Origin of the sequence: Haematobacter missouriensis, from assembly GCF_000740775.1 — a bacterium.
In the GTDB taxonomy this organism is placed as follows: Bacteria; Pseudomonadota; Alphaproteobacteria; order Rhodobacterales; family Rhodobacteraceae; genus Haematobacter; species Haematobacter missouriensis.
Genome location: NZ_JFGS01000006.1, coordinates 55003 through 111038, shown reverse-complemented (window position 1 = coordinate 111038; position 56036 = coordinate 55003). Strand labels below are relative to the sequence as shown.

Genomic DNA, 56036 nt, shown 5'->3' with positions numbered 1-56036 from the left:
CGTGATCGGCCCGAACGGCTCGGGCAAGTCCACGCTGCTCAAGGCGCTGCTCGGCGCGATCCCCTCTACTGGGCGGGTCATCCGAGCGCCTGACCTTGCTATCGGCTATGTGCCGCAGAAGCTGCATGTCGATACCGGCATGCCCATGACGGTGCGGCGGTTTCTGTCGCTTCCCCGCCCCGTCACCGATACCGAGGCTGCAGCGATGCTGGAGCGGGTGGGCGTGCCCGGCCTTGGTGATCGGCAGCTTTCCGGTCTCTCGGGAGGGCAGTTTCAGCGGGTGCTGCTGGCCCGCGCCCTGCTGTCACGCCCGAACCTGCTGATGCTCGACGAGCCGACACAGGGGCTGGACCAACCGGGAACGGGCGCCTTCTACCGGCTGATCGAAACGGTCCGGCAGGAAACCGGCGCGGCGGTGCTGATGGTCAGCCACGACCTGCACGTCGTCATGGCGGCCTCCGACCGGGTGATCTGCCTGAACGGGCATGTCTGCTGCGAGGGGGCGCCCCGACACGTCTCCACCGCGCCGGAGTACCGGGCGCTGTTCGGAGATGGCACGGGCGGCACCATGGCGCTTTATCGTCACCATCACGACCACGACCATGACCACGGCGGCGATGATGGCCAAGGTCACGGTCACCCGCATGACCATGGCCATCATGACGGCGAGAGGAAACATGCTTGACCCCTTCCTGATCCGCGCGGCCCTTGCGGGGCTGGGCGTCGCGGCGGCGGCGGGGCCGCTCGGCTGCTTCGTCGTCTGGCGGCGGATGGCCTATTTTGGCGACGCGACTTCCCATGCCGCGATCCTCGGCGTGGCGCTGTCTCTGGCGTTGATGCTGCCCGTGCAGGCGGGGATCCTTTTGGTGGCGCTGCTCGCCGCGCTCGTCGTCTCCACACTGGCGGCGCGGGGCTGGGCGCTGGACACGACGCTTGGCGTCATCGCGCATTCGGCTCTGGCCTTCGGGCTGGTCGCGGTGTCGTTCCTGCCGGTGCGCGTCAGTCTCGACGCCTATCTGTTCGGCGATATCCTCGCCGTAAGCTGGGGTGATGTGGCGACGATCTGGATCGGCGCGGCGTTGACACTGGCTCTGATCGGTCTGCGCTGGAACGCGCTGGTGCTGACCACGCTGTCCGGCGATCTCGCAGTGGCTTCCGGGATCCGCCCGGACAGGGAGCGGCTGGTGCTGACCGTCGCACTTGCCGTGGTGGTGGCGCTGGCGATCAAGGTGGTGGGCGCCCTGCTGATCGCGGCGATGCTGCTCATCCCCGCCGCGACTGCCCGCGGAATTGCGCGGACGCCGGAGTCTGCGGCACTGACCGCCGTCACGGCAGGTGCCGTGGCGACGCTTGCGGGGCTTTGGGCCTCCTTCCGGCTGGACACGCCCGCCGGACCCTCCATCGTGACCGCCGCGACGCTGATCTTCGCCGCAACGGCCCTGATCCGCCGGAAAGCCTAGCAGGCTGCCCGCGAAACACGTTCGCGGCCAGCCCAGATCCAGGAAATCAGAGCTGGCAAGTCCGGGGATCAGGTGGCAAGTCGGAGAGCTGCGGTGGAACAGGCGCCCTGTCAGGGGCACCCTCCACCGCCAAGCTGCCGAACGCCCTCAACAGGGCGCTTGAAAATTATTCCGAGGTTGCTCCGGGGCGGAAATCTCTGCCTACATGGCTGAGGAACTCTCCGGAAACCGCAGGTCTTGTCTCCTGACCGGCCGAACACCTGGGTTTCAATGCAAGGCCGGATAGAACCACGACTTTTTCAGCGGCCTGTTAATGCCGACCGTCAGGCCACCTGACCGAGCAGGATATCTCCATAAAGCTCCCGAAGCTTCGCCTTCACCACCTTGCCCGTCGCGCCGAGCGGCAGGCTTTCGACGAAGATCACCCGGTCCGGCACCTGCCATTTCGCCACTTTGCCTTCGTAGAAGGCCAGCAGCTCTGCCTCCGTCAACTCGACGGCGGGCCGCTTCTGCACGATCAGCACCGGCCGTTCGTCCCATTTCTCATGACGTGCCGCGATGGCTGCGGCATTGGCCACGAGCGGATGGGCGATGGCGATGTTCTCCAGCTCCACGGTGGAGATCCACTCTCCCCCCGACTTGATGATGTCCTTCGCCCGGTCCCGGATGATCATGTAGCCATCCGCGTCCAGCGTGGCGATATCGCCAGTATCGAACCAGCCGTCGAAGGTCAGCGCGGATTTCTCCTGCCCGAAGTAGTTCTGGATGATCCAGTGACCGCGGATCTGAAGCTGGCCCTGCTCCTCCCCGTCGTTTGGGAGAATATGCCCCTCCGCATCCACGACGCGCAGATCCACGCCGAAGGGCGGACGACCCTGCCCCTGCCGGATCGCCTCCTTCTCTGCGTCGCTCAGATGCTGGTGCTTCTGCTTCAACTGGTTGAGCGAGCCGATCGGACTCGTCTCCGTCATTCCCCACGCGTGGATCAGTTCCACCCCGTAGCGGTCGCGGAATATCTTTATCATGGAGGGCGGCAGGGCCGATCCCCCGACGATGGTGCGTTGCAGGCTGAGAGAGGTCTCGCCCGCCTTTTCCAGAGCGCCGAGCAGCCCCATCCAGATCGTCGGCACACCGAGCGCGACGGTCACCTCCTCCGCATTGATGAGCCTGACGAGGCTCTCGCCATCCAGCCCCGGCCCCGGCAGCGCCATCTTGCAGCCCATCGCCGCCGCGACATAGGGCACGCCCCAGGCGTTGACATGGAACATCGGCACCACCGGCATCACCGTGTCGGACCCCTTGAGTGCCAGCCCGTCCGGCTGGTTCGCGCCATAGGAATGCAGCACCGTGGAGCGATGGGTATAGAGCACGCCCTTCGGATTGCCCGTGGTGCCGGACGTGTAGCAAAGGGAGGAGGGGCTGAGTTCATCGAACTCCGGCCATGTGTAATCGTCGTCCCCTTCCGCCACCAGATCGTCATGGAAAAGCAGCCCGTCGATCATCGCGGCCGCTTCTTCCTCCCGTGGCCCCATCAGGACGACACCCCGAAGTGTCTGAAGCTCCGGCAGCACCTTGGCGATCAGCGGAAGGAAGGTCCGGTCCACGAAGATCAGCCGGTCGCTGGCGTGGTTCATGATATAGATGAGCTGATCGGGCGGCAGGCGCGGGTTCAGCGTGTGGCAGACCATCCCCGCGCCCGCGATGCCGTAGTAAAGCTCCAGATGCCGGCGGTTATTCCAGGCGAGCGTGGCGATCCGGTCGCCGCGCTCGAATCCCCGCGCCTCCAGCGCCGAGGCGAGCCGCCGCGCATTGGCCTCGACCGTTGCCCAGTCGGAACGGTCGATCCCCCCCGTCGTCTCCACCGAGACGATCTCCGTATCACCGTGCCAGCGCGCCGCATGTTCGATCAGGCTGCTGATCAAGAGCGGCTTGTACATCATTCCGCCGAGCATCCAGTAATCCTCCCCCTTGGACCGGATGCGCCCTTTCGGACGCCTCATTCCCCATTTTGTGGCACGAATGCCCGCAAAACCACCAGAACTTCATCGTCGCAGGGCGGGGGGTTCGGTGTATTCCGTTGGGTCACGCAGCGCAGGTTCAGTCGTGCTTCGCCGCCTCGAAGGCGGCCTGCTGCGCGGCACCGGCCTCCTGCTGATGCTGCAGCTTCCAGTCTTCGTAAGGCATCCCGTAGAAAGCTGTGCGCGCCTGCTCCTTGTCCATCGGGATGCCGCGCGCTTCCGCCGCTTCCTGATACCAGCGCGACAGGCAGTTGCGGCAGAACCCCGCAAGAGTCATCAGATCGATGTTCTGCACTTCGGGATGCGCCGCAAGATGGTCGCGAAGCGCGCGAAAGGCCGCAGCCTCCAGTTCGATACGGGTCCGGTCGTCCACGTTCATCCTCCAGCTGATTTTATCGGCTGCCTTCAGATCGGCAGCCCATGTCGGGGCTCCGCTCGCATCGTCCTCTCAGACAGCGGAGTCGGCAAGTGCGTCGGTGAGCAGCGGCGCCAGCCGCTCCGCCCAGCCGCGTTGCCCCTCGGCCTCGCGGACAAGATCGTTGCGGACTTCGATCAACGTATTGGCTCGCCCCTGTGCAAGCGCATGGCGGTCGATCGAATCCCCCGGCAGATGCCCCGCATAGGGTTCATTATCGCCGATGCAGAGATCGTTTTCCCGCCGAAGCCGGGCCAGCACCGCCCGCGAAAACGCATCCTCTCCGGCATGGAGCACCCCCAGATGCCACGGCCGCGGCTCACGCCCCTGAAGCCTGGGAGTGAAGCTGTGAATGGCAAGGATCACGATATCCTCCCGCCGCGCCGCCAGTTCCTCCAGTGCCGCGTGATAGGGCCGGTGATAGGCGGTGAGCCGACGCTCCACCTCAGCCGCGTCGGCATGGCGGTTCGCGGGAATGATCGTGCCGTCGTAGAGCTTCATCAGCAGGGTGGGATCATCCTCCCCCCGGTTCGGGTCGATGACGAGGCGGGAAAAGTTCGACAGGATCACCGGCGCGTCCAGAAGCTCTCCCAGCCGCGCACCCACGCCCGCAGCCCCTACATCGTAGGCAATGTGGCGCTGCATATCGGCGGCAGCGATGCCCAGATCACCGCCGTTGACCGCGTCTGGCACAGTGTTGGCCGCGTGATCCACCGTTACAAGCCATCGGGACGGGCGATCCGCGCCAAGAATGTGATAGGGCTGGTATGTCATTCGGGCCTCCGCGAGCGGACCATAGATCCGCTTCCGACAAACGACCAGTTGCCGCAACGCCGCAATGGGGCAATAGTGCGCCCGAACAAGCCCGTTAGCGCGAACGAGGACAGATGAGACGCCAACGCAACGTTAAAATCGTGGCCACGCTTGGCCCTTCCTCCAGCGATTACGAGACGATCCGCGCGCTTTTCGAGGCGGGTGCGGACGTCTTCCGCCTGAACATGAGCCATGGCAGTCAGGCAGAACAGGCCGCGCGCCACGCCATCATCCGGCAGGTGGAAACGGATATCGGCCGCCCGATCGGCATTCTCGCCGACCTTCAGGGTCCCAAACTCCGCTGCGGGGTATTTGCGAACGGCTCAGAAGTGCTTGAGGAGGGCGCGGCATTCCGCTTCGACCTCGATCCAGCCCCGGGGAACCAGCAGCGGGTGTGCCTTCCTCACCCCGAGATTTTTGCAGCGCTGGAACCCGGCGCGACACTGCTGGTCAATGACGGAAAGATACGGCTCTCCGTCACCGCCTGTGGCGTGGATTACGCCGATTGCACGGTGATCGCGGGGGGCACCATCTCCAACCGCAAGGGCGTGAACGTGCCGGATGTGGTACTCCCGCTCGCCGCCCTGTCCGAGAAGGACCGGGCCGATCTGGAATTCGCCTGCGGGCTTGGCGTGGACTGGCTTGCGCTCTCCTTCGTGCAGCGGGCTGCCGACGTGACGGAGGCGCGGGAGCTGGCGAGAGGCCGGGCGCTGATTCTGTCCAAGATCGAAAAGCCCGCTGCCGTGAAGGCGCTGAACGAGATCCTGGAGGTATCGGACGGGATCATGGTCGCCCGCGGCGATCTGGGGGTGGAACTGCCCGTCCAGAACGTACCGCCGATCCAGAAGCGTATCGGGCGGAAGTGCCGGGCTGCGGCCAAGCCGGTCATCATCGCGACCCAGATGCTCGAGAGCATGATCGAATCGCCCATGCCGACGCGAGCGGAGGTGTCCGACGTCGCGGCCGCGATCTATGAGGGTGCGGATGCCGTCATGCTCTCCGCCGAAAGCGCTGCCGGAAAATACCCGGTCGAGGCGGTCCGCACGATGAACGCCGTGGCGGAGGAGGTGGAAACCGATCCGACCTATCGCGAGATCATCGAAAGCTCCCGGAAGGTGCCGCATCCAGGCCGTGCGGAAAGCATCGTCGCCGCCGCGCGCCAGGTGGCGGAATCCACCGAGCTTCAGGCGATCTGCTGCTTCACCCAGACGGGGCGGTCGGCGCGGCTGGTGGCGCGCGAACGCTCGCGTATACCGCAGATCGCCATGACCATGACGCCGGAGGTCGCGCGGCAGCTTTGCCTCACCTGGGGCACCTACTGCGTGATGACGGGGGAGCTTGACCGGTTCCGCACGGCGGTGCTGAACGGGGTGCGCGCAGCTATCAACCACGGTTTCGCCAGCCCTCAGGACAACATCATCGTCATCGCGGGCGTGCCCTTCAACACGCAAGGCACGACCAACATCCTGCGTATCGCGCCCTGCGAGGTGCGCCAGATCATGAAGGTGGAGGAGGACGCCGAATAGGGCGCGCCCTTTCCGCCCGGTTGAACCCGGAGCCGAGGCGGCTTTGCTTCCGTCGCGCCCTCTCCCGAAGGAATGAATTCCCGCACGGGAATCCTGAACGCGGGGCGCGACGTGTTCCCGGCAGGCTGCCGAAAGAGCATTCTGGGCTTTACACTGGGGCGGAGATCTTTCCCCACATCGTTGAAGAGCGCCACGAGAGCCGCAAGTTTTGGCTCGGAAGCGGACCAGCTCCTGGCTTTCAATGGAACCCCGGACAGCTGCCGACTTTTCAGCAGCCTGTTACGGCACCAGCACCGCAAGGCGCGACGGATTTCGGGAAAATGCCGCATCACCCTTGTCTCTCCCGCCGGTCCCGTGTATGCGGCGCCTTCCGAAATCGTGCGGCCGGCCGGTGTGGCATGCCGAGTCGCGCGGAAGACCACTCGAAAGAGGAGATGGAAATGCCCAAGATGAAGACCAAGTCTGCCGCCAAGAAGCGGTTCTCGATGACCGCGACGGGCAAAGTGAAAGCCGGTCCCGCCGGGAAACGCCACGGCATGATCAAACGCTCGACGAAATTCATCCGCGAAGTGACCGGGACGATGATCCTGTCCGACTCGGACGCGAAGATCGTCAAGAAATACATGCCGTACGATCGCTGAGGGAGGCTGACAGATGGCACGCGTCAAATCCGGCAAGGTCACCCACGCCGCTCACAAGAAAATCCTGAAGGCCGCGAAGGGCTACTACTCCGCCCGTTCGCGCAACTTCCGCACCGCCACGCAGGCGGTGGACAAGGCGAACCAGTACGCGACGCGCGACCGGAAGGTCCGCAAGCGGAACTTCCGCGCGCTGTGGATCCAGCGCATCAACGCCGCCGTGCGGCTGGCCGATGCCGATATGACCTACTCGGTCTTCATCAACGGCCTTGCCAAATCGGGGATCGAGGTGGACCGCAAGGTGCTCGCCGATCTCGCCGTGCATGAGCCGGAAGCCTTCGGTGCGATCGTGGAAAAGGCCAAGGCCGCTCTGGCCGCCTGATCCCACCCGCACGTTCGGACAGTCATGAAAACCCCGGAGCCCCGCTCCGGGGTTTTTTCTCGTCTTTCTGCACGCATTCTCCGCAACGCATTCTCCCCAACGCATTCCTTGACAGCCCAAAACGTTTTGGGAGAGACTTCGCCTCGGAGGAGACATGACAAACCTGCGCGAACTTGCCGAATCCCTCAACCTGTCGATCACCACGGTGTCACGGGCGCTGGACGGCTATTCCGACGTGGCAGAGGCGACCCGGAACCGCGTGCGGCAGGCGGCGGATGCGGCGGGCTACCGCCCCAACGCCTCCGCCCGGCGGCTGCGTCGTCAGCGGGCGGAACTCGTGGCCGTTCCACTTCCCATCGCTGCGGGCCGGATCGGGACGCCGCACCTGCTGGACCTGCTGTCCGGCTGCGCGGAGCGGCTGGCGCAGGAACGGCTCAACCTCATGATCGCGCCGGTCCCGAAAGGGGAAAGCGAGATCGACATCTGCCGCCGCTTCGTGGACGGGCGGCGGGTGGATGCGATCCTGCTGGTCCGCACCCGCAGGCAGGATGAGCGTGTGACCTTCCTGCAATCCCGCGGCGTACCCTTCGTGACGGACGGACGGACGGAGAATGCCCAGCCGCACCCATGGCTCGACGGTGATGGCGAAGATGGCTTTCGCCGCGCGACGGAGCGGTTCATCGCGGACGGGCATCGCAGGATCGGTCATGTCGCCGGCAATCAGGATTTCTTCTTTGCCCATGCCCGCGCGACGGGCTGGCGGGGCGCGATGGCGGCGGCGGGTCTTCCCGCCGATCTGCTGGCGTTGGGCGAGCTGTCCGAACAGGGCGGTTTCGACGCGACGCAGGCGCTGCTCGCCACACAGGATCCGCCGACGGCGCTTCTCTGCACGACGGATGAAATGGCCATTGGCGCGCTTGGCGCATTGCGCGCCGCGGGACGTTCCGCGGCGGTGGTGGGGCATGACAACCTGCCCCTCGGCGCCTTCAGCCATCCGTCGCTCTCCACCATGCGCATGCAGGGCGAGGCGCTCGGGCACCGGGTGGCAGAGCTCATTATCGGCGCCATGGCCGGACGCCCCGCTGCGGAACTTCAGGATCTGCGCCCCGTCAGTTTCGTGGACCGGGAAAGCCATCTTTGGCCGAGCAAGGCCAATCAAGGGAGGGAGACATCATGACAACTGCAACCTGCAAGGGGCTGGCGCTTGCCATCCTCGCCGCGACGACGGCAAGCACCGCTTGGGCGGAAACGATATTCCTGTCCACCCAGCTCCGCCCGATCGAGGAAGCGACGGCCGTCCGGCAGGAGTTGTTGAAGGGCCTGGACGGTGTGGACTACGTGGTGGAGGAGCCGCCGCAATTCGCCGTCCGCATGGCTGCGGAGGCGGAAGCCGGAAAACACACCATCAGCCTCGTCGGCGCAACGCATGGCGAGCTTGCCCCGTTGGCGGACCGGAACATGCTCAGCCCGCTCGACGACATCGCCGCGTCGCTGAAGGACAGGGGTATCACCCCCGCGCTGATGGATCTGGGCAAGCTAGGACATGACCACCAGCAGTATATTCCGTGGATGCAGGCGACCTATGTCATGGTCGCGAAACAGGAGGCGCTGGAATTCCTCCCCGAAGGCGCGGATCTGAATGCGCTGACCTATGAGCAGCTCATCGCCTGGGGCAAGGCCATGCAGGAGGCGACGGGGCAGGCGCGGATCGGCTTCCCTGCCGGGCCGAAGGGTCTCTTCTCCCGCTTCTTCCAGGGCTATCTCTACCCCTCCTACACCGGTGGCGTGGTGCGGACCTTCAAGTCGCCGGAGGCCGTGAAGGGCTGGGAGATGATGAAGGCGCTCTGGGCCGTGACCAATCCCTCCTCCACCAATTACGGGTTCATGCAGGAGCCGCTTCTCGCCGACGAGGTATGGGTGGCATGGGATCACGTCGCGCGACTGAAGGAGGCCGTCGTCTCCATGCCCGATCAGGTGAAGGTCTTCCCAGCACCCGCGGGCCCGAAGGGCCGGGGTTACATGCCGGTCGTCGCGGGGCTGGCCATCCCGCAGGGCTCGCCCGATGTGGCCGGCGCGGAGAAGGTCATCGCGCATCTCGTCACGCCCGAGGTGCAGCTCATGACGGCGGAGAAGGTCGGCTTCTTCCCCACCCTTTCCGTACCGCTGCCCGAAGGCGGCGATCCCGGCATCGCGGCGATGGCCGCAGCCGTCACCGCCACACAGACGGCAAGCGACGGGATGATCTCTCTCCTTCCGGTCGGGCTGGGCGACAAGGGGGGTGAGTTCAACAAGATCTACACCGACACGTTCCAGCGCATCGTCCTGAACGGAGAGGATATCCAGACCGTGCTGGACGCGGAGGCCAAGGTGCTGAGCGGCCTCATGGAGTCGACAAAGGCACCCTGCTGGGCACCAGACGCGAAAAGCGACGGCCCCTGCCCCGTGGAATGAGGGATGAAGGAGCGCCCACTGACATGACGGCACCGGCGGATCGCGCCGCCCTCCCCGGCGCACCGCTGTCCCGGCGGATCATCCCTCCCCCCTGATCCGTCAGAGACGGACGGCGGGCGGTTCGCCGCCCGCCGGACCCGGCCTTCATGCCAGGCCATATCGGCCCCCATAACCGGCTTCCCTCGGCAACCCGAAGACCCTGAGACCCGGTGACCCGCAAAACCCTTCCCGGAAACCTGCCGGTCGAGGCCCACCGCTTCTCTGGCCGGTATCCACCACCGCCACCATCGCAGTCCCCGGGGCGCCATTTCTGATCTGGAAACGTCGCCCCGGAAGCCCCAGTCACGCAGGATACCATGCCCGAAAGACGCTGGACGCCCTATCTGCTCATCCTGCCCGCCAGCGTGTTTCTGGTGGTGCTGTTCCTCATCCCGCTGGTGCAGACGGTCTGGCTGGCCTTCTCCGACGGCGGGCAGCCGACGCTCGACCATGTCCGGCGGATGGCGGGAGATCTGAATTTCGCCCCGGCGCTTCGCAATATGCTGCTGCTGACGGCGATCGTCGTTCCCGTGCAGGTGGCGTTGTCGCTGCTCATGGGGACGATGGTGGCCAAGATCGGGCGGGGGCGGGAGACGATCCTGTGGATCTGGACGATCCCGCTTGCGATATCCGATCTGGCGGCAGGGCTGGTCTGGCTCTCCATCCTGCAGAACTCGGGTTATCTCAACAGCCTGCTCTACATGCTGGGCGTGATCCCCCGGCAGACGGCCTGGCTCACCTACCAGACGCCGGTCGCGCTGTTCTTCGGCGTGGTCGCGGCGGAGATCTGGCGTTCCACCGCCATCGTGCTCATCGTGATCGTCGCGGGGCTGAATCAGGTGCCGAAGGATTTCGGCGAGGCGGCAGCGGTCTTCGGCGCGTCGCGCTGGACACGGTTCACCAAGATCACCCTGCCCCTCATCCGCCCGGCGCTGCAATCCGCCCTCATCCTGCGCACCGTTCTGGCGTTCGAGGTGTTTGCGGTCGTCTATGCGCTCGGCGGACGGAACTTCCCGGTGCTGATGGGCGAAACCTACGTCTGGCAGCATGACAACCAGAACTATGCGGTGGCAGGGGCCTATGCCGTGCTGATCATGGTGATCTCGCTCGCCGCGACATTCGTTTACCTGAAAGCCATCAAGGTCGATCCGGAGCGGCTGCCATGAGCGATACACCCGTGACCGCCGCCCCTCCCAGCGTGCCCGCCGCGCGCCGCCTGCTGTTCTGGGCCGGGATCGCCGTGCTCTGCGCCTGGGTTCTGGTGCCGATCTATCTGCTTGCGCTTGGCGCCTTCGGGGGCAGGCAGGGAGTTTACCAATGGCCCAAGACCATTCTGCCCACCAATGTCTCGCTCGATGCGTTCATGGTCTTTCTCCAGACGGAGGGGCTGATCACGGCCCTGCTGAACTCGCTCTGGGCGGCGGGGATCACGGTGCTGCTGTCGCTGCTGCTGGGCGCGCCCGCCGGCTATGCGCTCGCCCGGTACGACTTTCGCGGCAAGAACCTGTTCCGGGTCATGGTGCTTCTGACCCGCGCCTTCCCGCTGGCGGTTCTGGCCCTGCCGCTCACGGTGTCCTACATCCGGCTCGGTCTTTATGACACGGTGCTGGGCGTCGGGCTGATCCACACCATCCTCGCGCTGCCCTTTGCGGCGCTGGTGACGCAGGGCATCTTCATGGGCGTCCCGCGGGAGCTGGAGGAGGCCGCATGGGTCTTCGGCTGCTCGCGGCTGAAGGCGTTCTTCCGCATCGTCGTGCCGCTGGCGCTGCCCGGATTCGCGGCGACGGCGGTGTTCGCCTTCGTCATCTCGTGGAACGAGGTGTTCGCGGCCTCCGTCCTGACCGTCCGCAACCGGACGCTCACCGCCTATCTGCTCACCGTCCTGTCGGAAAGCCCGCTCCACTATCGCTTTGCAGGCGGGCTGCTGCTCATCGTGCCCTCTGTCGCGTTCATCTTCGCCGTTCGGCGTTACCTGTTCGCGATATGGGGCGTTTCGTCGAAATGACCGGAAGATCCATCCATGGCTGATATCGTCATTGACCGCATACGGAAGCGTTTCGGCGCCACCGACGCGCTGAAGGAAGTGTCCCTCACCGTCCGGGACGGAGAATTCGTCTCCCTCCTCGGCCCCGCCGGCTGCGGCAAGACCACGCTGCTCCGCATCGTCGCGGGTCTGGAGACGGCGACCTCCGGGGATGTCCGCATCGGCGCCCGCTCGGTGCTCGGTCTGGAACCGAAGGACCGCGGACTGGCCATGGTGTTCCAGAACTACGCGGTCTTTCCCCATATGACCGTGCGGGAGAACGTGGCCTTCGGTCTCAGGATGCAGAAGGCGGAGGAGGCCCGCGTGACAGCGCAGGTCGCAAGGGCCGCGGCGCTTTTGCATATCGAGCCCTATCTCGACCGCTATCCGAACAAGCTCTCCGGGGGCCAGCGGCAGCGGGTAGCAGTGGCGCGGGCGCTTGCCGTCGAACCGGCAGTGCTCCTGATGGACGAGCCGCTTTCCAACCTCGACGCGCTGCTGCGGCTGGAGATGCGGACGGAGCTGAAGCAGGTGCTGGCGGAGGCCGGAACCACCACGCTCTACGTTACCCACGACCAGACGGAGGCGATGGGCCTGTCCGACAGGATCGCGGTGATGCACGACGGCGTGGTGGAGCAGATCGGTTCGCCCGTGGAGATTTATGATCGGCCCACGACGCGCTTCGTCGGCGGCTTCATCGGCAATCCGCCCATGAACTTCCTGACGCTGCCCGTGGAAAATGGTGCAGTGGCGCTCGGTGGTTTTCGTGTCGCCGCCCCGCCCGGATCAGGCGCGACCGTGACGCTTGGCCTGCGCGGGGAAGCCGTCCAGCGGGCGATTGCGGGCGAGGGTCTGCCGATGACCGTCCGCGTGGCCGAACCGATGGGCTCCCACCTCCTCCTCACTGGCACCATCGCCGGAGAGCCGGTCCGTGTGAGCCTGCCGCCCGGAGAGGTCATCCGACCGGGGGAAGAGATCGCCCTTGCACCGGACACTACCCGCCTTGTCTGGCTCTCACCCGAGAGCGGACGCAGCCTTTCAGCCTGACCGGACATTCCCATGACACCCGATCACATCGCCGCCGCCAAGGCCGTCCTCGCCCGCAATGACAGGGGCGGATATACCCTGCCGACCGATCGGCTCTACCCGTTTCAGTGGAACTGGGATTCTGCCTTTGTCGCCATGGGGTTCGCAACCTATGACGTCGACCGCGGCTGCCGGGAGCTGGAGCGGCTCGCGGAGGGGCAGTGGCCGGACGGCATGATCCCGCAGATCGTGTTCCACCAGCCAAGCGACAGCTACTACCCCGGACCCGAGGTCTGGCGCACGGAGAATGCTGTGGCCACGTCCGGCATCACCCAGCCGCCGGTTTTCGGCATGGCGGTGCGCGTACTGCATGAGCGGGGGGCGCCGGAGGCCCGCATCCGCCCGCTGTTCGATGCGGCGCTCCGCTGGCATCGCTGGTGGTATTCGGCCCGCGACCCGGAGGGGACCGGCCTGGTGGCCTTGCTCCACCCGTGGGAGAGCGGATCGGATAATTCACCCGCATGGGATGAGGCGCTCTCCCGCGTGCCCACCACCACACGGGAACCGGTGCGCCGCAAGGACACCGGCCATGTGGATCCCGCCATGCGACCGCGGGATGAAGATTACCAGCGGTTCATCCACCTTGTGGACACCTACGCGGAGTGCGGCTGGGAACCGGCGCGGCAGTGGGCGGCCGCGCCCTTCCGCATGGGCTGCGTGCAGACGACCGCGATCCTGCTGAAAGCGGGGGAGGATCTGCTGACGGTAGCAGAGGCGCTGGCCCTGCCGGAAGCAGGAGAGGAGCTTCGCGCGATGACAGCGCGCTCCCGTGCGGCGCTTCTGTCCCGCTGGTCGCCGGAGCATCGCCGCTTTCTCATCCGTGACCTGATCGCCGGAACCGATGTGGCCACGCCCACGCAGGCCGGCTTCATCCCGCTGCTCGCACTTGATCTGCCCGTCGACATCCGCGATGCGGCGGTTACGGAGATGCGGCAGTGGATGCAGGGGCTCCGCGTGGCCTTCCCCACGACGCCCGCCGACAGCCCGGCCTATGAGCCGCGCCGCTACTGGCGGGGGCCGGTCTGGCCCGTCATCGACTGGCTGCTCGCCGCCGGGCTTGACCGGAACGGGGTGCCGGACCTGGCCCGGACGCTCCGCGATTCCGTCAGCCGGGCGATGGAAACCGCGGGTTTCGTCGAGTATTTCCACCCCGGCACGGGAGAGGGCTTGGGCGGACAGGGTTTCTCCTGGAGCGCGGCCGCCTATCTGCATTTCCGCGCCCTGACCGCCTGATCCCGCTCCGTTTCCGCGCGGCTTTCGGCCCGACGGGCTGGAACCGCGCGCTCGCTCAGTGCAAACAGGAGAAAACCGAGCGGAGGCCAGACATGCAGACACCCGAACGGATCGATGTGGTTGCCGATGTGGGCGGCACCAATACCCGTGTCGCCATCGCCCGGGGCGGCAAGGTCGATGCGGCCACCATCCGCCGCTTCGCCAACACCCGCCATGGCTCGCTGGCGGAAGTGTTGCGCCAGTTCGGCGCGGACATGGGGCTGCAGCGTTGCGACAGCGCCTGCGCGGCCATTGCCGGGCCGGTGCGGGACCATGTCGGGCGGCTGACCAATCTCGACTGGTCCGCTGATCGCGACCTCCTCCGCGACGCGACGGGGGCGGACAGGGCGGCAGTGCTGAACGATCTCGTGGCGCAGGGCTACGCGCTCGACGCGATACCGGAGGGGGAGATCACGCCGGTCTTTGCCGGGAGCAACGCAGGGCCGGGTGCCACCCGGTTGGTGATCGGGGTGGGCACCGGCTTCAATGCCGCCGCCGTGCACGAAACCGCTGCGGGACGGGTCGTCCTGCCGTCCGAGGCGGGCCATGTCACCTTACCGATCCGCACGGAAAAGGCGCTGTCGCTCGTGCGCGCGCTGGAAGGCGTGCATGGCTTCGTGGGGGTGGAGGATATTCTTTCCGGGCGCGGCGTGGCGCGGATAGACGCCTGGCTCGACGGTGGCGCGCCGCCCCGCGATACCGCCGCCGTCATGGCCGCGCTGGAGGCCGGTGAGCCGCGCGCGATGGAGGCGGGTCGGATCTTCGTTCGCCTGCTCGGCGCCGTCGCCGGTGATCTGGCGCTGATCCACCTGCCGTTTGGCGGGATCTACCTGATCGGCGGGGTAGCCCGCGCCTTCCTGCCGTGGTTCAACACCTTCGGCCTGTCGGACGCCTTCAGGGAGAAGGGGCGCTTCGGCCCCTTCATGGCCGACTTCAGCCTGTCGGTGATCGAGGACGACTTCGCAGCCCTCACGGGCTGCGCCGCCTATCTTGCCTGCACGGCGCCCTGACCGTCACGACACCGCCGCGACCGCCCTGACCGGCCGCGCCGCACGGAAGGCCCCGCTGTCCAGACGACCGTTGGAATAGACCATCCGCCCGCCCCGCAACGTGGCGACGACATGGCCCAGCCCTTCGTCCGTGGCGGCGATCAGGTCGGCGCGGCGCCCGATGGCGATGGCACCGCGATCCTTCAGCCCCAGCGCCTCCGCCACGTTTCCGGCGGACAGTCGTGCGGCACCCGCCAGCCCGTTCGGATCACTCTTGGCCAGCTCCAGAACGGCAGGCAGCATCGCGGAGGGGTGATAGTCGGAGGCAAGGATATCCAGCAGGCCCGCCGCATGCGCCGCGCGGGCCGATAGGTTGCCGGAATAGCTTTGGCCGCGGAGCGCGTTCGGCGCACCCATCACCGTCGCCAGCCCGCGACTGCGCGCCTCCACCGCCGCTTCCTCCGTCACCGGGAATTCGCTGATGCAGACGCCAAGCGCTGCCATGATTCCCACCTTGGCCACGGTATCGTCATCATGGCTCGCCAGCGCCACGCCATGCGCGTGACAGGCGGTGGAGATGCGGGAGAGAGTGGCGGCCAGCTCCTCCTCCGGGCGGGTGCGTTCGGCAATGCGCTCTGCCACGGCGGCAGCCGCTTCCTCCGCCGAGAGACCCTTTTCCGCCATGGTCCGCTCTACCACCCGTTCGATGTCGCGATACTGGCCCTGCCCCGGCGTATGATCGGTGAGGGAGATAAGCTCAACGCTCCCCTCGGAGATCAGTTCATGCACCACGTCGAGCGCCTTGGGAAAGGTGATCTCGAACCGGGCATGAACGCGATGCTCGATGAGCAGATCGCCCCGCATCCGGCGAAGCGCGCGGATGACCTCCGTCGTGTGGTCATAGCTCCTGAGGTGCCCGTAGGTGGAGGCGGGGCTGAAGGACAGCGCCGCATAGGCGGTGGTGAAGCCCGAGCCGGCCAGCTTCCTGTCCAGATCGCGGATGCCCAGCTCCAGCGGCATGTGGACGGAGGGGCGCGGCTCCACCTCCCGCTCGATCATGTCGCCATGCATGTCGATGAAGCCCGGCATGAGCAGAAGCCCGTCACCCACGACCGCCGCGCCCGCGACGGGGCCTTCGACGATATCGGCAATCCGGCCGTCTTCCACACGGACGGAGCCGCTCTCCAGCACGTCGTCCGGCAGGACGACCCGGAAATCACTGAGCCACATGTTCCAACTCCTTCGTGGACAGGTCGAGTTCTGCGTCGATCAGCCCGGCCACATCGCCGGGATGGTGAAAGACGCCGATCATCGCGACGCCTTCGGTTTTCAGTTGCCGCAACCGGCGCACCAGCGCCCCCCGCGCGCCCGCGTCGAGCGAGGCCGTCGGCTCGTCGAGCATCAGCAGCCGCTGCGGCAGGATGAGCGCGCGCGCGAGGTTCACCTTCTGCTGCTCTCCGCCCGAGAAGGTGGAGGGATAGGCCGCCCAAAGCTCGCGCTTCACCCCGAATTCCGCCAGGGCGGCGCGCGCGGCCTCCAGCGCCTCGGCTGCGGGGCGCCCGGCAAGGCGCAGCGGTTCGGCCACGATATCCTCTGCCGCGACGCGGGGGCGGGCGATGAGAAATTGCGTGACGAAGCCGATCTCCCGCCGCCGGAGCAGCGCCACATCGACATCCGCCGCGGTGGCAAGGTCGATCCGCCCCTCCGCCGTGTTGAGCCAGATATGGCCGCCCTTCGGCAGATAGGTCCGGTAGAGCGTCCGCAGCAACGTGGACTTGCCCGCGCCGTTGTGGCCGCTGAGGAGAAGGAACTGCCCGGGGTGCAGGCGGAAGCTCACTCCCTCGAATGCCGGGAGGCGCTGGTGGAGATGGTGCATGTCGAAATGCTTGGCGAGCCCTTCGACTTCGAGCACGGGGAGGGAGCGGTGCATCATCATCGCCTCACAGTTTGGCATGAACGAGGGACTGGGTGTAGTCATGCTGCGGATCCTGGAAGATCTGATCGGCAAGCCCCTGCTCGACCACGCGCCCCCGGCGCATCACCATCACCCGGTCCGCCATGGTGCGGATGACGCCCAGATCATGGCTGACCAGCACCATGGTGATCGACCGGTCGCGCTGCAGCCGTTTCAGCGTATCCAGCACCAGCGCCTGCACCGAGACATCAAGCCCGGTGGTGGGTTCGTCCAGCAGCAGCAGCGCGGGTTCCAGGGCGATGGCCTTGGCAAGCTGAACCCGTTGCTGCATCCCGCCCGACAGCTCGATCGGCCGCGCATCCATCCGCTCCAGCGGAAATTCAGATGCCGCCAACGCCTCCTTCGCCTTCTCGCGCAGCGTGGCGAAGCGACGCTCCCCTGCGATCAGCAGCCGTTCGGCGACATTGCCGGAGGAGGAGTTGCGCATCAGAAGCCCCAGATGCGGGTTCTGATAGACGATCCCCACATGGCGCGCGCAGAGCATCCGCCGCCCGTAACGGTCGAGGTCGAAAAGATTGCCCTCCGCCCCCGGAATCGCCAGCCGGTAGTCACCGGTGTCGGGTGTGTCCTCAAGGTTCATCATGCGCAGCAGCGTGGATTTTCCAGAGCCGCTCTCGCCGACGATGCCCAGAACCTCGCCGGGATAGACTGTCACATCCACATCGTCGAGCGCTGTCACCCTGCCGAAGCGGCGGGAAATGCCGGTCATCGTCATGATCGGCGGCGTCGTCATCAGGCGCGGCGCGGCGCGACGCATTCCTTCAGCAGTCCGGGTCATTTCATCACCCCGTTCACATACCATGTTTCTCCCGGGGCGGCGCCTTCGCCCTCCGCCGCCCGGATGTGTTTGACGGCATAGCCCGAGTCCGACAGCTCGTGGATCGAGCCGCCATCGGCCTGCGGAATTTCGTTCATGAAAAAGCCCTTGACGCCCGTACGCTCGCAGGTGAGCCCGGCGTGATCCTCCACCCGGTAGGGCACGTCGGAAAACGCCAGCGGCTCCACCGGCGTAAACGGCGGCACCGCGAAGATGCGCTTTTCCCGCCCCGCCGACAGCAGCGTCAGGTGCCGCGCCATGTTGAGCTTCGGCACGTCCCAGCGCGGGATGGGCGACGGCGTCATCACGTGCCGCCCGTTGACCAGCGCCGGGTATGAGGCACCCTGCATGATCCGCCCGGAGCGCACGATCTGCTCGTAGAGCACCAGCCAGAGCCGCCCGTAATCGGCATCGGCATGCATCTGGCGCGCCACGGAGATGTTCGGCTCCACCGGGCGGAGCGGCTCCGGGTTCGGCACCTGGAGTACGAGCACCTGATCCTCGCGCATCACTTCCTCCGGGATGCGGTGGCGGGATTGCAGGATCGTGGCCTCCGCCGTGTCCTCCGTGCCCTGTGCACCCGCCACGCGGGCGACGAACTGGCGGATGGAAACGGCATTCACGCTGTCATCCGCGCCCTGATCGATCACCTTTACTACGGAGGCGGGGTTCACGAGCGTCAGCGTCACCTGCAGCCCGCCCGTGCCCCAGCCGCGTGCCATCGGCACTTCGCGGCTCGCATAGGGGATCTGGCAGCCGGGCACGGCGATGGCCTTCAGCATGGCACGGCGCATCTCGCGCTTGGCCGAGGGGTCCAGGAAGCCATAGCTCATCGCTTCCCAAGAGCGGGTAAGGTCGCTCAGGGCGGTCATGGGGTCGGCTCCTCGATTTTCGCCTCGGCCGGACTGGCCTGCGGATCGGCCTCCGGGACAGTCGCCGCCTTCAGCGCCCGCGCGTCCCGCATTGCGTCGAGCGAGGACTGGAAGGTCACGTAGTGCGGCAGCTTGAAGTGGATGCAGAAGCCGGAGGCTTCCACCGGCTCGGTGTGGTAAAGGAAGAACTCCTCCTCTGTCGGCGATCCCTTTGCCGCGCCCGGCGCGTTCAGGTCGAGCGTCGCGGCCGAGATCACCTTCACCTCGTTCCAGCCCAGCGTGGCGGAGAAACCCAGCCGGATCTGACTGGACGTGTCCTTTGCCGCTACCTCCGCCTGCGAGACCCTGACACGCCCCGCTGAGAATACCGTTCCGCGTGGATGGCGCACGCGCACCTCCGCCTCTGCCAGCCGCAGCTCATTCACCGTCGGATGGGCATTGCCATAGCCTCGCATGGCCGAATAGCCCAGCGCCAGAACCCCACCAGTATCAGCCCTTGCGAGGCTTTGTAGCGTATGCGCGCGTTTTGCCGGGAAAAGGAGCGGCTCCCGCGTGAGATCTGGAATGCTTTCCGGCGCCACATTTTCGCGTGGCGGGTCGGCCACGAGGCCCTCGGCCTTTTGCCAGGCGGCAAGCGAGGGCTGAAATGCCGGAGCAGGCTTCGCCGCGCGCTCAACCGGCTCTGGCACCAGCGGAGCGCCCTCCAGAACACCCGTCGCCAGAAGCCGGTGGGCGTAATCCAGCGTCGGGCCGAGGATCTGACCGCCCGGAATGTCCTTGAAGGCCGCAGAAATGCGGCGGTGCGTGAACAGTGCCTCCTGTCTCACCGGCTCCGCCACCATCAGCCGGGGCTGGGTCGTGCGCCACGCACGCAGCAGAAGCACCGTCTCGTAAAGATCGCCGCCCGTCTGTGAGAGCGCGAGCGCGGCCAGTTCCGGCTCATAGAGCGAGGCCTCTCCCATCACCCGATCCACGAGCCACGGCAGCGCCGTGGCGACAGCGGCCACACGGCTCTGGTCGATAGTGCCGAGCCCCTCCCGGTAAAGCCGTTCCGCCTGCGCGATGGCGCGTTCTCCGCCGCGCGTTGCAACATAAGCCATCAGAGCACCTCGATGCGGGTGGAGCGGGGCAGACCGGTGACCCGGTCTCCGTCCACGAGGAACAGGTCGAAACCGAGCGGATAGGCCACGCGTTCGGCGCGTATGTCCCAAAGCCCCGGCGACAGCGCCGGAGCGATGGTGACGGAACCGTCGATCCCCGGACCGGCAAGCCTTAGTCGTGGCCCGCCCTCCAGCGGCGCAGCGACGACCAGTGTCGCCCCCGCTTCAGGGTGGACCGCGGAGCCGATCCGAGCCTGCCGGAACGCCGCCTCCGCGCCGTCGGCAAGAAAGAGGTAATCGGCAGTGTTCGGGCGGGCAGGCCGTGCGCCCGTCCGGTTGATGAGGCGCTGAAGCCCCTCGTCGTCCGTGAAGGCCGTGACTTCCAGATCCACCAGCGCCTGGGCCACCGGGGCCAACCCCGGCTCTGGCAGCCGCTGCTCCACCCCCGGGCGGGACAGCGCCCACATCAGCGCCTCGAACGTGGCGTTGTCACGGGTTTCTTCGGCATTCGGCACGGGAGCAGCCATCAGAACGTCTCCATCTCGACTCGAGTCGCCTCAACAGCGCGGAGCGTCTCACGATCCCCGCTGGCCTGGCGCGCGGCCTCACCTGTCACGAAGCGCTCGATCTCCGCCCGCGCGACGTCTTCGGCATATGCGGCATCCGTCAGTGCCATCGCCATCGCCCGCTCCAGATCGCGGCCGATCACCATGCCATACCCCTCGGTCCCGGAGCCGAGACGCAGATGGGCCTCCGCCACCAGAACCTCTCCCAGGTGGAAATCCGTTCCCTTCACCGTGTCGCGCATCGGCAGCATGACGAGGCCGGTGCGACTCGCCAGCACTTCCACCTCCCCCAGCCGGGGAAGCAGCCCCTCCGCCAGCGCTTTCAGCGCCGCGGCGTCGGCCCGCGCCAGCGTGGCGAGCAGGCGTGCATGATCGTCTCCCCCTGCAGGGGGGAGGCTGTTCTGGTCGAACATCTTGTCCTCTTTCTGTTGCCGGTCAGAACCGGCTGTCGTCAGGCCGTTCCGCGCCCGGCGGATCGGTGTCAAACGTGAACTGCACCCGTTCCGCGGACCAGACCCCCTCGGAATGGCCGATCGGTCGGCCCGCCTCGTCGACGTCGGTCTTCTGCACGACAAGGACGGGCAGCAACGGATGCTGTGCAAGCAGGCGCGCCTCCTCCTCCTCCGCCCGGCGGGCGAAGATGGTGGTGGAGCGCCGGAAATAGTCGGTCACGCCGTGAGCCGCATAGATGTCGCTGACAGCCTGCCCCGCAGCGCGACGCTCCGCGAAATCGGGAAACCGCGCGGCACAGCACCAGGAGAGACCGAGGCTGATCGGCACGTCATCGGCGAACCCCCTGTTCAGCAGCCGGTGAACGGCAGCACCCTCCTCCAGTGCCAGCGCACGGGCGATCCGGGCGGGTGCAGGCACGATTTCCGCCGAAATCTGATCGCCCCCGGGTGCCAGGCCCTGTTCCTGAAGGTTCTGACGGAAGCGGGTCCTGCGACCGATATGATAGTTGATGAGCGGGGCAGATTCCACGAAAGTTCCCCGTCCCTGCTCAACGCGCAGCTTGCCTTCCACCGCAAGAGCGGCAACTGCACGCCGGATCGAATGGCGGCCCGCACCGAAAAGCTGGCACAGTTCCGGCTCGGTCGGCAGCCTGTCGCCGGGCGAAAAGCTGCCCGAGGCGATCTCCCCCGAAATCTTGTCCCGGATTATCTGCCAGTTCTCACGCCCCATGTGAGCCTCCGAGTCATTCGAATGAATTATGAATAGCTGCAGACTATGACGGCAAGATGAAATAAGAAGACCTTGCGAAAAAAATTCCACGGTTCTGTAGATATTTGTATGCCTTTGAAATGTCATCAAATATTCACGAAATAATCGTTGCGGAATGCCGTATGTGCGCCGTAACCGTTCGACAGTCCTCGCCGGGGAACGCCCGCGAAGGGGTCAGGAGGATGAGATGAGGACAGCGATCTTCGCCGTGGTTGGCCCATCGGGCGCGGGGAAGGACACGGTGATCGCCGCGGCGCTGGCGCACAGGCCAGAGATCCACCGCGTCCGCCGCGTCATCACGCGGCCCACCGAAGCAGGTGGAGAGGACTTCGATGGCGTAAGCGAGGCGCTGTTCCAGAAACGGCTGGCAGCGGGTGATTTCGCCTTGCACTGGCAGGCGCACGGCCTGTCCTATGGTATTCCATGGTCGGAAATAATCTCGGGGCGAGACGTGCTGTTCAATGCCTCCCGTGCGATGGTGGAGAAGGCCGTTGAGGTCTTTCCGGCGCTGCGGATCTTTCTGATCACTGCCCCGCCGGAAGTGCTCGCCCTCCGCCTCGCCCAGCGCGGGCGGGAAACCGCGGGTGAAATCGCGCAACGCCTTGTCCGCGATACCGCCCCTCTCCCGCGAAACCTCGCTGTCAGCGTGATTGACAATGGCGGGCCGCTGGAAGCGGCCGTAGAGCAATTTCTTCACGAACTGGACCGGGTGCCGCGCTGCGTTATGGGTTAGCCCGATCTTACTCGCTGCCCCTTCCAAATGTCCCCAAGCAGGCTCTTTACTTGCGCTACCGTCATTGTCGCGCTGGCCTGATGCCAGTTTTGCGGCCACGAAGATAAGATCGTGGGCCGAGAGCCTTACGAGTGGAAATGGCGCGACGGAAGTTCAGCCGCGAGCTCAACATCAAGGCGGCAACAGACCGATACGGCGCGAAGACCCGGAGCTGACAGTGCGCATCAGGCGCCGGATGTAGGAATTGAACATGCCCGGCCCCTCCCTGGGAGGAACGGTGCAGGCACGACCTGCCCGGGATTGCACCATGAAGAGAGAGATCGTCCGGCCTCTGGCGGAGCGTGACATCCCGAAGAGAGCGACGGTTCTTTTTCGCGCGTCGATGACGAGGGTTGTCTTCATAGCAAGGCGCACGCAAATCTGTCAGTCAGCTGGCTCTGCGACGCGCTGAAGGTGTCGTGGTCAGGCTTACATGTTTGACTGTACCGAAACCGATGTGCGGGCGGCCATTGCGACGCCTGGACCGGGCTTTTAGACGCCGCCCGCCTCCCTAGCAGCCAGCGGGCTTTCAACTCGGTTCAGAGCGGCTGCGTGCGGGCATGTCTGGCCCTTTCGCATACCAGCAGCGGAACGAACAGGAAATAAATCCCTCCATCCCTCGTGCCCTGGCAGAACCTGACGAGATGAAGTCTTCTCAGACCAGGGGGGAGCGAATTGTCAGCGGGCATGCTTTCAGAACTTCAAATTTTCCATCCGGTCTTTGGCCGAAGAGATAGATGCAATCAATGATCAGCGGCTCTGGCAGAAGCGGCACAAGATGTGGTTCGAGCTTCTCGATCACTTCCATGCCCATCTCCTGCGACACTCTTCCGGTGAGCGTGAGATGAAACCGGAAGTCATCGCCTACATAGGGATAGCCCCAGTCAAGGAGCTTCTGGCGCTGCTGCGGCGAGAGGGTTTCCGGCCTGCGGCGCGCGATTTCCGCCTCGGTCAGCGGGGCCCGGAAGTCATCAAAAAACTCCACGATCCTCATCGCAAGTCTATTCAGTTCCGCCACATCTCCCCTTGGCCGAAGCGCAACAAATCCAGACAGCAGGCTAAAGCCCAAGCCATCCAGTCTTACGGCTGCCTGATCTTCGGCAAATCTTTGCACTGCAGCCTCCAGCCCCCCGCGATCACGCCCTTCGGCCAGACGGAAGGGGGCTTTCAATGTGGCATGGAAGCCATAGCGCCGCGGCTCCTCCGTGATCTTTGACGATCCGGGCAGTCGGCCAAACCCGGGGGTGGGTGGGGTTTCCACGGATGTCCAGGGATTCCATCCCAGCCAAGCCGCTGCGCAATCGGTGAGAGGGCCCGGACGGGACGTCCAGTAAATGGCGTATCGCGTATGGTCTGTCATATTCTGATCATGGCGCCGGAGGTCCGGCAATCCACACCCTCTATGCTCTTCACGTGTCACTTTCATGACCCGTTCGCCGGATCATTCAAGATAAGAACGAGGTCCCGGCGGAAGGCCCTGCTTTCTTCCAGAAGGGCCCCGGCGCCCGCAAGGCTCAGGGAGGGTTGCGCGGCAGGAGTTCCTGCCTGAGGAATACCTGCTCGCACAGAACCCGTGGGCGGGGTCACTGCCCTGTCCGGCACTGCCTCGCTCCTGCCGAAACCCAGCGCGGTCACCCGCTCCTCCACCTCTGCCTGCACCGAAATCGGCAGGTCGGGCGCGGTCAGCCGGGGACCCAGTGCGAAACGGAGGAAAGTCACGTCATCGGCGATCCGCAGAAGAAGTGTTGCAAGCGTCTCGCCGGTCTCACGCCGGAGTGAGGCCGGCAAGCGGTCGAACCCGCCATAGGCGGTGTCGAAATCGCCCGTCGAAGCCAGCGCAAGGACTTCCGCCCGCGCCAATCTGTCTCCCAGTGGTGTTCCGCGCATCTCCATCGCCAGGGCAGCGGACTGAACGGCGCGCTCATGCTCCACGGGCTCACCCCGCGCGACGCGGCCTTCAATAAGCAGTGCTAAAGCTTCTGCCCCAAGCACTCCCGAGGTTCGGGATGTCGCAGCGAGAGCGGGAGGTTCCCTCCCCTCGCGGGCAATCAGCCCGTCTGCGATCGCGACTGACGGTCCCCCATCGGCTCGGGCCATGGCGGCACGCACCGAGAGCGCGGCTTCGTCGTCACCGCGCGAGAGAAACCGCTCAACCAGGCGGGGACCGAGCAGGTCGCGTTGAAACAGGACAAGCCGTGAAAAGCTGCGCAGGACGGCGCCCCTGTTCACCTCGCGCCCCGGCCCGAGACTGGGGTCGGCAAGGAGCGCCCAAAGCGGAGTCCACCCGTCGCAGATCGCCATTCCCGCAAGCGGACCGATGTCTCGGGGACTCTCGCCATCAACGAGCGAAGCAAGCGGCGAAAGCCACTCGCGGTCCGCTATGAGGTCGGGGTTGAGCTGCATTTCTGCCAGTGCCTCGTGTCCAAAGCCCATGGCGAGGTAATACCGTACGAGCGTATTCACAGCCTGTATGTCGGGCCGGTCGAATTCCCCGACCAGTTCCGTGCGCAGTTTTCCCACGGCTTCGGCAAAGGGCTCGGTCTTCAGCCATGCCGTGGGATCAAGGAGTTCGGGAGCAGGACATGCCGACAACCCCACATCAGCGAGCCCATCGTCCCGAACATCCCTGTCGAACGCGGTAATGGTGACGAGGCCTGGGGCGCCGCTGTTCGTCACCGGGGTTTCGGATGTGGCGGGCGCTCCTTCAAGTTCCACCAATCCCTGGTCCACCGCCCTTGTCAGCTCTGCGCCGATTAGCGAACGCATTTTTGCCAGCGGCTGATCTGACGCGAGGGGCAGAGGCAGCGGAGACGGGGAGCGGAGTGGGAGCGGGGGACGGGGCATGACGGCGGTCACCGGCGTCTCCGGAGCAGGGCCATCCGTCACGTCCAGCACGATGAGCCCCGGCCGCATCTCCGTCGCGACAGCATGGCACTCGCAGCCGAGTGACAGGCGAAGCCCCCCGGGCGTCTTGCGGATATCGGCGATCCTCCGGCGCGGAATGAGATCGAACACGCGGCTGATATCGAGCTGGGGCTTCGCTGCCATGTCGAGCCGATACCCCTCTCCCTCCCGCATGAGCGACCAGGGGGAAGGCTTTGGGAGAGCAATGACAATCCTGCTGAATGTCTCATGCTCGCCTGACCGCACACGGATCGACTGTGCCGAGGCAAGGCACGGCAATGAAAGCAGGGCGGCAAGCAGCAGGCGCATCAGGCGACCTCCGGCTTCAGTTCGCGCAACGCACCCTCCAGCATGGCAAAGGACGGGCGAACCGCATGCGGCGCGTTCTGTCGCCCGACCTCGACACATATGTTGGCCGCATGGTTGTGGAGGTTGGCGACCAGAACCTCCCGGATCAGGCGATGGAACTGGGCATCCTCCTCCGTCACCGACTTCAGCCTCGCGGCGAGCGGACCGACGATCCCGTAGGCAAGGAATACGCCGAGAAATGTCCCCACAAGCGCGCCGCCGATCAGCTTGCCCAGCACTTCCGGCGGCTGGTCGATGGAAGCCATCGTCTTGATGACGCCCAGCACGGCCGCGACGATGCCGAGTGCGGGCAGCCCGTCGGCCATCGTCTGGAGCGCATGGCTGGTGTGAAGCGCATGATGGAGGCTTGCCTCCATCCGCTTTTCCAGAATCTCCTCCACCTGATGGGGGTCATCATAATTCATGGCGGCGGAGCGGAGCGTGTCGCAGATCAGATCCACCGCCTCATGATCGGCGACGATCCGCGGATACCGCGCGAAGATGGAGGAGCTTTCCGGTGCCTCCACATGCTCTTCCAGCGCCACCGGATTCTGACGTCCCAGGCGCACCAGTTCGAACAGCAGGCAAAGAAGATCCTGATAGTCGGTCTGGCGCCATTTCGGGCCTTTGAAGGCGCGCGCGAGATCGCGGACCGTTGCCTTCACCAGCGCCATGTCGCTTGACAGCAGAAAGGCGCCGAAGGCCGCGCCAAGGATCATCGCCATCTCATAGGGGAGCGAATGAAGGATGATCGACATCTTGCCGCCTGCGAGGATGTAGCCCCCAAAGACCATGACGAAGATCACAGCGATCCCGATGATGCCGAGCATTCCTGAAGCCTCCATTCCAGCGTGATCCCCAGACTAGAGGACGCGGGTTAATATTCGCTTGCGAGGTCACTTAACCGGCGCAAGCGCATTGCGGCCCGCAAGCAGGACGCTGAAAGAATAGGCCGTGCGGGGGTTGAGGCCCGCCATGAGAGAGGCAGCCGCCTCCGGGCGCATGCGTGCGAGGAATCCGGCTGCGAAATCGGGTTCCATCTCTTCGAAAAGCAGCGCCGCCTCCTTGGGTTTCATTGCCTCGTAGACAGCGGTCAACCGGGCAAGGTCCGCCTCACTCGCCTGGCGGGAGGCGGCGATTCGGCCATCAAGGCTTTCTTCCGCGGCCTCCAGCCGGGCGAGCTGCTGGCGAATGTCCATCTCCGCACGGTCAAGCGCCTCCTTGCGCGCAGTAAGTGTGCGTTCTGTCTCCGCAACACGGGCTTCGCGATCGCGCAGATTTGCCAATAGCTCTGCCGCACCCGGCAGCGCGGCGCAGGATGTTTCGACCATCGCGGGTGAAGCCTCCAGCGCCAATGCGCTTCCACCCCAGCCGGCAAGGCGGATCGCCGCAGAAGCGAAAAACATCACCGCCACCAAAGAGAGCGGGCCGGGGCGTCTCATTCCGCGGCCATGAGAATATCGTCCCTGCGCTGGCGAAGGCGAAGCCGACGTCGCTGCGGCTTCGGAGCGGGCAGATCGTGCATCGCGGCCAACACGACCTCCAGTCGCCGGGTTGCCGCCTCTGCACGAACCGTTACCTCCTCCAGCGAACGCTCCGACGCTCCCGCCGTCTCCCGCGCCATCGCGACGGCTTTCGTCAGGTCATCGACCTGTGTGGACAGCAGCGCGACCGCCCCCCCCATTCCGCCTTCCAGCTGAGAAAAGCGTTTCAGGCGGCGGGAGAGCACGAAACAATAGAGACCCGCGCCGAAAGCGCCCGTCGCCAATAACAGGTCGGCGATGAAATCCATGCCCGTCTCCTCAATTTATGACAAATTCCGAAACGAGCAGGTCGCGCACGCGCCCTTCGCCCGCAACGATCTGAACGCGGCGCAACATCTGGGCCCGCAGTGTCATCAGCATGGCAGGCTGCTCCAGCCGCTCCGGCTCCACCGCGCGGAGATAGCCGTTCAGCACGTCTCGAATCCGGGGCATTACCAGTGTGACCTCTCTCTCATCCGCGCGTCTCACCTCCAGATCGGCGGCGAATCGCAGGTGGCGGCCCGCCATTCCCGGCCCAAGAGACAGGACGAGCGGCGGAATGGTCACATAGGCGATATCGCCCAGACCGCCTTCCGGCGTCTTCGGGGAAAAGGTCGGTATCAACCCGGACCGAGCGGCCACGAAACCTCCGCCTGCCAATGCGAGCGCCAGCACGCCTGCGAGAATCAGCCCCCGTTTGCCCCCTTTTCGGGGCGTATCTTCCATCCCACGATCGGCCACGTCCGACATGTTGCCTCCGAATCTGCACCACATCGTCTTAGCGCAAGCCGACTAACGCTTTCTTAAGGCTGCGAATGCAAAACCAGAGTCACGCAGACCGGATCAGGGAGAATCGTCGTGCAGCAGATCGTGGCCATCTGGAATGGGCTGACGCTGGCGCGTCGTGTGGCGGTGGCGGCAGCCACGCTCGTCATGTTCGCGGCCATTCTCCTGATGGCACGCGGAGTAGCCAGTCCGCGCATGACCCTCTTGTACTCCGGGCTGGACCCGGCGGCGGCGGGACAGGTGGTGAATGCACTCGCCCAGCGCGGCATCGTCCATGATGTGCGGGGCGACGCGATCTATGTGCCCGAACAGGCACGTGATCAGCTCCGCATGGCTCTCGCCGCAGAGGGGATGCCGGCGAACAGCAGCGGAGGCTATGAGATACTCGATTCACTCTCCGGCTTCGGGACGACGTCGCAGATGTTCGACGCGGCCTACTGGCGCGCGCGGGAGGGGGAGCTGGCCCGGACCATCCTGTCCAGCAGCGGCATCCGGGCGGCGCGTGTGCATATCGCCACCGCGCGCGCCCAACCTTTCCGGCAGGACATGCCGCCCACGGCTTCCGTCACCGTCACGACCTCCGGCATGCCGCTCGGTGCCGATCAGGCGCGGGCGATGCGGTTTCTGGTTTCCTCCGCCGTGCCGGGGATGCTCCCCGAAGCGGTTTCGGTCATCGACAGTCAGCGCGGGTTGGTCCTCTCCGGTGTGGAGCCTCCCGGAGCGGGCCCGATGGCGGAGCGGACAGAGGCATTGCGTCACAACATCCTCAGGCTTCTGGAAGCCCGTCTGGGCCCGGGCCGGGCCGTTGCGGAAGTCAGCCTCGACATCGCCAATGAGCGTGAGACCATCACCGAACGGCGGATCGATCCGGCCTCCCGCATCGCGATCAGCCACGATGCGGAAGAAACGACGGCCAGCTCCTCCGAAAGCCCTGGCGCGCCGGTGGGCGTGGCCAGCAACCTGCCCGATGGTGAGGCGCAGTCGGCAGGCGGCAGTTCACGCAATCAGGACAGCCGGTCGCGAGAGCGGACGAATTTCGACTTTTCCCAGACCGAACGTGCGGTGGAGCGGGCACCGGGCGCGCTGCGCCGGCTGACGGTCGCGGTGCTGGTGGACGGAATGCAGGTGGCGGGGACCGACGGCACGACGACATGGCAACCCTTGCCCGAGGCGGAGATCGCGGCGCTTCGCGATCTCGTTGCCTCCACAGTCGGATATGACGAGGCAAGAGGTGATGTGATTACCCTGAAATCCATGCCGTTTCAGCCAGTCGAAACGACCGAGATGGCGACCGAGAAGGGAATCCTCTCAGGTTTCGATGTCACGACGCTGGTGAAACCCGCGCTCCTTGGCCTCTTTGCCCTCCTCATCGGGCTGTTCGTCATTCGACCGATCCTCACCGGCACCCGGAAGACCGGTCGCGAACTGGACGACAGCCGTCCCGTCAGGATACTCGCGGCGGAAGAGACACTGGCTGGTCCAGGCCTCCCCGCCCCTACGGATATTTCAGAACCCGAGGAACCTGTTCATCGCCTGCGCCGCCTCATCGCCGAGCGTCAGGACGAAACGGTGGAAATCCTCAGAGGCTGGCTTGAAGACCGCAAGGAGCGCGCATGAAACCCCTCGCCCTCACATTGGAGAACTTCGCCACATACCCGCAGCTGGCCGAGGAAGACGCTTCGAAGGCGCGCGCTCTCGCCTATGATGAAGGTTTCGCCGCAGGCTGGGAGGAAGCCGTCGCGGCAGAGGTTACCGAGCGCGCACGGCTTCGCACGGATCTGGACGCCCGACTTCAGGATCTGTCCCTCACCTGGCAGGAGGCGCGGGACCACGCTCTCAACGCACTCTCTCCGGTGCTGGATGCGGTCGTGGCGAAGGTCCTGCCTGCCATGGCGCGGACTGTGCTGGCGGAGCTGATCATCGAACATTTCACACCGATCGCCCGGGAAGCAACCCGGAAGCCGGTGGCCCTTGCCGTCTGCCCCGAGGATGTTGCAGCGCTTCAGGAGCGGCTTCTGGACCATGACGACCTGCCTTTCCAGATCGTCGCCGACGACACCCTCCTGCCCGGCCAGTGTGTCCTGCGCTCCGCGGCGGAGACGCTCTTCGATCTCGACGGCCTCACCCGCAGGCTGACCGAGGAAATCCGCAATCAATACCCCCAAAGACCGGAGCTTCGCGCCCATGGATGACAAGGCTTTTCCCGAGCAGCGCCTGTTTGGACAGATCCCCATCGAGATCACCGTATCGGTCGGAAAGGCACGCCCGCTGGTGCGCGACCTGCTCCGCCTTCAGCAAGATACCGTCCTGCCGCTGGACCGGCGCGTGGACGATCTCGTGGAGCTTTACGTGGGTGAGCGGCTGATCGCCCGCGGTGAGCTTCAGGAGCTTGAAGGCGATCAGGCCGGCCAACTCGCCGTCAAGCTGACGGAGGTCATCGATGTGGCGGGGGGCGCCTGATCCGGCGCTGCTCATCTGGACCGCGGGGTTCACCCTGTTCGCAGGGGCAGCCCTCGCCCAAGACGGCCTGATCCCGGCGAATGGAGCCTCGCTCGCCGGGCGGGCGGTGCAACTCATCGCGGTGATCACCCTTCTGGGCCTGGTGCCCGGCCTGGCGGTCACGGTGACCTGCTTTCCCTTCATCGTCACGGTGCTTTCCATCCTTCGGCAGGCTATCGGCCTGCAGCAGGCACCGCCGAACATGCTCATGGTGACGCTCGCGCTTTTCCTGAGCTGGTTCGTCATGGATCCCGTGCTGACGGAGGCGTGGGAAACCGGAATAGGTCCCCTCTCCCGCGGAGAAACGACGGTGGAAGCAGCGCTTCCCCACATCATCGGGCCGTTTCAGGGTTTCATGGCTCATCGCGTGAACCCCTCCACCCTGGCGGAGCTGGCGGCGCTCCGCGCTCCGGGGCTGCCGCCCCCCCCCGCAATGGAAGCGCCGCTGCCCCTGCTCGTGCCGAGCTTTCTGCTGAGTGAGATCGCGCGCGCCTTCCAGATCGGCTTCGTCATCTTTCTGCCGTTCCTGATCATCGATCTCGTCGTTTCGGCGGTCCTCATGTCAATGGGGATGATGATGGTTCCGCCGGCCATCGTTGCATTGCCTTTCAAGCTGGCCTTCTTCGTGGTCGCTGACGGCTGGACGCTGATCTCCGGCGCGCTGGTACGTAGTTACATGTAGAAGTTCTCCGTCAGGGCTGGAAAAATCGTCCGACAATCGCGATGATGGAGGGAGAACCGCGAAAGGGATGAGGATGTTCGAGGATCTGAAGGGCAAAACCGCACTGATCACCGGCGCGTCGGGCGGGCTGGGCGCCCATTTCGCCGAGCTTCTTGCAGGTGCCGGGGCGCATGTCATCGTCGCGGCCCGGCGCGCGGCAGCGTTGGAGGAGCTGTGCGAGCGTATCGCGGCTGCGGGCGGCAAGGCCGAGGCCGTCTCCCTCGATGTTACCCAACCTGAAGCCATTACCGAGTGCTTCACGGGCCTCGCCCTCGCACCGCAGATCGTGGTGAATAACGCCGGTATCAGCATGCCCAGCCCCGCGCTGGACATCACCGCCGAGGATTGGGACCGTGTCGTCGATACCAATCTGCGTGGCGTATTCCTCGTGGCGCAGGCGGCGGCGCGGCGGATGCGGCAGGCGAAACATGGCGGATCCATCATCAACGTGGCCTCGATTCTGGGTGTCCGCGTTGCTGGGGCTGTCGCCTCCTACGCCGCGTCCAAGGCGGGGGTGGTGCAGCTCTCCTCCGCTCTCGCGCTCGAATGGGCCCGCTACGGCATCCGGGTGAACGCAATTTGCCCGGGATATTTTGAGACGGAAATGAATCGCGACTTCTTCGCCTCCCCCCCAGGAGAGGCGTTGGTCAAGCGGATCCCGCAGCGCAGGCTGGGCCACATGCAGGATTTGGACGGACCGTTGCTGTTGCTGGCTTCCGACGCGGCAGCCTATATCACGGGTGCAGCCATTCCGGTGGACGGCGGGCACCTCGTCTCTTCACTCTGATCGGATAAGTGCGGCCTCGGCGCGTTCAAAATCGGCGAGCGTGTCGATATCCATCGACCGTTCCGCCGGCATCGGGACCATGCCGATCCGATCCGTCGCCAGCCCACCGTTCTGCCGGAACCAGTCGGCGGAGAAGACATAAACCGCGCCATTGGGCCGCCAGACCAGAGGAAGCTGCTGACGGTTCATGAAGCAGTATTCCGGCCGGGCGACCGGCACGAAACGATCCCCCTCGGCAAGACCGTATTTCAGGATGGTCGAAGGTGCCTCCGTTACCGACATGACGAGGTCGAACCCTCCCTGCCGCCAGACATTCACGCCGCTCTTGATATCCTCCACCTGCCGGAGCGGCGACGTGGCCTGCAACAGCACGACAAGGGCAGGGCCTATGTCGCGCAGCGCGTGAAGCAACACCGGATCCATCGGCACACCATCGCCCGCAAGCGCATCGGGCCGGGCGATCAGCCGCGTTCCGGGCTGCGGTGCCGCCAGAATCTCGGGAATGTCGGTGGAGACGATGACTTCCTGCGCACCCGCTGCGAGGCCCTGCTCCACGGCGCGGCGGTAGAGCGGCACCCCCCCGAGCGGCCGAACGTTCTTACCCGGCAGCCCTTTCGAGCCGCCCCGGACGGGCACGATGGCAATAAGCGGCAGGTCCGTCATGGCGTGATCTCCAGCAGCGGTTCGAGGATGGCCATGCTGCGCGCTGTCGCGCCGCTGTGGTCGGCGAAGAAGCTCTCCGTCCGACGGGATATGGCGGCGAGCGCTGCGGGATCCAGCAGCAGATCACCCATGGCCTGCGCGAGATCGGGGATCGTCGGGCAGATGCGCAGCACGCCCGCGGCCTCTGCCTCCCTCCCCGGATATTCGATCGTCCAGACATGCGGCCCGACGAGCACCGGCTTGCGCAGGGCCAGCGGTTCGATCACGTTATGCGCCCCCTTCTCCACGAAGCCTCCGCCCACAACCGCCAGATCGGACAGGGCGAGGTAGAAATACATCTCTCCCAGTGAATCACCGAGCAGGATATCGGCCTCCGCCACTTCCGGATCGGTCAGGGCAAGGTCCGCGTCGAAGGCCCGGGAGCGCCGGAGGACACGTTGGCCGGATGCCTCCAGCATGTCGCCCACCTGCGCAAAACGCTCCGGCGCGCGAGGGATATGGATGAAGAGCGGCGGCACCCGCCCCGCCGCCCGGAACCGCTCCTGCACGAGACGATAGGCGGCGAGATACAGATCGTCCTCCCCTTCCACCACACTGGCCAGCGCCACGACATGCCGACCGCGAAGCATCATGCCGGTTGGCCCGTCGAGAAGCCGAGCGGCAGCCTCTGTCAGGCGCGCGGGAATGGGCTGATCGAAGCGCAGCTCCCCCACGACATGCACATTGGGCGCGCCGAGGGCGCGGAACCGCTCCGCCATGATCCGCGATTTGGCCAGAACCCCGGCCACGCCCCGGACGGGATGGCCGATCCAGGGTAGCCAGCGGCAGGCGCGGGCAAAGCTCCGCTCCGGTATCTGGCTGTTGGCGAGCCACAGCGGCACACCTGCCAGACGGGCCTCCTCGATCATCACGGGCCAGATCTCGATCTCCATCGCTAGGCCGAGACGCGGGCGGCAGTTGCGGAAAAAGCTCCGCCATGCACCCGCAAGTTCCAGCGGCAGATAGCGTACGGCGACATCACCCGCGGCGATCTCCTGGCCGAAGGCGGCTTCGCTGCCGCGCCGGCCCGCCGGGGTCAGGTGGGTTATGATCACCCGCTCTCCGCGGTCAAGGAAGGCACGAATCAACGGGACGGCCGAGCGCAGTTCGCCGAGCGACACCGCATGGATCCAGACCGTTGCCGCAAAGGGTTCGCCCAGCCCGAAACGCTCCTCCATATGGTCCAGATAGGCGGGATCCCGGCGACCGCGTCGCCGGAAATAGGCCCGCACGAAAGGCAGGGCCGGATACCACAGCGCCCGGTAGACCCGGAGGGCGAGACGTTGGCGTAGGGTCATCGAACAGCCAACATCGCGAGGAGGTCACGGGCCGTCCGGTCAAGCTGCGCCTCTCCCCGTTCGGCCAGCGCAGCGGCGCGGGGTCGCATGGCAAGCGTCGCAGGATCGGAAAGCGCCTCCGCTACTGCTTCGGCATGAAGGGTCAGCCGCGCGGCCCCCGCCCGGTCGAAAACATCGTAATCGTCCTCGAAATTCCAGACGTTGGGCCCGTGCAGTATTGCACAGTCCAGCCGTGCCGCCTCATAGGGATTGTGGCCACCGACAGCGGCGATGGAACCACCGACGAATGCCGTATCGGCCACCCGATACCAAAGGCCGAGCTGACCGATGCGCTGCACGACATAGACCTCCGCCCGAGCGGGCAGGCGGTTGTCGGGCGGAAGCAGCTCCGCCGCCAGACCGGCGGTGCGGCAGGTCGCGACCACCTCCGGCGCGCGCTCCGGCGCGCGGGGCGCGACGATCAGCACTGCACCGGGATCGCGCTGGAGAAGCCTTTGGTGCGCTTCGATCACCGCCCCTTCATCGCCCGGATGCGTGGAGGCCGCGAGCCAGACACGGTGACCAACAAGGTCGTTTTCCACACCATGGCGGCTTTCCGGCTGATCCGCGAGCGGTGGGGCCGCCGATTTCAGCGAACCGGTGACATGGATGCGCGAGGGCTCCCCGCCGAAAGCTGCGAAATGACGCGCACTCTCCTCCTCCTGCGCACCGATGAAGGCGAAGCGGGTGTAGAGATCGGAGAACAGCGCCCGGGCCCGCGCCTTCTGCCGAAAGGAGGCCGCACTCATCTTGCCGTTGACGATGGCCAGCGGAACATCACGCCGCGCGATCTCCCAAATGAATGCCGGCCACACGTCGCGCTCCGCCCAGACCGATAGGTCGGGTCGCCAGTGATCCAGAAAAGCACGCACAAAAGGCAGGGCGTCCAGAGGCAGATACTGATGGATCGCACCGGCAGGCAGGTTCCTAGCAATCGCCTCCGCCGAAGTGCGGGAGGAGGAGGTGAGAAGCACCGTCACATCGGGCCGGAGCGCTCGGATACGGTTGACCAGCCCCGGCAGCGCCAGAAGTTCCCCCACGCCCACGGCGTGCATCCAGACGAGCACCCCTTCCGGGCGGGGCACGCTGGCCTCTCCCAGCTTCTCGCGCCAGCGGGCCGGCTCCTCCTTGCCGCGAGCGAGGCGCTTCTTCAGGTGACGCCGCGCCAGCGGGGCCATGAGCGCGGAAGCGGCAAGGTAGACCCGTAGGGCAAGGCCGGTGTGCTGCGCCACGCTTTTCCCCAGATCAGCCAACGTCGCGGAAGGCTTTCTGGAAGTCACGCGCCCAGAAGCTCTCATCATTCAGGATTGCCACGAAACGATCCGCTGCTCGGCCTTCGCCAAATGCCGTGTCCGGTGGAAACCGGCGTCCCCACTCGGTGGTGAGAAAATCGAGGATGGCGGCCCGATCCGAAGGCGTATGGACGATGGAGGGAGCGTCCGAGCGGTTGGTCTGCCGGGTACCGACATCCAGCGACGGAATGCCGAGAAACGGTGCCTCCCGCACCCCTGCCGATGAATTGCCGACGAGACAGGCCGCGTTTTTCATAAGCTCGGAAAAATAGGCGAATCGCATGGACGGGATGCGCCGGAAGCGCTCCGCCGGAAGCCGGTCGATGGCGCGGAAGATATCCTCCGATCCGGGATCGTTGTTGGGCAGGATGACGACGAAATTCCGCTGCGACTCCGCCAATGCTCCGAACAGCGTCTCCGCCTGCAGGCCGATGGTCGCCGCTTCGGAGGTGACAGGGTGGAACACCGCGATCCCGTAGTCCGCGAAGGGAATGTCGTAGCGCGCCTTCACCTCCGCCAGCGTCACGCCGGAGGGTGCGCCATGCTTGTCGAGTTCGGGCGAGCCGATGACATAGATCGCCTCCGGCGCCTCCCCCAGCGCCATGACCCGCGCCTTTGCCTGCTCGGAGGAAACGAAATGGCACCAGGCGAGCTTGGTGTTGCAGTGGCGGAAGATCTCGTCGATCGTCCCCGACACCTCTCCCCCTTCGATATGGGCGCAGCGGACGTAATTCGTCGCGCAGACCAGCGCGCAGGCCAGCGCTTCCACCCGGTCACCGTGGACGATGACGAGATCGGGCCGGTGCTCCGCCAGGAAATCGGAAAAGCCGACGACGGTCTTGGCAAGGATCATGTCCTGCGGATCGCCCTCCCGCTGGTTCAGGAACTCGAACACCTCGACGCCGGCAAGACGATGCACCTCTATCTTCGTGCGCCCGTAGCGGTCCATCATATGCATGCCGGTCACGAAGAAGGACACGCGGAAGCCCGCATCCCGCGCCGCGACGGCGAGCGGTTCGAGCTTGCCGAAATCGGCGCGCGTGCCGGTGACGAAGAGGAGCGAGCGGGTCATGCCCTGCCCTCTGGCACGGAAGCCCTGATCTCGGCAAGCATGACCGGTAACGGCGGGGCCAGATCACCCGCCGCGACGGCGCGGAGATACTGCCGCCGCATCTCCACCGTCTGGGCCCGGTTGCGCTTCTTCATGAAAGACAGGCCGAACAGGACCGCAGCCCCCCAGTGGAACGTGTCGTGATAGGTGCCGCCCGCGGAAGCGCGCCGGATATGGTTCCGCGCCCGATCACGAAAACCATCTCCATCGGGCAGCGCGAGGATCGCATCCCGCTCCTGCTCCAGCACATCTTCCGAATAGGCAGCGTAGTCGAGCGTCTTGCGCAGCCAGCCGTCATCCGCCGTCGCGGCATAGTCCAGAAACGCCTGTCGCGAGGCGAGCCCGGAGGGGGCAAAGCCGCCTGCAAACATCGCCTGCGAAAAGCCCTTCTCGCCCCGCTGGAGCACCTTCCGCTTGGTGGAGGACATCAGGTAATCGCGCCAGTAGTTCCTGAAAGCCGTGCTTCGCCGCGCCGCGCGGGAGACGAGGAAGAAGTAGCTTTCGTAATGGGAGCGATGCACGCGATTGCCCTTCAACTCATACATCGCGCCAAGAAAGGGACTGCCGGAGGACTCCATCCGCGCGATCATCGTCTCATCCTCACGCAGCGGGAACCAGATACTGTCGTTGAGGATAAGCAGCCACTCCGGGTCAAGCCCCTGCTCCTCCAGCACTCTCAGCCCGTCCCGATAGCCGCCGAAATCATAACCGAAGTTCGGGCGCTCCATGACAAAGGCAGAACGGGCTAGGACAGCCTCCTCATCCCCGCCCAGCGGGGCGTTGGAAACCACCAGCGGCACGTAGCCCCGCCCGAGCAGATGATCGAGCATCGCGAGTGTCGAGGGGGCAATGCCCGCGGGCTGATAGAGCAGCACCAGCGCCACCCGGCTCCCGGCCACCTGTCTACCCTTCTGAAGTTTCACCGCCGCCTGGAACCGCGCGTCATGCCGCCGAGTGGCAGAGCGATCGGGTAGAACACTCAACGCATCGGTCACCTGATGACGCAGCCGGTTGATCTCCCGCAGCGCCTTGCCGCGCCAGCCCAATCCAGATTTCACAGCCATGCGTTCCCTCAGCGCCGTTCGCGGCCCCCAATATGGCGTCTCGGGAGAGGAGGTCTAGGCCGCGTCTTCGCGGGCGGCACGCATTGGGGGTGCTTCTGAAGACATCGGGGGGAGTAATCGCCCCAGCACCACCCCGGCGGCCGGATCGGCCTCGAGCGCCCGGTCGGCATCGAAGGCGCGCGCGAACTTCCAGGATGTAGAAATCTGCCGGCAGTGAAGAAAGTGGAAGCCCCGGCCGCGAAACAGGTTCCGCGGAACCGCCGCGAGGCTGTGCACACCCCAGACCCAGCGTCCCAGGACAGACCCCGGAACAATGCAGTATTTCGGCTCACACCGCTCCTCCTGCGGGTCACGGAAGCGGTGGGATGCGTGACGCGGCCGGCTCTCCTGCCCGCCGGAATGACGCCACCGGCCCGGGATGGTGACATAACCGCTCCGGCTGCGAACCGCATGATCGAAGATGCTTTCCCCGGTTTCCGAAACCACCAGTTCGTCGATATCGACGGGGAGAACCGCGCGGGCATCGCGAAGCAGCGTATCCCGCATATGGTTCATCATTGCGACCTGAAGAAACTTCGCCCGGCCCAGTCCCCGCCGCGCGCCCGAAACCGGACCGTAGCGAAGCGGCGCCTCCACTACTCGCACCGTCGTCAGTCCCGCATCACGAAGGGCGACAGCGATATCAGCGCTGGTGAAATCCTTGCTCCCGTTATTCACGACGACAGCCGCATTAGCCCCGTGGGCATTTCGGTGAAACAGCGCCCAGTCGTGAATCCATTTCGCGTCCCCATTCTTCACCATGGAATAGAGGCAATTCTTCCCCGCAAAATCGCGACCATTTGTCGCATTAAGCGGAGCATCAAAGGATAAATGCCGATACCGAAGCCCGAACCTTTTCGGACTCGCAGAAACCCGGAAATCCAGCGTCCAGAACTGTCCCTGTCGACGTAATCTCTCAGGTCTTGCGCCAGTTCCATCTATGGAAAAGGTGCCGTGCAGCAATATAGGTGCAAGATTTACAGGGTTTGGACAGCAGATCCGCAGGATATTATCGTCGGCGATATACACGGCATCGTAGATCAGCGTCGTCCTGTCATATCCATCCCAGAACTGGGGTTCACTGATCCGGGTTCTCGCAGGCGGGTGCCTGAACGTCTCGAAATCTTCCGGCAGGGAAACCGAGGAAATTTCATAAAACTCGTCCGCCATTGCCACAGAACCATCGTTGCCAAAAATAAACGCGCTCCGGCACCCATAATGAGGTCTGCAACGGATAGCGTATTGATTTTTATTTCAAGCAACCTTTGGCTGAATTCAACTTTCAGGTTTCAGCACGCATGTGTTTCCAATGCAACACCCTTAAAGTTGACGCCCGCAGCGCGGCCAGAGATAGCCCTTCTTCAGCAACCACCAGCCACGACGAAAGTAATTGGCAGCTTTCAATCGGTAATAGGGAAGACGCTGATACCATTTCAGGCGCGTCACATCCGCGAAACCGGAGCCGGTGATAAGGCTTTGGCCGCCATCGTCCACATGGCTGGGGAAGGGTTCCAGACCGAACAGCCGATAATCATGAATGAAGAAGCGGTTAATCTCATGGTCCGTGGCGCGTGTTATTGGAATCATTTCCGGGCGAAGGCGCTCGATCACCTCTCGCTTTACCAGATATGCTCCAGTCCCGGTTGCGGGACCGAGATAGGCGTTGACGTGATACGGGCCGATCCTGCCCTGACAAATCGGCATCTTGGCCCGGATCCGGTTGAGCTTCAGGATGTCCCACGCGCCGTCATGCTCCAGCGCAAGATCGACGGCAGAGAGGAAATCGTCGTGGAACACCACGTCATCCTCAAGGATCAACGCGACCTTCTTGTCTGAGGCCAGAAATTCCCCCCAGACACCCAGATGCGAATGGTAGCAGCCGATCCCGCCCATCAGTATCCGGCGGCCCAGATTGCGTTCGAACTGCTCCAGATCGACGGTCTTCAGGAGCTCCTCCGCCCGCGCCCTGCCATCCACACCATCGAAAACGGTATAGGGCAGGTCCATCCCCGCAAGCTGCGCCTCCATCTTCCGCCGCCGCTCCACCGCGCGGGGCAGGTTGATGAGCCAGCAGCCCATATCGGCGCGCGTGAGACTCATGCGAGGTCCGCCCATTTCAGTTGCGTGTTGCGGGTGACGGCGCGGGTCAGCCGCTTGCCCACCACGCTATCGAACTCATAGGCGGGAATTTCGCCCGAGCCGGGGCGGCGGGCCCAGATATCGGCCTCCGCGAGGACATGGCCTTCGGGAAGATCGCGATCCGCCACCACGCTGCCGCGTGCAAAGGCGTAGACGGATTCCTCCGCCTGCGTGCGTTCCTTCGGGTTGTTCGCGGCAATCCATATCTCCCGTGATCGGTCGATGAGGAAGCGCAGCTCCGCCGGGTCCATGGAGTTGATGATGTCCGGCCCGATGCGATAGCGCGTATCGGTATAATGCCGCTCCAGAATACAGGCACCGAGGGCCACGGAGGCCAGGGCCATCTCCGGCCCGATGGAATGGTCGGAAAAACCCACGACCGCCTTCGGGAAGGCAGCGCGCAATTCCGTCACGCCCTTAAGAGACACGATCTCCGCCGGGGAGGGATAGAGATTCGTGCATTCGAGCAGCGCGTACTCGATCCCGGCTTCGTCGAGTATCCGCACAGAGGCGCTGACCGACTGGATCGTCTGCATCCCGGTGGACATGATGACCGGCTTGCCGAAACGGGCGATGTGGCGGATGAGCGGCAGGTTGTCGGCCTCACCAGAGCCGATCTTGAAAGCGGGCACACCGATGTCGTGAAGGAAGTCAGCCGCCGCGCGGGAGAAGGGCGTGGAGAGATAGATCATCCCCAGCCCTTCGGTATAATTCTTGAGCGCGATCTCGTCCTCGCGGCTCAAGGCGTTTCGCTCCATCACCTCCCAGATCGAGACGTCGGCATTCGGCGGGAAGATGGACTTCGCCTCCTCCGTCATCTCGTCTTCGATGATGTGCGTCTGGTGCTTGATGCATTCGCAGCCCGAAGCGGCGGCGAGGCGGACCATCTCCTTGGCGACGGCGAGGCTGCCGCCATGGTTGATCCCGATCTCGGCGATCACCAGCGGCGGCTGGCCGGGTCCGATCTCACGGTGGGCGATTTTCATTGCATCATCCGGGCTTGTTGCACGGGCCAGATGTGCGTCATCCCACGCCGGTCTTCAAGGCTGCGCGACATTTGCGCCGGTCGCGGGCGTCTCCCCGCCCGGCCAGAGGGCCGGACGGGGTGGCGGTCAGGTCAGCCGCGCAACGCACCGCCCGTGGCCTTCGCGACCTTCTCCACGATCTTGGCGGAAACCGCAGCGATCTCTTCCTCCGTCAAGGTGCGATCCTTGGGCTGGAGGCGCACGGTGATGGCGAGGCTCTTCTTGCCCGCGCCCATCTGCGCCTCCGCCTTCTCGCCGGAGAATTCGTCGAATACGCGCACTTCTCCAATCAGTGCCTTGTCCGCTCCCTGCGCGGCATTGACGAGCGTCAGGGCCTCCACGGAGCTGTCAATCACGAAGGCGAAGTCCCGCTCCACTGCCTGCAGATCCGAGAGCACGAGCGCAGGGCGCGTCGTGCCCTTGCCGCGCGGCAGCGGGATCGCATCGAGATGAACGGTAAAGGCGACCGCCGGGCCCTTCACGTCGAAGGCGCGCAGGATGCGGGGATGCACCTCGCCGAAAGTGGCGATGGCGTTCTTGCCAAGGCCGATGCGGCCGGACCGACCGGGATGGAAGGCGTCGCCCGCGTCGCGGCTGATCTGCACCCGCTGCGGCGCGCCTGCTGCCGACAGGATCGCCTCTGCATCCGCCTTGGCGTCATACACGTCGAAGCCGCGCCGGCCGCCATGCACATCGCGCCCGACAGCCTCGCCCACCAGAAGTCCAGAGATCTCCGTCGCCTGCTCACCCGGTTCGCCGCCGGTGAACACCGGCCCGACTTCGAAGAACGCCAGATCGGCGAAACCGCGCGCCTGATTGCGTGCCGCAGCCTCCAGAAGCCCGGGAAGGAGCGACGGGCGCAGATGCGTCATGGCCGAGGAGATCGGATTGTCCACTCGCGTGGCCGGAGCGGCGCCGCCGAACAACTTCGCCGCCGCTTCGGAGATGAAACTGTAGGTCACGCATTCATTGTAGCCGAGCGTCGCAGCCGTACGCCGCGCCGCGCCCTCCCGCCGTTGCCGGGGGGAGAGGATCGGCTTGGGCACCCCCGCCGTCGCCCGCGGCAGGGGCTGACCCCGCAGCTTGGTGAGGGAGGCCACGCGCGCGACCTCTTCCACCAGATCGGCTTCTCCCAGCACGTCGGGGCGCCAGGAGGGGGGACTGGCCATATCGCCCGTGAAGGTGAAGCCGAGCGCCTCCAGCGTACGCTTCTGCTCCGTCGCGGGGATATCCATGCCAACAAGGCTGATGATCCGCTCCGGCTGCCAGCGATAGGCGCGGGCGGTGTCGGGGACCGCGCCGGCGACCTGCACCTCCGACGCCTCACCCCCGCAGAGGTCGAGGATCATGCGCGTCGCAAGCTCCATCCCCTCCAGCGTGAAGGCCGGGTCGATGCCTCGCTCGAACCGGTAGCGCGCGTCCGAGATGATCTTGAGCGCGCGACCCGTCGTCGCCGTGCGGATCGGGTCGAAATACGCAGCCTCCAGATAGACGCTGACCGTCTCCTCCGTGCAGCCCGAAGCCTCGCCCCCCATGACACCACCCAGGCTCTCCACACCGGCATCATCGGAGATCACCGTGATGCCGGGCGTCAGGGCGTAGCTCTTGCCGTCGAGCGCCAGCAGCTCTTCCCCCTCCCGGGCCGAGCGCACGGTGAGCGTGCCCTTCACCTTGTCCGCGTCGAAGACATGCAGCGGGCGGTTCAGATCGAAGGTGAAGTAATTGGTGATGTCCACCAGCGCGGAAATGGGCCGCAGACCGATGGCCTTCAGCCGCGACTGCATCCATGCGGGCGAAGGGCCGTTCTTCACCCCGCGGATCACCCGCCCGGCAAAGAGCGGGCAGAAGGGCAGCGTATTGCTATCGATGCTCACCGGGATCGGGTTCGGGAAAGCGCCCGGCACCTTTTCGACGGCCAGCGGCTTCAGCGTTCCAAGGCCCCGCGCCGCCAGATCGCGCGCAACGCCCCGCACGCCCAGCGCATCGGGCCGGTTGGGGGTGATCTTGATATGGAACATCGGGTCGACCGCGCCTGGGCGGTTCTCTGCCAGCCAGTCCACGAACTTCTCGCCGACGCCGCCAGAGGGAAGTTCGATGATCCCGTCATGCTCGTCCGACAGTTCCAGCTCGCGTTCGGAGGCCATCATGCCATGGCTTTCCACGCCGCGGATCTTGCCCACGCCGAGCGTGATGTCGAGCCCCGGCACATAGTCACCGGGCTTCACCAGCACGACGGTGATCCCCGCCCGCGCATTGGGCGCACCGCAGACGATCTGCTTCTCGCCCTCATCCGTCAGTACACGACAGACGCGGAGCCGGTCGGCATCGGGATGCTGCTCGGCATGAAGCACCTTCGCCAGCGTGAAGGGTTTCAGCCGGGCGGCGGGGTTCGAGACCTCCTCCACCTCAAGCCCGAGATCGGTCAGCGTCTCGGCGATTTCCTCGACGGTGGCCGTGGTGTCGAGATGGTCTTTCAGCCAGGAGAGGGTGAATTTCATATTTTTCTTTCCATCAAGCCCACCGGGCACCCAACCTTTGCTACTTCAAGGCAGCCGTAATTGCTTGTGAGGCGAGGCCATCAACCACGTAGGGAACAGCCAAAGCAATAAGAGCCGTTATTGTTCTGAAGGAACGCTTTACCCATCGATTTTCGCCGGACCATCCGAAATGGGCATAGGAGGCCGCAACAAAATAACTCGCTCCCGTTAGAACATACAGAGCCAGTGCAGTATACCCTGAGATCCAAAGCGCCGTCAGCGTCCACGAATCCAACTGGGACATGGCTGCTCTTAGGGCTCCCAAAACCACGCCGGCCTCAATCAGGGAAAAGAATGATTCAAAGATAGCTTTTGCACGTTCCCAGCCAATCTGATTGGATTCCAAATCCAGATTGCTCGAACCGAGCTGAATGCCAAACTTTCCGAATATCATTTCCCTGAGCGTCTCACCTGCTCAACCCGCCCACAATCCCCGGCACGTCGAGCGCAGCGAAGCCGTAGTGCCTGAGCCACCGCAGGTCGCTCTCGAAGAAAGCGCGCAGGTCGGGGATGCCGTATTTCAGCATGGCGATCCGGTCGATGCCCATGCCGAAGGCGAAGCCCTGCCATTCGTTCGGGTCGATGCCGCCGGCGGCCAGAACCTTCGGATGGACCATGCCGGAGCCGAGGATTTCGAGCCACGAGTCGCCTTCGCCGATCTTGAGCTGGCCACCCTCCCAGGAGCAGCGGATATCGACCTCCGCCGAGGGTTCAGTGAAGGGGAAGTGCGAGGCGCGGAAGCGCAGTTCCACGCTGTCCACCTCGAAGAAGGCGCGGCAGAACTCCTCCAGCACCCATTTGAGGTTGGCCATGTTGATGTCGCGGCCGAGCGCCAGCCCCTCGACCTGATGGAACATCGGCGTGTGGGTCTGATCCATGTCCATGCGATAGACGCGCCCCGGACAGATGACGCGAAGCGGGGCGCCCCGTTCCTGCATCGCGCGGATCTGCACGGGCGAGGTATGGGTCCGCAGCACGTTCGGCGGACGGTTGTCGCCCGGATCGCGCGCCATGAAGAACGTGTCATGCTCTTGCCGGGCGGGGTGCTCCGGCGCGATGTTCAGCGCGTCGAAATTGTACCAGTCGCTCTCCACCTGCGGGCCTTCCGCCACGGCGAAGCCCATGTCGGCGAAGATGGCGGTGACCTCCTCCGTCACCTGGCTCACGGGATGGATCGTGCCCTGACGGCGCGGGCGGCCGGGCAGGGTGACATCCAACCACTCCGCCTTCAGCCGGGCGTCGAGCGCCGCATCGCCAAGAGCGGTCTTGCGGGCGCGAAGGGCGGCATCGATCTCGTCCTTCAGGCGGTTCAGCGCGGCGCCGGTGGTCTGGCGTTCCTCCGGGGTCATCTTGCCCAGTTCGCGCATCTTCAGACTGATCTCGCCCTTCTTGCCCAGCGCGGCAAGGCGGATATCCTCCAGCGACGACTCATCCGACGCCCCGGCGATGCCGTCGAGATACCTGCCCCTCAGTGCGTCCAAACCGTCCATGTCATCTCTCCGGGAAAATCCGGGCCCGTGCTACCACAGGCCCGGCACCGGGGAAAAGACCCTAGCCCGAAGCAGAACCGGATCGAGTTCGTTCCTGCCCGCGCACCTCTTCCCGATTGCAGTGGATATTGGGCAGGACCAGCAAGGCCAGCGGCAGCAGCTTCATACCCATCGGCCGGTTGACGGATGTCATGGGATCGCCCCGCAACAGGATCACGGTCGACGCAGGCGCCCCTCGATCATGGGACTGAAGACGAAGCCCGGGCCAGCAGCGCGGGCACCAGCCCCAGCATGGCCATGACATAAGGCGGGGAGAGCAGAGGCCGCGACGACATAGAGGCGAAGGTCTTTGGAGACTACACCATAAGCACCGACTGAAGCGTGAGACCATGATGAGAAAAACGGCAGGCGACAAGACACCCTTTGCCAACAGCCCGATCAGCGGTACGTTCAGTATGACAAGCATCAAGTTGCAGGGTCAGATCGAAGCGATCATCCCTCAGCCGGGCGCGGGTTGCTCCGTCGCCACATTGGGGCCGGGAACGATGAGCCGAATGATCATCAGCGCCGTCAGCTTTGCACCATCCCGAGCGATCGCGGCCACACGAGCCGCGCGACTGTATTGATCGGACCACACGCTTAGCAGGCTGCTGAAAAACGCTTTTTGGCCCGTTTTGGAGCGGAAATCGTTCATCATCTGACGAAATCCAACCGGAAATCCATATACTTCCAGGCAATTCCGGGCCGATTTTTCGATTTCCGGCACCTAGGCCTGCATTTCGGGACTTTTTCGGCAGCTTGCTAGAAGGGCACGATCATCGTGATCTGCCGCATGGGCTAGTCTTGCGGCAATTGCCAAACCGATAATCATCGCCAAGCGGCGGATGATTGCCTTGTCTGGTAACTCTCCTCAGCGGCGCCGATTGGCCGCACCCTTGGGGAAAGGCGGATACTGCGGAAACGACATGCCAACAGAACTTTATTGCCGGACGGAAAATTCGGGTTCCAGCTCCGCGCCCTCTGCCGTTTCCGACAAAAGCTTTCTGTCCAGACCATATTTCTGCATCTTCTCATAGAGCGTCTTGCGAGAAATCCCGAGCGCTTCATAGACAGGCTTCAACCGGCCCCCGTTTGCACTGATCGCGCCGGATATGAGGCTCCGCTCGAATTGCGCCACCCGATCCGACAGCCGGGCGCCCTCGCCCGCCGCACTCTCCATGCCCTCGATGCCGAGCACGAAGCGTTCAGCGGCATTGCGCAGTTCGCGCACATTTCCGGGCCAGTCGCGGCTGGAGAGCGTGGCCAGCAGACCAGGCGGAGACTCTCGCTCCGCCACGCCATGCCGCGCCGCCGCTTCGCGCGCAAGGTGGAGGAAGAGGAGCGGTATATCCTCCCGGCGCTCCGCCAATGAAGGCAGCCGGATCGTCGCGACGTTCAGCCGGTAGTAGAGATCCTCCCGGAAGCGGCCTGCAGCCACCTCCTCCGCCAGATCGACCTTGCTGGTGGCAATGAAGCGGACATCGAGTGGAATGGCATCGTGCGACCCCAGCCGGGTGATGACCCGCGCCTCCAGCACCCGCAGCAGCTTGGCCTGAAGATCAAAGGGCATGGAGCCGATCTCATCGAGCAGGATCGTCCCCCCGCGGGCATGTTCGAACTTTCCGAACCGCGACCGCAGCGCCCCCGGAAAGGCGCCGATCTCATGGCCGAACAGCTCGCTTTCGATCAGCGTCACGGGCAAGGCGGCACAATCGATCGCGATAAAGGGCCGCTGCGCGCGGGAGGACAGGTCGTGCATCGCCCGCGCGACGACCTCCTTGCCTGCCCCCGTCGGCCCGATGATGAGCGCGTCGGCGTCCGAGGCGCCGATGGCGCGTAGCCGGTAGCGCAGGTCCACCATCCCCTGAGAGCGGCCCGGCACGCGGGTTTCGATATCGTCCCGCTTGCCCGCAGCCGCACGGAGTCGTCGATTCTCCAGCACCAGCCCCCGATGGTCGAGCGCGCGGCGCAGCACCGCGACCAGCGACTGCATGGTGAAGGGCTTCTCAATGAAGTCGTAGGCACCGCGCCGCATGGCCTCGACGGCGAGCTGCACCTCCGCATGGCCGGTGATGAGGATCACGGGGATTTCCGCGTCGATCTCCCGCACGCGATCCAGAAGGGTCATGCCATCCATGCCGGGCATGCGGATGTCGCTGGCGATGACGCCGTTGAACCCGGGTGCCGCAAGGGCCAGAACCTCCTCGGCGGAGGCAAATGCCTCCACCTGGAAACCTGCAAGGTCCAGCCCTTCCGCCGTGGAATGACGCATCTCCGCATCGTCGTCGGCCAGCAATATCCGCATAATGCTCACGCCGCCGCTCCCCGTCGCTCCGCCACGTTCAAGATGACTGCGAATTCCGCGCCGTCGCCGGTGTTCGTCACCCGGAGATCGCCGCCGAAATCCTTGACGATGTTATAGGAGATGGAAAGACCCAGCCCAAGGCCCGCCCCCACCCGCTTCGTGGTGAAGAACGGATCGAAGATCCGGTCGATGATCGCCGCGGGCACCCCCGGCCCGTGATCCCGCACCCGGATGACGGCAAGGCCATCTTCCACACGTGCCGTCAAACGGATGCGGCGGTCCTCCGCTTCCGCAGCCGCGTCAGCGGCATTGCCAATAAGATTGACCAGCACCTGTTGAAGGCGCGTCGCCCCGGCACGGAGCGCAGGAAGATCGGGCGTGATCTCGACTTCCAGCTCAGCGCCCGTCGCCTCCAGCCGGGGGGCGACGATGGCGCGGGTTTCGTCCATGAGCGACGCGAGATCGACCGGTCCGAGCTTCTCCTCCGGGTTCCGGGCGATGTTGCGGAGGTGCTGGCCGATGGAAGTCATGCGATCCACAAGAGCATGGATACGCCCCACGTTGTCGCGCGCGCGGGGAAGATCCTGCCTGTCGATCAGGGTCATCGCGTTATCGGCGTAGTTCCGCGCCGCAGCCAGCGGCTGGTTGAGTTCGTGAGACAGGGCGGCGGCCATCTGACCCAGTGCGGCGAGCTTGCCCGCCTGAACGAGGCTCGCCTGTGTGCGGCGAAGCTCGTTCTCCGTCTCCCGGCGCTCCGCGATCTCCGCCTCCAGCCGAAGGTTCGCGGCATTGAGCGCGGATGTCCGGCGTGCGACACGGTGCTCCAGATGCGCACGGGCGCGTTCCTGCAGCGCCAGCCGTTCCCGCTGGCCTGCACTACGCTGCCAGAGGACAATGGCCGCGGAAAGCAGCAGGCAGATCAGAAGCCCCGTTGCCAGTGCCGCAAGCGCTGCCTGTGCCCGGGCGGAGGCGCTGTCGAGCAGGACATGAACCTGCCAGCCAGCGTCGGACGAGACCTGCGCCACAGCAGTGTAGTCGTTGCGCTGTCCGCCCGTCTCGCGCAGCGTCTCTACCGCCACCGCCGAGTGCCGCGTGAGCGGAAGGGGAAAGAGCCGCTCCCCCGCATAACGGCGGGAGGCTTCCTCCCGCGCCACCCTGTCCTGCGTCAGCGGCATGAGGCCTCCGTAGAGCCACTCCGGCACCGAGGACATGAACACGACGCCCTCGGGATCGGTGACGAAAATACGATATTCGCTGCCCGACCAACTCTCCTCCAGCGCGTCGAGGCCGATCTTCACCGTGACCACGCCCAGGATATCCCCACCCAGGCGGATCGGCGCGGAGAAGTAGTATCCCCGGAGGCCGGATGTAGTGCCGATCCCGTAGAACCGCGCGAGCCGCCCGGAGATCGCGTCCTGAAAATAGGGCCGGTAGCTGAAGTTCTGGCCCACGAAACTGTCGGGCCGGTCGTGGTTACTGGCGGCCAGTGTCACGCCGTCACGCCCTATGACATAGATGTCGGATGCCTGAAGCGCGGCATTCCGCTCCGTAAGCATCGTGTTTATCTCGGCGGCGCGGGCAGGGTTGTCGGGATCGGCCGCCAGCGCCTGCACCTGATCCAGAGCGGCAAGCAACTCGGGCGCAACTTCGTAGCGCGCGAGATATCCGGTCATCGCCCCCGTGGTAAGCCGGAGCGCCGTTTCGGCCCGCTGCCGGTCCGCCTCCAGATAGTGTCGGAGCGCGATGCACCTCGCCTGCCAGACCGATAACAGGATGAGAAGCAGGCAGGTTCCGGCGACAAGGATACGGCGCATCATGGACGGCTCCCGGAAACGAAAGAGGCGCCCGGTTCCCCGGACGCCCTGTGGAGTATGGGGCCGACAGCGTTGCCGGCCAAGCACTCAGGCTGCAGCGGGCGCCTTCCTGCGACGCTCGAAGAGCGCCATGACCACCACGAAGAATACCGGCACGAAAAACACGGCCAGCACGGTCGCGGCGATCATGCCCCCGATCACCGCCGTGCCGATGGCATTCTGGCTGGCCGCCGAAGGCCCTGTGGCGATGGCGAGCGGCACCACGCCCAGCGTAAAGGCGAGCGAGGTCATCAGGATCGGGCGGAAGCGCAACTTCGCCGCCTCCACCGCCGCCTCTAGCGCGGTCTTGCCCTCTTCCCGCAGCCCCTTCGCGAATTCCACGATGAGAATCGCGTTCTTGGCAGAGAGACCGATGATCGCGATGAGACCCACCTTGAAATATACGTCGTTCGGCATGTCTCGCAGCATCACCGCGATCACGCAGCCGATGACCCCCAGTGGCACGACGAGCATAACCGAGATCGGGATCGACCAGCTTTCGTAAAGCGCGGCGAGCAGCAGGAACACGAACAGGATCGACATGCCGAACAGAAGGGCGGAGGCGTTACCCGAGGAGATCTCCTCCAGCGACTGTCCTGTCCATTCGTATCCGAAGCCTTCCGGCAGTTCACCCGCCAGCCGCTCCATCTCCGCGATCGCGGCGCCAGAGGAATAGCCGGGTGCAGCCTGACCGGCGATGCGAATGGAGGGATAGGCGTTGTAGCCCACCACCTGCGCCGGACCCCGCTCCCAGTGCAGCGTCGCGAAGGAGGAGAAGGGCACCATGCCGCCGTGGCTGTTGCGCACCGTCAGATTGAGAAGCCCCTCCGCCTGCATGCGGGCGGACTCACCCGCCTGCACCATCACGCGCTGCATCCGCCCGTTGTTCGGAAAGTCGTTGACATAGAGCGACCCCAGATATTGCGAGATGGTAGCGGAGATGTCGGCGAAGGTCACACCGAAGGTATTCGCCTTTTCCCGGTCGATCGTAACCTGCACCTGTGCCGCGTCCGGTAGCCCCTCCGTCCGAAGACCGGCAAGGATCGGGCTTTCGCCCGCCATGCTCATGAGTTGATTGGCCGCCGCCTGCAGCGCCTGCTGGCCGTGACCCACCCTGTCCTGAAGGCGGAAGCTGAAACCCGAGGCCGTTCCGAAGCCTTGGATGGCAGGCGGCGACAGGGCAAAGGCGCGGGCGTCTTCCACCGCGAAAAGTTGCGCGTTCGCGGCGTTGGCGATCTGCTGAGCCGACCGATCCCGTTCAGCCCAGTCCTTGAAGGTAACGAACATCAGCCCCGCATTCTCCCCCGAGCCGGAGAAGGAGAAGCCGCGAATGCTGACCACGTTCTCGACCTCCGGCATCTCGCTGAAGATGCCCTCCGCTGTCTCCAGCACCGCGCTCGTACGGTTGGCGGAGGCCGCGGGAGGTGCCTGCACATCGGTGATGATGAAGCCCTGATCCTCGTTCGGCAGGAAGGAGGTCGGCAGTTGGAGGAAGCCGTAACCGACCGCCGCGCAGAGGATCACGTAAACCAGCATCATCGGCCATGGCCTGTTCACCACCCGCCGCACGCCGCCTGTATAGCTCTCGGTCGTCCGGTCGAAGCCCCGGTTGAACCAGCCGAAGAACCCCTTCTTGGCATGATGGTCATGCTTGACGGGTTTCAGGAAAGTCGCGCAGAGCGCAGGTGTCAGGGTAAGAGCGAGGAAAGCGGAGAACAGGATCGACACCACCATCGTCAAAGCGAACTGGCGGTAGATGATGCCCGTCGAGCCGGGGAAGAAGGCCATCGGGATGAACACGGCCGACAGCACCAGCGTGATCCCGACGATGGCGCCGGTGATCTGGTGCATGGCCTTTTCAGTGGCTTCCTTGGGCGGCAGACCCTCGGAGACCATTATTCGCTCGACGTTCTCGATGACGACAATCGCGTCGTCCACCAGAATGCCGATGGCCAACACCATCGCGAACATGGTCAGCACGTTCACCGAAAAGCCCGTCGCCCACATCACAGCGAGCGTCCCGGAAAGTGCAATCGGCACGACGATGGTTGGAATAACGGTGTAGCGGATGTTCTGAAGGAACAGGAACATCACAAGGAACACCAGAATGACCGCCTCGACCAGCGTGTGAATCACCTTTTCGATGGAGGCCTGCACGAAGGGAGAGGTGTCATAGGGGATCGAGTACTCGATACCTTCCGGGAAGAAAGCGGACAGTTCAGCCATCTTGGCGTGGACGGCCTCGGACGTTGCCAGCGCATTGCCGGTAGTGGAAAGCTGAATGCCGACGGCAGCGGAAGGCTGCCCGTTCAGGCGCGAGGCGAAGGTGTAGCTCTCCCCCCCCTCCTCCACCCGGGCGACATCGCGGAGCCGGACGGCGGAACCGTCGGGATTGGCGCGCAGGATGATCTCGCCGAACTCCTCGGGCGTGGAAAGCTGGCCCTTGATGAGAACGGTCGCAGTAAGCTGCTGGTTGATCGGGTTCGGCGCAGCACCGACCGAACCTGCCGCCACCTGCGCGTTCTGTGCCCGGATCGCTGCCACGACATCCGCGGAGGAAAGATTGAGCCCGGTCATCTTGTCCGGGTCCAGCCAGACCCGCATGGCGCGTTGCGCGGCAAAGATCTGCGCCTCGCCCACGCCGTTGATGCGCCGCAACTCGCCGACGATATTGCGGTTGATATAGTCGCCCAGTCCAATCACGTCATAGCTGTTGTCGGTGGAGGTCAGCGCAACCATGAGAAGGAAGCCCGCACCGGCCTCCCGTACGGTAATCCCCTGGCTCACGACCTGCGAGGGCAGCCGCGGCTGCACCCGGGCAACCGCGTTCTGCACGTCCACCTGCGCACTGCCGACATCCGTTTCCGGGGTGAAGGTGGCGGTGATCGAGATCCGGCCGGAAGTATCCGAGGTGGATTCGAAATACATGATCCCGCTGATGCCGTTCAGCTCTTCCTCGATCGGACGGGCGACGGACTGGTAGATTTCCTCCGGCGAGGCGCCGGTATAGCTGGTGGAAATCTGAATCTGCGGCGGAGCCACGCGCGGATATTGCGAGATCGGGATGGAGGGCAACGCCAGCACACCGGCGAGCACGATGAAAATCGCGATCACCCAGGCGAAGACAGGCCTCGTGATGAAGAAATGCGGCATCTGACGTCCTCAGTTCGCGCTGTTTTCGGCCTGCGACCACTGCTGCGGCACGACCTTGGCATCCGGGAAAAGTTTCTGGGAACCGACCACCACGACACGCTCGCCAGCCTGCAACCCACCATCCACGATCCAGCGGTTGCCGACCGTCGGGCCTAGCTGGAGGGGGCGGAGCTCCACGGTGTCGTCATCACGGACGACATAGACCTGCGCATTGCCCTGCGCATCGCGCAGAACCGCCATCTGCGGAATGGCGAGCGCATTGTCACGGATCGCCTGCTCGATACGGACACGGACATAAAGCCCCGGCAGAAGCTCTCCGTTGGGGTTCGGGAATTCGCCGCGCAGAAGCACCTGGCCGGTGGTCGTATCGACCGTGGCTTCGGAGAACAACAGCTTGCCGGGATGTTCGTATTGCGTGCCGTCGTCGAAGAACAGCGTCACCTGCGCCTCGTTCGGCGCGGTCGCAACCAACTGGCCTGCCGCCATTGCCTGCCGGAGCCGACGCAGATCGGAGGAGGACTGGGTGAAGTCGGCATAGAGCGGGTCGAGCTGCTGGATCAACGCCATGATATCGCTCTGCGAGGTGACGAGCGCGCCCTCCGTCACCAACGCACGGCCAATCGTGCCCGCGATGGGTGCCCTGACCTGGGTATAGTCGAGATTGAGCTTCGCCTCCTGCAGCGCCGCCTCTGCGGCGGCGACATCAGCGCGGGCCTGCGCCAGCACGGTTTCGGCGGTATCCAGATCGGCGCGGGCAGAAACGTTCCGCTCGCGGAGTTGCTGCTGGCGGCGATATTCGATTTCGGCGTTCATTTCGGTGGCCTCGGCCCGGGCGCGCTGCGCCTCGGCCGCACGAACGCGCACCTCGAACTGGGCAGGGTCGATCTTGTAGAGGATATCGCCCTCCTTCACGATGCTCCCCTGTTCGAACACGCGCTCCACCACGATACCGGAAACGCGCGGGCGCACTTCGGCAATACGCGTGGCGGAGACGCGCCCCGGCAGTTCGTTGACCACGGGCAGAGCTTCCGGCGCCATGGTGATGACGCTGACGGAGGTCGGCGGCATCTGCCCCTGCTGGGCCGCCACGGGAAGGGGCAGGCAGAGCATCGCGACGAGTGCAATTCCGCGCCACGCGCGGTCGAGGGATGAGCGGATCATTCTGTGCCTGTATTTTCCGATGCGAGGGGAAGAGGAAGAGAGAGAAATGGAAGCGCGCGAAGGGCTGTGACAACCTTGTCCCTCAAGGCGGGATCACAACCCGACACGCCTTGAAACTCGAGCGATTTGAGCCCCCAGAGTGCGAGATAGGCGATGAGGGCTGGAGCCGGATCGCCGACATCCTGAACGGCTTCGGAGATGATGGTCTGGATGTCATCCTCATGCGCACGGCGCACGATGTCCCGACACCCGTGACTTGCCACCATCGCCGCTGAAATGGCAAGCGCGATCTGGGAATCGTCCACGCCCGCGCAGGCCTGATACTTGTCGAGGATGCTGTTCAACCGCTGGTTCGCCTCACCCTTACGGGCGATCTCCCGCTCGCGGACCTCCTCCCGCCAGCCGTCGATGCGGCTTTCGGTATAGGCAAGGATCAGCCCCTCCTTCGACCCGAAGTCGTAAAGGACGCCAGCCTTGCTGATGCCCATTTCCGCGGCGACGGCACCGATGGTCAGCCCCGCCGCGCCATCACGGGCAACGACGGTTTCCACGGCACGAAGAATTTCCGCCCGGTCTATGGTCTGCTTGCGGCCCATAGGGTTCCAGATTTTTTAAAAGACGACCGTTCGTAAATAAAACTTCCGAGCAAAAGTCAACTGCTCTCTCCGTCTTGCATCGTCAGAGGGAACGCAGAGGGCAAGCGGCGGTTAATGGACGCCCGGAATGGTTCGGCTTAGGGTCCGGCAAGACGATCACAGGAGATGCGACGTGAATGAGGAGAGACAGTTCGACATCGGCGCGCGACTGCTGGCGATGCGCCGCGCTGCGGGATTGTCACAACGTCAACTGGCCGAACGGGCCGGGGTGCCACATGCACAGATTTCCGTGATTGAGCAGAACCGCTCCAGTCCATCCGTCTCTACTTTGCGCAAAGTATTAAGCGGATTGAGCCTCAGCATGGCCGATTTCTTTGAAGCGGAGCGGCAGGAGGCGGAAGGCCCGTTCTTCACGGACGCGGAGCTTGCGGACCTTACTTCCAAGCTGCCAGTGTCGGGCGGAGCGGAGTTCACGGGACGGATGGCCCTCCGCCAGATCGGCAATGCGCGGCGGCATAACCTACAGATTCTGCATGAGGTCTATGAGCAGGGTGCCGATACCGGAAACACGATGCTCGAGCATTTTTCAAACGAAGGTGGCTATGTGATCGAAGGTGCGCTCGAGCTGACCGTCGGGAAGGACGTGCGGGTACTTCATCCCGGCGATTCCTACCTGTTCGACAGTCGCCTTCCCCACCGGTTCCGCAATGTCCATCCGGGCCGGACGGTGGTGATATCCGCCTGTACACCCCCCTATCTGTGAATTCCGCCACCGAATCTGTTGCTTAAAATTTGAAGCGGTCCTACACATTTCCACCTCAACATGGAGATGGCCGATGACTGACAGCAGAACGCTTTCGTCCCGCAAGGAGGCCGCCGTTGCCCGCGGTGTCTCCACCCGTGGCATCTATGCGGTGCGCGCGGAGAACGCCGAACTCTGGGATGCGGATGGCAAGCGCTACATCGACTTCGCCGCCGGTATCGCCGTCAACAATACCGGGCATCGTCACCCGAAGGTCATGGCCGCCGTCGCGGAGCAGGCGCAGTCCTTCACCCACACCTGCTTCCATGTCGCACCCTATGAATCCTACCTTGGGCTTGCCGAGCGGCTGAATGCTGCAGCGCCCGGCGATTTCCCCAAGAAGACCATGCTTGTCACCACCGGCGCGGAGGCGGTGGAGAATGCGGTGAAGATGGCGCGTGCATATACGGGCCGGTCGGGTGTCATCGCTTTTTCCGGCGCATTCCATGGCCGGACACTGCTCGGCATGGCGCTGACAGGCAAGGTCGCACCCTACAAGAAGGGTTTTGGCGCCATGCCGGCGGAAGTTGTCCACGCCCCCTTCCCCAACGAGTACCACGGCGTCAGCGAGGCGCAGGCCCTCGCCGATCTGGAGCGGCTGTTTGCCAGCTCCGTCGATCCGGAGAGGGTGGCCGCGATCATCGTGGAGCCGGTGCAGGGTGAGGGTGGTTTCAACATCGCGCCCTTCGGCTTTCTTCGTGCGGTTCGGGAGATCTGCGATCGCCACGGCATCGTCCTGATCGGGGACGAGGTTCAAGCCGGTATCGCGCGCACCGGCAAGATGTTCGGCTTTGAGCACGCGGGCGTGGCGCCCGATCTCGTCACGATGGCCAAGGGGCTGGCCGGAGGCTTCCCGCTCTCCGCGGTCACGGGCCGGACAGAGATCGTGGATGCACCGGGTCCGGGCGGCCTAGGGGGCACTTATGCGGGCAATCCGTTGGCCGTGGCTGCCGCGAACGCCGTTCTCGACATCGTGGAGGAGGAAGCACTCTGTCTCCGCGCCGCGGAGATGGGAGAGCGGATCCGCGCCCGGCTGGAGGCAATATCCCGGCGGCAGGGCATGGAATGCATCGGCGATGTGCGGGGCCTTGGTGCGATGAACGCCTTTGAACTGGTGACTGATCGGGGGAGCCGCGCGCCCGATGCCGCGCTTACAGGCCGAATCGTCGCGGAAGCGGAGACGCGTGGGCTGATCCTTCTGTCCTGCGGGACGCGCTACAACGTCATCCGTTTGCTGCCACCGCTGACGACGCCCTGGGCGCAGGTGGATGAGGCGCTGGATATCATCGAAGCCTCGATCGAGGTAGCCGTGATGAAAGCCGCAGCCTGACGCCAGATGGGCCGCTGAAGCTGCGCGAGCTTGCGCTGAAGGCCGGAAATCGGTCAGG

Annotated in this window: 55 protein-coding genes (1 of these 55 running past the window's edge); 20 read left to right on the top strand and 35 right to left on the bottom strand. The window is 64.9% G+C overall.

What is annotated here, in order from left to right; genetic code table 11:
* Together CG51_RS07235 and CG51_RS07230 are read left to right on the top strand one after the other, a co-directional pair.
* Positions 1-685, top strand: partial view of a metal ABC transporter ATP-binding protein gene (locus CG51_RS07235; protein WP_035743477.1) — the 3' portion only. 98 nt of this gene lie to the left of the window's left edge; 685 of the gene's 783 nt are visible here — the last part of the coding sequence; its start codon lies off the left edge, out of view; its stop codon occupies positions 683-685.
* Positions 678-1460 carry a metal ABC transporter permease gene (locus CG51_RS07230; protein WP_035743475.1) on the top strand — a complete coding sequence of 261 codons (783 nt, stop codon included), beginning with the start codon at positions 678-680 and terminating at the stop codon, positions 1458-1460. The genes CG51_RS07235 and CG51_RS07230 overlap by 8 nt, the downstream gene beginning before the upstream one ends.
* A gap of 323 nt (positions 1461-1783) precedes the next feature.
* Here CG51_RS07230 and CG51_RS07225 read toward each other — a convergent pair whose 3' ends face one another.
* From CG51_RS07225 to CG51_RS07215, 3 genes are all read right to left on the bottom strand, one after another.
* A complete protein-coding gene (locus CG51_RS07225; protein ID WP_035743473.1) occupies positions 1784-3412 on the bottom strand; it encodes a long-chain-fatty-acid--CoA ligase in 1629 nt (542 codons plus the stop codon).
* Between the two features lie 145 nt (positions 3413-3557).
* Positions 3558-3851 (bottom strand): DUF1244 domain-containing protein, encoded by a 294-nt coding sequence (locus CG51_RS07220; protein WP_035743568.1) that lies wholly within the window; start codon positions 3849-3851, stop codon positions 3558-3560.
* 75 nt (positions 3852-3926) lie between these two features.
* Complete coding sequence (locus tag CG51_RS07215) at positions 3927-4667, bottom strand: N-formylglutamate amidohydrolase (RefSeq protein WP_035743471.1); 741 nt, start codon at positions 4665-4667, stop codon at positions 3927-3929.
* Positions 4668-4780: 113 nt separating this feature from the next.
* Between CG51_RS07215 and pyk the strand changes: the two genes are divergently transcribed.
* The 10 genes from pyk (at position 4781) to CG51_RS07165 (ending at position 15133) form a co-directional block, all read left to right on the top strand.
* Positions 4781-6232 carry a pyruvate kinase gene (gene pyk / locus CG51_RS07210; protein WP_035743469.1) on the top strand — a complete coding sequence of 484 codons (1452 nt, stop codon included), beginning with the start codon at positions 4781-4783 and terminating at the stop codon, positions 6230-6232.
* 440 nt (positions 6233-6672) lie between these two features.
* The gene (gene rpmI, locus CG51_RS07205) at positions 6673-6873 is read left to right on the top strand and encodes a 50S ribosomal protein L35 (protein ID WP_035743468.1); all 201 of its coding nucleotides are present in this window, start codon (positions 6673-6675) and stop codon (positions 6871-6873) included.
* A gap of 13 nt (positions 6874-6886) precedes the next feature.
* Positions 6887-7252: a 50S ribosomal protein L20 gene (gene rplT / locus CG51_RS07200; protein ID WP_035712356.1), complete on the top strand. Its 366-nt coding sequence runs from the start codon at positions 6887-6889 to the stop codon at positions 7250-7252.
* Positions 7253-7406: 154 nt separating this feature from the next.
* The gene (locus CG51_RS07195; protein ID WP_035743467.1) at positions 7407-8429 is read left to right on the top strand and encodes a LacI family DNA-binding transcriptional regulator; all 1023 of its coding nucleotides are present in this window, start codon (positions 7407-7409) and stop codon (positions 8427-8429) included.
* Positions 8426-9703 carry an ABC transporter substrate-binding protein gene (locus CG51_RS07190; RefSeq protein ID WP_035743466.1) on the top strand — a complete coding sequence of 426 codons (1278 nt, stop codon included), beginning with the start codon at positions 8426-8428 and terminating at the stop codon, positions 9701-9703. Before CG51_RS07195 ends, CG51_RS07190 begins: the two co-directional genes overlap by 4 nt.
* A 356-nt stretch (positions 9704-10059) precedes the next feature.
* Complete coding sequence (locus CG51_RS07185) at positions 10060-10908, top strand: carbohydrate ABC transporter permease (RefSeq protein ID WP_035743465.1); 849 nt, start codon at positions 10060-10062, stop codon at positions 10906-10908.
* Positions 10905-11747: a carbohydrate ABC transporter permease gene (locus CG51_RS07180; RefSeq protein ID WP_051930193.1), complete on the top strand. Its 843-nt coding sequence runs from the start codon at positions 10905-10907 to the stop codon at positions 11745-11747. The genes CG51_RS07185 and CG51_RS07180 overlap by 4 nt, the downstream gene beginning before the upstream one ends.
* A 15-nt stretch (positions 11748-11762) precedes the next feature.
* Positions 11763-12812: an ABC transporter ATP-binding protein gene (locus CG51_RS07175; RefSeq protein WP_035743464.1), complete on the top strand. Its 1050-nt coding sequence runs from the start codon at positions 11763-11765 to the stop codon at positions 12810-12812.
* 12 nt (positions 12813-12824) lie between these two features.
* Positions 12825-14084 (top strand): MGH1-like glycoside hydrolase domain-containing protein, encoded by a 1260-nt coding sequence (locus CG51_RS07170; RefSeq protein ID WP_035743463.1) that lies wholly within the window; start codon positions 12825-12827, stop codon positions 14082-14084.
* A gap of 92 nt (positions 14085-14176) precedes the next feature.
* Entirely contained in the window at positions 14177-15133 is a 957-nt protein-coding gene (locus CG51_RS07165) for a glucokinase (protein ID WP_035743462.1), read from the top strand.
* A gap of 3 nt (positions 15134-15136) precedes the next feature.
* Here the strand turns inward: CG51_RS07165 and CG51_RS07160 are convergent, their stop codons facing one another.
* Genes CG51_RS07160 through phnF form a run of 8 tightly spaced genes read right to left on the bottom strand, consistent with a single transcriptional unit; the run spans position 15137 to position 21624 of the window.
* Positions 15137-16342: an alpha-D-ribose 1-methylphosphonate 5-triphosphate diphosphatase gene (locus tag CG51_RS07160; RefSeq protein WP_035743461.1), complete on the bottom strand. Its 1206-nt coding sequence runs from the start codon at positions 16340-16342 to the stop codon at positions 15137-15139.
* Positions 16329-17090, bottom strand: coding sequence for a phosphonate C-P lyase system protein PhnL (locus CG51_RS07155; RefSeq protein WP_233141333.1), 762 nt, complete (start codon positions 17088-17090; stop codon positions 16329-16331). The genes CG51_RS07160 and CG51_RS07155 overlap by 14 nt, the downstream gene beginning before the upstream one ends.
* A complete protein-coding gene (locus CG51_RS07150) occupies positions 17053-17865 on the bottom strand; it encodes an ATP-binding cassette domain-containing protein (RefSeq protein WP_035743459.1) in 813 nt (270 codons plus the stop codon). The genes CG51_RS07155 and CG51_RS07150 overlap by 38 nt, the downstream gene beginning before the upstream one ends.
* On the bottom strand, positions 17862-18776 hold the full coding sequence (locus tag CG51_RS07145; protein ID WP_035743457.1) for an alpha-D-ribose 1-methylphosphonate 5-phosphate C-P-lyase PhnJ: 915 nt from the start codon (positions 18774-18776) through the stop codon (positions 17862-17864). The genes CG51_RS07150 and CG51_RS07145 overlap by 4 nt, the downstream gene beginning before the upstream one ends.
* Positions 18773-19876: a carbon-phosphorus lyase complex subunit PhnI gene (locus tag CG51_RS07140; RefSeq protein WP_035743455.1), complete on the bottom strand. Its 1104-nt coding sequence runs from the start codon at positions 19874-19876 to the stop codon at positions 18773-18775. The genes CG51_RS07145 and CG51_RS07140 overlap by 4 nt, the downstream gene beginning before the upstream one ends.
* A complete protein-coding gene (phnH, locus tag CG51_RS07135) occupies positions 19876-20403 on the bottom strand; it encodes a phosphonate C-P lyase system protein PhnH (protein ID WP_035743453.1) in 528 nt (175 codons plus the stop codon). Before phnH ends, CG51_RS07140 begins: the two co-directional genes overlap by 1 nt.
* A complete protein-coding gene (gene phnG / locus CG51_RS07130) occupies positions 20403-20855 on the bottom strand; it encodes a phosphonate C-P lyase system protein PhnG (RefSeq protein ID WP_035743450.1) in 453 nt (150 codons plus the stop codon). The genes phnH and phnG overlap by 1 nt, the downstream gene beginning before the upstream one ends.
* Before the next feature lie 22 nt (positions 20856-20877).
* Positions 20878-21624, bottom strand: a complete 747-nt coding sequence (gene phnF, locus CG51_RS07125; RefSeq protein ID WP_035743448.1) for a phosphonate metabolism transcriptional regulator PhnF — start codon at positions 21622-21624, stop codon at positions 20878-20880.
* Positions 21625-21850: 226 nt separating this feature from the next.
* Here phnF and phnN point away from each other — a divergent pair, with 226 nt between their 5' ends.
* On the top strand, positions 21851-22396 hold the full coding sequence (phnN, locus tag CG51_RS07120) for a phosphonate metabolism protein/1,5-bisphosphokinase (PRPP-forming) PhnN (RefSeq protein WP_035743447.1): 546 nt from the start codon (positions 21851-21853) through the stop codon (positions 22394-22396).
* Positions 22397-23090: 694 nt separating this feature from the next.
* On the opposite strand, the gene CG51_RS07115 is transcribed toward phnN, so the two are convergent.
* The 6 genes from CG51_RS07115 to CG51_RS07090 all read right to left on the bottom strand — a co-directional run bounded on the left by CG51_RS07115 (position 23091) and on the right by CG51_RS07090 (position 27951).
* Positions 23091-23795: a DUF1045 domain-containing protein gene (locus CG51_RS07115; protein ID WP_035743563.1), complete on the bottom strand. Its 705-nt coding sequence runs from the start codon at positions 23793-23795 to the stop codon at positions 23091-23093.
* A gap of 62 nt (positions 23796-23857) precedes the next feature.
* Complete coding sequence (locus tag CG51_RS07110; RefSeq protein ID WP_035743445.1) at positions 23858-25648, bottom strand: hypothetical protein; 1791 nt, start codon at positions 25646-25648, stop codon at positions 23858-23860.
* Entirely contained in the window at positions 25648-26517 is an 870-nt protein-coding gene (gene motA / locus CG51_RS07105) for a flagellar motor stator protein MotA (protein WP_035743444.1), read from the bottom strand. Before motA ends, CG51_RS07110 begins: the two co-directional genes overlap by 1 nt.
* 66 nt (positions 26518-26583) lie before the next feature.
* Positions 26584-27093: a MotE family protein gene (locus tag CG51_RS07100; protein WP_233141331.1), complete on the bottom strand. Its 510-nt coding sequence runs from the start codon at positions 27091-27093 to the stop codon at positions 26584-26586.
* A gap of 32 nt (positions 27094-27125) precedes the next feature.
* Positions 27126-27479, bottom strand: coding sequence for a hypothetical protein (locus CG51_RS07095; RefSeq protein WP_035743441.1), 354 nt, complete (start codon positions 27477-27479; stop codon positions 27126-27128).
* 10 nt (positions 27480-27489) lie between these two features.
* A complete protein-coding gene (locus CG51_RS07090) occupies positions 27490-27951 on the bottom strand; it encodes a flagellar basal body-associated FliL family protein (RefSeq protein ID WP_051930215.1) in 462 nt (153 codons plus the stop codon).
* 117 nt (positions 27952-28068) lie between these two features.
* Between CG51_RS07090 and fliF the strand changes: the two genes are divergently transcribed.
* The 5 genes from fliF (at position 28069) to CG51_RS07065 (ending at position 32003) form a co-directional block, all read left to right on the top strand.
* Positions 28069-29613 carry a flagellar basal-body MS-ring/collar protein FliF gene (fliF, locus tag CG51_RS07085; protein ID WP_035743438.1) on the top strand — a complete coding sequence of 515 codons (1545 nt, stop codon included), beginning with the start codon at positions 28069-28071 and terminating at the stop codon, positions 29611-29613.
* Positions 29610-30188, top strand: a complete 579-nt coding sequence (locus tag CG51_RS07080; protein WP_051930187.1) for a FliH/SctL family protein — start codon at positions 29610-29612, stop codon at positions 30186-30188. The genes fliF and CG51_RS07080 overlap by 4 nt, the downstream gene beginning before the upstream one ends.
* Complete coding sequence (locus CG51_RS07075; RefSeq protein ID WP_035743437.1) at positions 30181-30456, top strand: FliM/FliN family flagellar motor switch protein; 276 nt, start codon at positions 30181-30183, stop codon at positions 30454-30456. The genes CG51_RS07080 and CG51_RS07075 overlap by 8 nt, the downstream gene beginning before the upstream one ends.
* Positions 30437-31177, top strand: coding sequence for a flagellar type III secretion system pore protein FliP (locus CG51_RS07070; RefSeq protein WP_035743435.1), 741 nt, complete (start codon positions 30437-30439; stop codon positions 31175-31177). Before CG51_RS07075 ends, CG51_RS07070 begins: the two co-directional genes overlap by 20 nt.
* Positions 31178-31244: 67 nt before the next feature.
* Positions 31245-32003, top strand: coding sequence for an SDR family NAD(P)-dependent oxidoreductase (locus tag CG51_RS07065; protein ID WP_035743434.1), 759 nt, complete (start codon positions 31245-31247; stop codon positions 32001-32003).
* On the opposite strand, the gene CG51_RS07060 is transcribed toward CG51_RS07065, so the two are convergent.
* The 18 genes from CG51_RS07060 to CG51_RS06980 all read right to left on the bottom strand — a co-directional run bounded on the left by CG51_RS07060 (position 31995) and on the right by CG51_RS06980 (position 53846).
* Positions 31995-32666 (bottom strand): acylneuraminate cytidylyltransferase family protein, encoded by a 672-nt coding sequence (locus tag CG51_RS07060; RefSeq protein ID WP_035743433.1) that lies wholly within the window; start codon positions 32664-32666, stop codon positions 31995-31997. The two genes, CG51_RS07065 and CG51_RS07060, sit on opposite strands and share 9 nt — an antisense overlap.
* Positions 32663-34003, bottom strand: coding sequence for a 3-deoxy-D-manno-octulosonic acid transferase (locus tag CG51_RS07055; RefSeq protein ID WP_035743432.1), 1341 nt, complete (start codon positions 34001-34003; stop codon positions 32663-32665). The genes CG51_RS07060 and CG51_RS07055 overlap by 4 nt, the downstream gene beginning before the upstream one ends.
* Positions 34000-35274, bottom strand: a complete 1275-nt coding sequence (locus CG51_RS07050; RefSeq protein ID WP_035743430.1) for a 3-deoxy-D-manno-octulosonic acid transferase — start codon at positions 35272-35274, stop codon at positions 34000-34002. Before CG51_RS07050 ends, CG51_RS07055 begins: the two co-directional genes overlap by 4 nt.
* A gap of 13 nt (positions 35275-35287) precedes the next feature.
* Positions 35288-36406 carry a UDP-N-acetylglucosamine 2-epimerase gene (gene neuC, locus CG51_RS07045; RefSeq protein ID WP_035743428.1) on the bottom strand — a complete coding sequence of 373 codons (1119 nt, stop codon included), beginning with the start codon at positions 36404-36406 and terminating at the stop codon, positions 35288-35290.
* On the bottom strand, positions 36403-37509 hold the full coding sequence (locus tag CG51_RS19100) for a rhamnan synthesis F family protein (RefSeq protein WP_051930185.1): 1107 nt from the start codon (positions 37507-37509) through the stop codon (positions 36403-36405). Before CG51_RS19100 ends, neuC begins: the two co-directional genes overlap by 4 nt.
* A gap of 54 nt (positions 37510-37563) precedes the next feature.
* Positions 37564-38310 carry a glycosyltransferase family protein gene (locus CG51_RS07035; RefSeq protein ID WP_035743427.1) on the bottom strand — a complete coding sequence of 249 codons (747 nt, stop codon included), beginning with the start codon at positions 38308-38310 and terminating at the stop codon, positions 37564-37566.
* Positions 38311-38868: 558 nt separating this feature from the next.
* Positions 38869-39648 carry a glycosyltransferase family 25 protein gene (locus CG51_RS07030; protein WP_088233843.1) on the bottom strand — a complete coding sequence of 260 codons (780 nt, stop codon included), beginning with the start codon at positions 39646-39648 and terminating at the stop codon, positions 38869-38871.
* Positions 39645-40673, bottom strand: coding sequence for an N-acetylneuraminate synthase family protein (locus CG51_RS07025; protein ID WP_035743425.1), 1029 nt, complete (start codon positions 40671-40673; stop codon positions 39645-39647). Before CG51_RS07025 ends, CG51_RS07030 begins: the two co-directional genes overlap by 4 nt.
* Before the next feature lie 131 nt (positions 40674-40804).
* A complete protein-coding gene (gene pheT / locus CG51_RS07020) occupies positions 40805-43210 on the bottom strand; it encodes a phenylalanine--tRNA ligase subunit beta (protein ID WP_035743423.1) in 2406 nt (801 codons plus the stop codon).
* Between the two features lie 40 nt (positions 43211-43250).
* Entirely contained in the window at positions 43251-43643 is a 393-nt protein-coding gene (locus CG51_RS07015) for a hypothetical protein (RefSeq protein WP_035743422.1), read from the bottom strand.
* Between the two features lie 13 nt (positions 43644-43656).
* Positions 43657-44739: a phenylalanine--tRNA ligase subunit alpha gene (gene pheS / locus CG51_RS07010; RefSeq protein ID WP_035743420.1), complete on the bottom strand. Its 1083-nt coding sequence runs from the start codon at positions 44737-44739 to the stop codon at positions 43657-43659.
* 61 nt (positions 44740-44800) lie between these two features.
* Positions 44801-44932: a hypothetical protein gene (locus CG51_RS20905; protein WP_269845384.1), complete on the bottom strand. Its 132-nt coding sequence runs from the start codon at positions 44930-44932 to the stop codon at positions 44801-44803.
* A 306-nt stretch (positions 44933-45238) separates the two neighbouring features.
* Complete coding sequence (locus CG51_RS07005; RefSeq protein ID WP_143412894.1) at positions 45239-45505, bottom strand: hypothetical protein; 267 nt, start codon at positions 45503-45505, stop codon at positions 45239-45241.
* A gap of 213 nt (positions 45506-45718) precedes the next feature.
* Positions 45719-47083, bottom strand: a complete 1365-nt coding sequence (locus CG51_RS07000) for a sigma-54-dependent transcriptional regulator (RefSeq protein WP_198947704.1) — start codon at positions 47081-47083, stop codon at positions 45719-45721.
* A 5-nt stretch (positions 47084-47088) separates the two neighbouring features.
* Positions 47089-48900: a sensor histidine kinase gene (locus CG51_RS06995; RefSeq protein WP_088233844.1), complete on the bottom strand. Its 1812-nt coding sequence runs from the start codon at positions 48898-48900 to the stop codon at positions 47089-47091.
* Between the two features lie 84 nt (positions 48901-48984).
* A complete protein-coding gene (locus CG51_RS06990; protein ID WP_035743417.1) occupies positions 48985-52089 on the bottom strand; it encodes an efflux RND transporter permease subunit in 3105 nt (1034 codons plus the stop codon).
* A 9-nt stretch (positions 52090-52098) separates the two neighbouring features.
* Positions 52099-53250 (bottom strand): efflux RND transporter periplasmic adaptor subunit, encoded by a 1152-nt coding sequence (locus CG51_RS06985; protein WP_051930182.1) that lies wholly within the window; start codon positions 53248-53250, stop codon positions 52099-52101.
* The gene (locus tag CG51_RS06980; protein WP_051930180.1) at positions 53247-53846 is read right to left on the bottom strand and encodes a TetR/AcrR family transcriptional regulator; all 600 of its coding nucleotides are present in this window, start codon (positions 53844-53846) and stop codon (positions 53247-53249) included. The genes CG51_RS06985 and CG51_RS06980 overlap by 4 nt, the downstream gene beginning before the upstream one ends.
* A gap of 172 nt (positions 53847-54018) precedes the next feature.
* On the opposite strand from CG51_RS06980, the gene CG51_RS06975 reads away from it, so the two are divergent.
* Together CG51_RS06975 and gabT are read left to right on the top strand one after the other, a co-directional pair.
* Positions 54019-54609, top strand: a complete 591-nt coding sequence (locus CG51_RS06975; protein ID WP_035743416.1) for a cupin domain-containing protein — start codon at positions 54019-54021, stop codon at positions 54607-54609.
* Between the two features lie 73 nt (positions 54610-54682).
* On the top strand, positions 54683-55978 hold the full coding sequence (gabT, locus tag CG51_RS06970) for a 4-aminobutyrate--2-oxoglutarate transaminase (protein WP_035743415.1): 1296 nt from the start codon (positions 54683-54685) through the stop codon (positions 55976-55978).
* Positions 55979-56036 lie beyond the last annotated feature (58 nt).

Bases quoted from the DNA above. Each gene is read 5' to 3' on its own strand.
- CG51_RS07230 (WP_035743475.1), top strand. From the start codon at position 678: ATGCTTGACCCCTTCCTGATCCGCGCGGCCCTTGCGGGGCTGGGCGTC.
- CG51_RS07225 (WP_035743473.1), bottom strand. From the start codon at position 3,412: ATGCTCGGCGGAATGATGTACAAGCCGCTCTTGATCAGCAGCCTGATC.
- CG51_RS07215 (WP_035743471.1), bottom strand. From the start codon at position 4,667: ATGACATACCAGCCCTATCACATTCTTGGCGCGGATCGCCCGTCCCGA.
- pyk (WP_035743469.1), top strand. From the start codon at position 4,781: ATGAGACGCCAACGCAACGTTAAAATCGTGGCCACGCTTGGCCCTTCC.
- rpmI (WP_035743468.1), top strand. From the start codon at position 6,673: ATGCCCAAGATGAAGACCAAGTCTGCCGCCAAGAAGCGGTTCTCGATG.
- rplT (WP_035712356.1), top strand. From the start codon at position 6,887: ATGGCACGCGTCAAATCCGGCAAGGTCACCCACGCCGCTCACAAGAAA.
- CG51_RS07195 (WP_035743467.1), top strand. From the start codon at position 7,407: ATGACAAACCTGCGCGAACTTGCCGAATCCCTCAACCTGTCGATCACC.
- CG51_RS07190 (WP_035743466.1), top strand. From the start codon at position 8,426: ATGACAACTGCAACCTGCAAGGGGCTGGCGCTTGCCATCCTCGCCGCG.
- CG51_RS07185 (WP_035743465.1), top strand. From the start codon at position 10,060: ATGCCCGAAAGACGCTGGACGCCCTATCTGCTCATCCTGCCCGCCAGC.
- CG51_RS07180 (WP_051930193.1), top strand. From the start codon at position 10,905: ATGAGCGATACACCCGTGACCGCCGCCCCTCCCAGCGTGCCCGCCGCG.
- CG51_RS07175 (WP_035743464.1), top strand. From the start codon at position 11,763: ATGGCTGATATCGTCATTGACCGCATACGGAAGCGTTTCGGCGCCACC.
- CG51_RS07170 (WP_035743463.1), top strand. From the start codon at position 12,825: ATGACACCCGATCACATCGCCGCCGCCAAGGCCGTCCTCGCCCGCAAT.
- CG51_RS07165 (WP_035743462.1), top strand. From the start codon at position 14,177: ATGCAGACACCCGAACGGATCGATGTGGTTGCCGATGTGGGCGGCACC.
- CG51_RS07160 (WP_035743461.1), bottom strand. From the start codon at position 16,342: ATGTGGCTCAGTGATTTCCGGGTCGTCCTGCCGGACGACGTGCTGGAG.
- CG51_RS07155 (WP_233141333.1), bottom strand. From the start codon at position 17,090: ATGACTACACCCAGTCCCTCGTTCATGCCAAACTGTGAGGCGATGATG.
- CG51_RS07150 (WP_035743459.1), bottom strand. From the start codon at position 17,865: ATGACCCGGACTGCTGAAGGAATGCGTCGCGCCGCGCCGCGCCTGATG.
- CG51_RS07145 (WP_035743457.1), bottom strand. From the start codon at position 18,776: ATGACCGCCCTGAGCGACCTTACCCGCTCTTGGGAAGCGATGAGCTAT.
- CG51_RS07140 (WP_035743455.1), bottom strand. From the start codon at position 19,876: ATGGCTTATGTTGCAACGCGCGGCGGAGAACGCGCCATCGCGCAGGCG.
- phnH (WP_035743453.1), bottom strand. From the start codon at position 20,403: ATGGCTGCTCCCGTGCCGAATGCCGAAGAAACCCGTGACAACGCCACG.
- phnG (WP_035743450.1), bottom strand. From the start codon at position 20,855: ATGTTCGACCAGAACAGCCTCCCCCCTGCAGGGGGAGACGATCATGCA.
- phnF (WP_035743448.1), bottom strand. From the start codon at position 21,624: ATGGGGCGTGAGAACTGGCAGATAATCCGGGACAAGATTTCGGGGGAG.
- phnN (WP_035743447.1), top strand. From the start codon at position 21,851: ATGAGGACAGCGATCTTCGCCGTGGTTGGCCCATCGGGCGCGGGGAAG.
- CG51_RS07115 (WP_035743563.1), bottom strand. From the start codon at position 23,795: ATGACAGACCATACGCGATACGCCATTTACTGGACGTCCCGTCCGGGC.
- CG51_RS07110 (WP_035743445.1), bottom strand. From the start codon at position 25,648: ATGCGCCTGCTGCTTGCCGCCCTGCTTTCATTGCCGTGCCTTGCCTCG.
- motA (WP_035743444.1), bottom strand. From the start codon at position 26,517: ATGCTCGGCATCATCGGGATCGCTGTGATCTTCGTCATGGTCTTTGGG.
- CG51_RS07100 (WP_233141331.1), bottom strand. From the start codon at position 27,093: ATGTTTTTCGCTTCTGCGGCGATCCGCCTTGCCGGCTGGGGTGGAAGC.
- CG51_RS07095 (WP_035743441.1), bottom strand. From the start codon at position 27,479: ATGGATTTCATCGCCGACCTGTTATTGGCGACGGGCGCTTTCGGCGCG.
- CG51_RS07080 (WP_051930187.1), top strand. From the start codon at position 29,610: ATGAAACCCCTCGCCCTCACATTGGAGAACTTCGCCACATACCCGCAG.
- CG51_RS07075 (WP_035743437.1), top strand. From the start codon at position 30,181: ATGGATGACAAGGCTTTTCCCGAGCAGCGCCTGTTTGGACAGATCCCC.
- CG51_RS07070 (WP_035743435.1), top strand. From the start codon at position 30,437: ATGTGGCGGGGGGCGCCTGATCCGGCGCTGCTCATCTGGACCGCGGGG.
- CG51_RS07065 (WP_035743434.1), top strand. From the start codon at position 31,245: ATGAGGATGTTCGAGGATCTGAAGGGCAAAACCGCACTGATCACCGGC.
- CG51_RS07060 (WP_035743433.1), bottom strand. From the start codon at position 32,666: ATGACGGACCTGCCGCTTATTGCCATCGTGCCCGTCCGGGGCGGCTCG.
- CG51_RS07055 (WP_035743432.1), bottom strand. From the start codon at position 34,003: ATGACCCTACGCCAACGTCTCGCCCTCCGGGTCTACCGGGCGCTGTGG.
- neuC (WP_035743428.1), bottom strand. From the start codon at position 36,406: ATGACCCGCTCGCTCCTCTTCGTCACCGGCACGCGCGCCGATTTCGGC.
- CG51_RS19100 (WP_051930185.1), bottom strand. From the start codon at position 37,509: ATGGCTGTGAAATCTGGATTGGGCTGGCGCGGCAAGGCGCTGCGGGAG.
- CG51_RS07035 (WP_035743427.1), bottom strand. From the start codon at position 38,310: ATGGTGAAGAATGGGGACGCGAAATGGATTCACGACTGGGCGCTGTTT.
- CG51_RS07030 (WP_088233843.1), bottom strand. From the start codon at position 39,648: ATGAGTCTCACGCGCGCCGATATGGGCTGCTGGCTCATCAACCTGCCC.
- CG51_RS07025 (WP_035743425.1), bottom strand. From the start codon at position 40,673: ATGAAAATCGCCCACCGTGAGATCGGACCCGGCCAGCCGCCGCTGGTG.
- pheT (WP_035743423.1), bottom strand. From the start codon at position 43,210: ATGAAATTCACCCTCTCCTGGCTGAAAGACCATCTCGACACCACGGCC.
- CG51_RS07015 (WP_035743422.1), bottom strand. From the start codon at position 43,643: ATGATATTCGGAAAGTTTGGCATTCAGCTCGGTTCGAGCAATCTGGAT.
- pheS (WP_035743420.1), bottom strand. From the start codon at position 44,739: ATGGACGGTTTGGACGCACTGAGGGGCAGGTATCTCGACGGCATCGCC.
- CG51_RS20905 (WP_269845384.1), bottom strand. From the start codon at position 44,932: ATGACATCCGTCAACCGGCCGATGGGTATGAAGCTGCTGCCGCTGGCC.
- CG51_RS07000 (WP_198947704.1), bottom strand. From the start codon at position 47,083: ATGCGGATATTGCTGGCCGACGACGATGCGGAGATGCGTCATTCCACG.
- CG51_RS06995 (WP_088233844.1), bottom strand. From the start codon at position 48,900: ATGATGCGCCGTATCCTTGTCGCCGGAACCTGCCTGCTTCTCATCCTG.
- CG51_RS06990 (WP_035743417.1), bottom strand. From the start codon at position 52,089: ATGCCGCATTTCTTCATCACGAGGCCTGTCTTCGCCTGGGTGATCGCG.
- CG51_RS06985 (WP_051930182.1), bottom strand. From the start codon at position 53,250: ATGATCCGCTCATCCCTCGACCGCGCGTGGCGCGGAATTGCACTCGTC.
- CG51_RS06980 (WP_051930180.1), bottom strand. From the start codon at position 53,846: ATGGGCCGCAAGCAGACCATAGACCGGGCGGAAATTCTTCGTGCCGTG.
- gabT (WP_035743415.1), top strand. From the start codon at position 54,683: ATGACTGACAGCAGAACGCTTTCGTCCCGCAAGGAGGCCGCCGTTGCC.